The following is a 57,671-nucleotide window of genomic DNA, read 5'->3' as shown; positions in this document are numbered from 1 at the left end:
GGAATAAAACTTACAAAAAAAGGTGGATTACTTTCAATTTATAGTTGTAGTGGAGCAGTTACAAGTGCAGATTTAAGAATGGCTTTGGCTTATGCCGTTAAAGACGCAGGAGTAAAAGCTGTAATAGTAAATCAATTACACCAAAGTCCATGTCATCCAATATCAGTAGCAGTTCCTGAAACTGAGTATTTAAAAGGTTTTTTAATAAGAATAATTTAAAATAAAAGGGGAGTGGGGAAATATGTATCTATTAAATAATGGTTTGAAAATTCCGAAAGTAGGATTTGGAACATGGAAAGCAACTGATAAAGAGCAGTGTAAAAACGCAGTGAGAACAGCTTTAGAAATAGGATACAGACATATTGATACAGCTGCTATTTATGGAAATGAAGATGCTGTAGGAGAGGGAATTACTGAATTTTTAAAAAATAATAATGTTTCAAGAGAAGAACTTTTTATTGTAACTAAAGTTTGGAATACTGAACAAGGTTATGAGACAACTTTAAAAGCTTATGAAGAATCTTTAAAAAAGTTAGGATTAGATTATATAGATATGTATTTAATTCATTGGCCACAACCTAAAGATTTAAATAAAACTTGGGAAACGTGGAGAGCTTTGGAAACACTTTATAAAAGTGGTAAGGTTAAAGCTATTGGTGTATGTAATATGAAAGAACACCATTTGAAACATATAATGAATAATTTTGAAATAGTACCTGCAGTAAATCAAATTGAGTTACATCCATATTTACAACAAAGAGAATTAAAAAAATTCTGTGATGAAAATGGTATTGTAGTAGAAGCTTGGAGTCCATTAATGCAAGGAGCTTTAGATCATGAAGGTTTAAAGAAGATAGCTGAAAAGAATAAAAAAACTGTAGCTCAAATAGTTTTAAAATGGCATTTACAAAAGGGGTTATTACCATTACCTAAATCAGTTACACCATCTAGAATTATGGAGAATTTTCAATTAGATTTTATTTTAGATGAAGATGATATGAAATATATTGATTCATTAAATAAAGAGGAGAGAATAGGTCCTGATCCCGATGAAATAACGTTTTAAATATTAAAAGTCATATCTTTATATGACTTTTTTTTATTATTTGAAAACAGAAGAAGGAAAAGCTATTAAAATTTTTAAGTATAGGATATCTTATAATTATGAGGAGAAAAAAATGGCAATAAATAAAATAAGTATGAAAGATTATAATCGTTTTATAGAGAACATATTAACTGAGTTAGAAATTGGAAAAAGAGTAAATTTATTAACTTTTAAAAGAGATAGAAAAGTGAGTATTATAAAAATTTCAAATGAAAAATTTGCAGTAGAAGAAGATGGTTTTAAACAAAAAAAGTTTGATGATTTAAATAGACATCAGGTTGTTAAATTAATGGACAAGCTTAGAGATATTGAATTTCCAAGAAGTAACATGTTACATATAAACAGAAAATAAAAAGACCGTATTGAATTTTTCAATACGGTCTTACTATTTCAACAACTAAAATTTAGTTGGTGGATTCATTGGTGGAGATGACGGGAATCGAACCCGTGTCCAAAATTGCAAGCGCCATAAGCTTCTACAAGCTTAGTTTGCTATTTGAATTCGCAATAGTTACTCCCGCAAACAGGGCTAACTAAAGCTATCCTCTAAAATGTCCCCTATAACTTAGAGAAATTGTTTAGGGTAATCTGTATTTAAGTGACACCTTGATTGAACGCTCCTACAGAAGAGAATGTTCAGAGGTGAGCTGACATTATGCAGCTAAAGCGTAATTTCTGTTTCCATCTAAACGATGAGTTGATCTCTCACAGCAATCAACCTGGCCTGCTACCTATAACCTCACAACCCTGTCGAAACCTTTGCATCCCCAATTATTAAATTATAGATTATTATAACACAAATTTTTCTTAAACTCAATTGTCTGGTGATATCTTTCTTATTTTTTTTATTGTTAAGAAAAACATAACTATAGCTACTAGTGTATCAGATATTGGAAATGCTAGCCAAACACCAATCTCTTTGAAAAAATATCCTAAAATATAAACAAGAGGAATGTTTAAAATAACAATTCTTAACATAAAAAATCGTGTAGCAATAACACTATCTTTAATAGATTGAAAAAAGTTGTTGCATGCTAAGAACATTGCAGTAAATGGCATTAAAAAAAGATTTAATCTCATAGCTGAAACTGTAAATTCGACTAGAGGAGGATCATTTTTTATAAAAAATGAGACTATCTTTTCAGTATTAAAAAGCATAAGAAGAACTAAAATAGTTGAAACACTAATAACTGTATAAAGTTGTATTTTTAGAACTTCTTTTACACGTTCGTAGTTTTTAGATCCGAATGTATATGAGATTATAGCTGCCGTTCCTTGATTAAAGCCTTGTAAACTTGTGTTCATAACGCTTCTGCAAATTGAGATAATTCCAATTGCAGCAGTAGCAATATCTCCTCCGTAAACTCCAGCTTGTCTATTTGTAACCGTAATAACTGAAGATTGTAAAAGTTGATTATAAAAACGAGGACTCCCTATTTTAAAGATTTCCTTTAAAATTTTTAAATCAAGAGAAAAATACTTTTTAGAAAATGTAATAACATCTGATTTGAAAAAATAAAAAAGAATATAAAAAGCACTTAAAGCAGTAGCAATTAAAGTAGCCAATGCAGCTCCACCAATTCCCATATCGAATTTAATAATAAAAAGATAATCCAAAATAACATTGAAAACCCCTGTAAAAATATTTACGCCCATTGCTGTAACAGAGTCTCCAATTCCTCTAACAAGAGTGCTTTGTCCTAAAATAATTTGAAAAGTTGCAATTGGAATTAGAAAATTTGTATACTCTATGGCTGATGCAATATTAGAAGAACTAGCTCCTAAAATTTTTAAAATTGGAATGTTAAAAAGAAAAAGAAAAATGGTTAAAAGAACACCTACAATAAGAATCCATAAAAATCCAGTACATAAAACTTTTTCAGCACCTTCTCTATCTTTTGATCCCAGTTTAACTCCAATTATAATAGCTATTCCTGAAAATGCAAAATTGAAACTATTTATAATCATAGCATAGGGGAAAACGAGGGCAATAGCTGCCATGCCCTCTCTTCCTGCTACTTGACCGATGAAATACCTATCAGTTAAAACACAAAGCATACCTATAATAGCACCAAGTGAAGATGGAATGCTGAATTTTAAAATAGTTGTTAAGGTACTTTGTTTTTCAAACTTTAAACTCAAATCTTGCAAAATACTCCCCCTGTAAAAATATTATATTAAAAAATACACTGAAAAATAATTAAAAACACTACCTGCTAAAACAAAAAGGTGCCAAATACCGTGAGCAAATTTTTTATTTTTCATTAGATAGAAAATAGTTCCAACAGAATAGCTAACACCACCCCAAATTAGTAATTTTAAAGATAGCGGTGAAGCAAGCATTTGTAAATCTTTAAATACAAACATAACCATCCATCCCATAAAAAGATAGATTAGGGTAGAAACAAAATTAAATCTTCCAACAAAGAATACTTTAAAAAGTATTCCTAAAAGTGTCATTCCCCATTGAACAAAGAAAAGAACCCATTTTGTTGTTCCATCAAAAACTCCAAGAAGATATGGAGTGTATGATCCAGATATTAAAATATAAATAGCAGAATGATCGAGTATTTTAAAAAGTTTTTTAATTTTTCCAACATAAAGTATGTGGTAAGTTCCAGACATTGTATATAGTAAAACAAGTGAAAAACAAAATACCATGGAACCAACAACATAACCAATATTATTTGTTTTTAAAGAGTGGACTAAAAGAGCTCCAGTTCCAATAAGTGCTAGAACAGCACCAAAGTAGTGAGTCATAGAGTTAATCCATTCTTCTAATCTAGTCAGTGTATTATTCATAGAGATACCTCCTATCCATTCTTTCTAAAATTTAGAACAAGTTCATCAAATTTAGGATCTAATTGTCTTAACTTTACATTAGCAGCATTTAAAAGTTTTTTAGATGCTGTATTAGAGTCAGTATTGTTATACTTATCTGAAAGATAAACTATTTCACTTATTCCACTTTGAATAATACTTTTAGCACATTCGTTACATGGGAAAAGATCAACATAAATAGTACATCCTTTTAAATTTTTAGTACTGTTTAAAATAGCATTTAATTCAGCATGACAAACATATGCGTATTTACTATTTAAAAAATCCCCTTCTCTATCCCAAGGAAATTCATCATCAGAACATCCTGCGGGAAGGCCATTGTATCCTACACCTACAATTCTTTTATCAGGAGTTACGATACATGCTCCAACTTGTGTTCCAGGATCTTTACTACGTTTAGCAGAGAGAATTGCAACTCCCATGAAGTACTCATCCCAATCAATATAATTAGCTCTTTTTGACATTTTATCCTCCTAAATTAAAAAAATATTTTTTTATTTTGTAAATATAAATCTGCAAGGGCAATAGCCACAGCATTTTCTAAAACAATAGGAACTCTAAGAAGAAATGCGACATCATGTCTTCCATTAATTTTTAAAGATTGAATATTTTTATCTTTGAAATTAAAGGTTTCTTGGGGTTTGAAAATACTAGAAGTTGGTTTAACAGCAACTTTTAAAAAGATGTCGTTTCCATTTGTAATTCCACCATTAATACCTCCGTTATTATTAGACGAAGTTTTTCCACTTTTATCAATAAAACAGTCATTAAATTTACTGCCTAAAAATTCTGTTCCTTTAAATCCAGCACCAAACTCAATTCCTTTAATTCCTGGAATTGAAAAAATTATAGATGAAAGAACAGATTCTACAGAATCAAAAAAAGGTTCTCCTAAACCGATAGGAACATTTTTAATAGTTAAAGAGATTGTTCCTCCTAAAGAATCACCGGAATGTGCAGTTTCAAGCAAGTAATTTTCTAATTTTTTATCAAACTCTAACTTATTTAAAATACCGATTGATTCAATTTCACTAGAAAAAATAAAATCATTTAATATTTTTTTTGCAATGACACCAGCGGCAACAAGAGCAAGCGTTAATCTACCTGAAAAATGACCACCACCACGAATATCATTAAAACCTGAATATTTTTTAGTAGCAGAAAAGTCAGCATGACCAGGTCTAGGGTGCGATTTAAAGTCAGTATAAACTTTAGAATCAGTATTTTTGTTCTCAAAAAAAATATTTATAGGAGCTCCAGTTGTAAAATCATTAAAAACTCCTGAAATAATATTTGGAATATCATCCTCTTTCCTAGGAGTAGTACCTATTTTTCCAGATTTTCTTTTAGAAAGATCTTTAGTAAAATCTTCAAGAGTAAGCTTTATTCCAGATGGAACACCATCAATTAAAACTCCGATACCAGAACCGTGAGATTCTCCATAAATATGTACTCTAAAAAGAGAACCAAAACTATTCATAAAATCCTCCTAAATTAAAATAATGTGTATATTTTAATTTTAGCACAAAACATGAGAAATATTAAATAAAAACATAGTAAAATTAATTGCAAAATATTAGAAAAAGGTGTAGAATATAACAATTAACGCATTGAAATGAATTAGAATTTAATATTATAGATTGAATATATTTGGAGGAGATAACTGTGTTTATAGATGAGGTAATTATAACGGTAAAAGCAGGTAACGGTGGAGATGGAGCCGCTACTTTTAGAAGAGAAAAATGCATACAATTTGGAGGTCCAGATGGTGGAGATGGAGGTAGAGGAGGAGACGTAGTTTTCGTAGCTGACTCTAATATAAATACACTAATAGACTTCAAATACAAAAAATTGTTCCAAGCAGAAAATGGTGAAAATGGAGCAAAGAAAAACATGTTTGGAAAATTTGGAGAAAATTTAGTAATAAAAGTTCCAATTGGAACTCAAGTAAGAGATATGGAAACAGGAAAATTACTTTTAGATATGAGTATACCTGGTGAAGAAAGAGTTCTTTTAAGAGGAGGTAGAGGAGGTTTAGGAAATACAAACTTCAAAAACTCAATTAGAAGAACACCAACAATGGCTGGAAAAGGAAAAGAGGGTGTAGAGTTAAGAGTTAAATTAGAATTGAAACTTTTAGCAGATGTTGCGTTAGTTGGATACCCTTCTGTTGGAAAATCAAGTTTAATAAATAAAATATCAGCAGCTAAATCTAAAGTTGGAAACTATCATTTTACTACTTTAGAGCCTAAATTAGGAGTTGTTAGACTTGGTGAAGGGAGATCATTCGTTGTAGCAGATATACCAGGGTTGATTGAAGGAGCTCATGAAGGAGTAGGATTAGGAGATAAATTCTTAAAGCATATAGAAAGATGTAAAATGATATATCATATAGTAGATGTGGCTGGAATTGAAGGAAGAGATCCAATTGAAGATTATGAGAGAATAAATAATGAGTTAGTAAAGTTTAGTGAAAAATTAGCAAATAAGAAACAAATTATTTTGGCAAATAAAATGGATTTAATTTGGGATATGGATAAATATGAAGAGTTTAAATCTCATGTGGAAGCACAAGGAAATGAAGTGTTCCCAGTATCTGTTATTTTAGGTGATGGATTAAAAGAGGTTTTAAATAGAACTTGGCATGTTTTACAAGAGACAGAGAGAGAAGAACTAGAGGAAGAAGCTGACATTATTGATGTATTGAAAGCTAATAAAACTAGAAAAGAACCATTTGTTGTAACACAAGATGAAGATGGAGTATTTGTTGTTGACGGATCAATTGTTGATGGTGTACTAGCTAAATATATCATAACTCATGATGATGAATCAGTTGTTACATTCTTACATATGCTTAGAAACTTAGGACTAGAAGACGCTTTAAAAGATGCTGGTGTTGAAGATGGAGATACAGTAAGAATTGCTGATACAGAATTTGATTTCGTTGAGTAATGAAGAATTATTTATTAAGCTGAGCCATTAGGTTCAGCTTTTTTATCTATTTAAAAATTTTAGAGGTGAAAAATTGAAAGGGATAGTTATAGCCGGACCTACAGGAGTAGGAAAAACAGAATTATCAATAAAATTAGCAAAAGCTTTAAATGCTGAAATTATCTCGGCAGATTCTGCACAAGTGTATGAAGAGATGAACATAGGAACAGCTAAAATAGAAGAGGATGAGATGCAAGGGATTGTACATCATATGATTGATGTCGTTGAACCTATAAAAAAATATAGTGTTGGTGATTATCAGAGAAAAGTTGATGATATATTAAATTCTAATGAAGAAAAAAATGTTCTATTAGTAGGAGGAACTGGACTTTATATAGACTCAGTAGTAAGAGGATTATCTGCTTTACCAGAAAGTGATTTAGCTATAAGAGAGAAATTGATGAGCGAAGATGGAGATAAACTTTTTGAAATTTTAAAAGAAATTGATCCAGAAAGTGCTGAGAGTATTCATCCTAATAACAAAAGAAGAGTTGAAAGAGCAGTAGAAGTTTTCTATCAAACTGGAGAGAAGTTTTCGATTTTATCTAAAAAGAATATAAAAGGAAACAATTTTAAATTTTTAAAAGTTGCTTTAGAAAGAGATAGAGAGCATCTATATGATAGAATAAATTTAAGAGTAGAGATAATGATGCAAAATGGACTTTTAGAAGAAGTAAGATATCTTTATGAAAAATATGGAGATGTATTAAAAAAAATAAATATAATAGGTTATTCAGAGTTAATTTCATATATAAATCAAGAGTTAACTTTAGAAGATGCTAAAGAGTTAATAAAGAAAAATTCAAGAAATTATGCTAAAAGACAATTTACATGGTTTAAAAATGATCATGAGTATATTTGGTACGATTTAGATAAAATGACCCAAGATGAAATTTTTTCAGATATTTTACAAAGGTTTAATGCCTTATAAAGGTTTAATTACTCTACTATTTCATAAAATTACCGAAAATAATAGTCTTGATAAAAAAGTATTCGTATGGTATTATTGTACAGAAAAGCTTTAAAAGGAAGTGTTGGATGATAAAGAAGATTTATGTTATATTTTTAATGATTTTGACTGCTTCTTGTTCAAATTTAGATAAAGGATATAATGAAAATTTATCAAATATTGACGAAAAGTTGGTATCTAAATTAGAGCTTATTCAAAAAGATTTACAGGTGAACAGTGTGACAAGATTAAAAGAAAGCTTAGATGTCTCATTTAGTGAGAGATATGCTATAAATAAACTTTCAGAATATGACTTGTCTAAAGTAAAGTTCTACTTTACAAAACCGCAAATTTCTAGAAATTTAGGAGAAAATACTATAGGAATTAGATTTGGTGAAGAAGTTCTTTATTTTAATGTAGAGTATAAATATTTAAATGGTGATTGGAAAATAACCAAATTTACAGAGAGAAGGTGAAAAAATGCAGAATGAAATAAAGCTGTATGTTCCATCCTCTTTAAAAAATCTTTCTATCATTAGGGCAATGACTAAAACATATTTAGAACATCAAAAAGTTGAACAAAAAGATATTATGAAGATTTTATCGATTGTTGATGAACTAGCAACAAATGTTATAGAGCATGGTTATGAATATAAATCTGGTGATATAATTATAGAGCTTCAAAAAAACAATGACATTATTCATTTAGTAGTTGAAGATAATGGTGTTGGATTTGATGAATCTAAGATTAGTAAAGATGAAGGCGGAATGGGACTTTTTTTAGCAAAAGCTATGGCAGATAATTTTAAAGTTGAAAAGAAGATTAATGGAACAAAAATAAAAGTTGAAAAGAGAGTTAAGGAGGAAATTTAACATGACTACAAATTTTGAAATAATTGAAAAAACAGTGGATGACATAAGAATAATCAAGGTATGTGGAGAATTAGACGCATTAGTAGCGCCAAAATTAAAAGAAAGAATAGCAAAACAAATAGAGCTTGATATAAATAAATTTGTGATAGATTTTGGAGATTTAGTTCACATAAATAGTTTAGCTATGGGTATATTAAGAGGAAAGTTAAGAGTTGTAAGAGATTTAGGTGGAGATATAAAGTTAGTTGGATTAAACGATCATATAAGAACTATATTTGAAATGATTGGATTAGATGAATTATTTGATATTTATGCAACAGAAGAGGAAGCAATAGCTAGTTTTAGATAATATTTACAAAAAGGAGAGACTATGAACTTAATGTTAGGAGTTGGATTAGCTATAGTTGGGTTTGCGATAATATTTAGTATTATGTATAAAAAATCTACTATAGATAAGAAGATAGAGGAGCTTAATAACTTAGAAGATGAAAAGTTAAAAGCTAAAATAAAAGCTAAAGAGATATTAGAAAGAGCAGAAAAAGAATCTTTAGCAAAGAGTAAAGAGATAGAGATAAAGGCGAAAGAAACAGTTTACCAAATGAAAGAGGAAGCTGAAAAAGAGATAAAAATAGCAAAAAATGAGTTGTTACAAAAAGAGGGAAGATTAGCTAAAAAAGAGGAAACTTTAGAGTCTAAAATTGAAAAAGTTGAAAGTAGAGCTGTAGAGTTAGAAGAGATTAATCAAAACTTAGAAAATAAGAAAACTGAAATAGAAGACTTAAAAAAGGTTCAAGAAGAAACTTTAGAAAGAATTTCAGAAATGACAAGAAACGAAGCTAAAGAGATGTTAATTTCTAAATTAAAAGATGATTTAGTTCATGAAACTGCTTTAGCAATAAGAGAATATGAGAATAAACTAGAAGATGAGAAAGATAGATTATCAAAAAGAATTCTATCAACAGCAATAGGAAAGGCTTCTTCAGAATTTGTTGCAGATGCTACTGTATCAGTTGTAAATCTACCGAATGATGAAATGAAAGGTAGAATTATAGGTAGAGAAGGAAGAAACATAAGAACAATAGAAGCTTTAACAGGTGTGGATATAATAATAGATGATACTCCAGAAGCTGTTGTTTTATCAAGTTTTGATGGTGTAAAAAGAGAAGTTGCTAGAAGAGCAATTGAAAAACTTATAAATGATGGAAGAATTCATCCAGGTAAGATAGAAGAAGTTGTTAATAAATCTAGAAAAGAAATTGATAAAGATATTATAGAAGCTGGAGAACAGGCTCTTTTAGAGTTAGGAATTCCAGGAATGCATATGGAAATAATTAAAACATTAGGTAAGTTAAAATATAGAACAAGCTATGGTCAAAATGTTTTAACTCACTCGATAGAGGTAGCTAAATTAGCTGCAAATCTAGCAGCTGAGTTAGGTGCAGATACTAAGTTAGCGAAAAGAGCTGGACTTTTACATGATGTAGGAAAAGTTTTAGATCACGATATAGAAGCATCTCATGCAATAATTGGAGGAGAGTTCTTGAAAAAGTTTGGTGAAAAACCAGCAGTTATAAACGCTGTTATGGCTCATCATAACGAAGTTGAATTTGAAAGTGTAGAGGCTATTTTAGTTCAAGCATCAGATGCAATATCAGCTTCAAGACCAGGAGCAAGAAGAGAAACGTTATCAACATATCTAAAAAGATTAGAAGGATTAGAAGAGATAGCAACTTCATTTGATGGAGTAGAATCTTCTTATGCAATTCAAGCTGGTAGAGAGATAAGAATTATAATAAATCCAGAAATTGTATCAGACGATGCAGCTACAAAAATGGCTAGAGACATAGCTAAAAGAATAGAGGAAACTATGCAGTATCCAGGACAAATAAAAGTAACAATATTAAGAGAAACTAGAGCTGTAGAGTACGCTAAGTAAAATAAAAAAAGGAGAAAAACAATGTTTTTCTCCTTTTTTATTATGCCTTTATAGGATTAAACCTAGACTGGTAATCCTTTAATGAATCAAATGCAAATTTTGATAGAGGGAATACACCAGATAAATTAATAATAGTCATAAGAGCTAAACCAAGATCAGCAAGATTCCACATAAAGAAATTTTGTTGTATTCCTCCTATAAAGATCATTGAAAGAGCAAAGATTTTAAAAAGTATTTGTCCAAACTCTTTGTCAGTTAAGAACTTAATATTAACTTTTCCATAGAAGCAGATTCCTAAAAGAGTAGAGAAACAGAAAAGAAAAAGTATTATAGCTACAAATATTTCACCGAAAGTTGAACCCAGATGGTAATTGAATGATTTTTGTAATAACTCCATACCGTTTAATCCATCTATAACAGAGGCTTTAGTAAGTAGCATAACTAAAGCTGTAGCTGTACAGATTATAAAAGTATCTACAAAAACCCCTAAGCTTTGAATTAGTCCTTGCTGAACTGGATGAGAAACTGTAGCACTAGCCGCTGCACAAGGAGCACTACCTGTTCCAGCTTCATTAGAAAATAGTCCTCTTTTAACTCCTTGCATAATAATAGCTCCAATAGTTCCTCCAACTCCTTGTCTAATTCCAAAAGCTTCTGAGAATATTTGAGAAAAAACTTGAGGTAAAAGAGCGAAGTTTTTAATGATTATAAAAAAGACAATAACAAGGTACATTACAGCCATAATAGGAACTACTTTATCTAAAACTTTAGCTGTTTTATCTGTTTTTCCAAAGATTACAATAGCTGCTAATAGTGTTAAAAGAGCAGAAATAACCATTGGGCTAATATTAAAAGCTACATTAAATGATTCGGTAACAGAGTTTGAAACAACTTGTAAAACTCCTGCCCAACAAATAATACCAGTTATCACAAAAGCAACACCCCAACTTTTTTTACCAAGACCATTTTTTAAAAAAAAGCAAGGACCGCCATAAAAATGACCAGTTTTATCTTTTTCTCTAAATATCATAGCTAAAGTAGTTTCTACAAATGCTGTAGCAGAACCTAAAAACGCAACAACCCACATCCAGAAAATTGAACCTGCACCACCAATAGAAATTGCACTAACAACACCAGCTAAATTACCAGCTCCAACTCTAGTTGCAGTACTTATACAAAAGGCTTGAAAAGGTGAAAGATTTTCAGAATCACTATTTGATTTATCCGTTAAAAGCTTAACCATATGCTTTAAAAAACGAAGTTGAACAAAATTAGTTTTTACTGTAAAGAAAACACCTGAAAAAATAAGTAAAACAACTAATATATTTTTCCCCCAAAGAATTGAATTTAAAAAATTAACGATACTTTCTAAAATAAACATAATAAACTCCTCCTAAAAATTTTTTAAAAAACAAAAAAGCCTGTGGATTTTATCCACAGGCTGTAATTTACCAGTTCTATGTAACAAATCCACTCACTACTATTAAAGTAACGCAAAATGGATTCGTATTTTTTCATGAAACAAAAATACCAATCCTAGGTTAAATAATAGTAGTAATATGCATTTGTATTAAAAACTATTTTTTGTTTCATTACTTTCCTCCTCATAATTATTTGAAGTATTATAACACAAATAAAAAATAATACAAGAAAAAAATCAAGGTTAGTGATTTTTTTAGAAGTAAAAGCCCAAAAAATGTATTGGATATATAGGTATAAAATGGTATAATAAATAATAATTTATAAAACTGATAAGGAATTGAAAAGGTGAGAAGATGTTAGTAAAAGCGTTACTTTTAATTGTTATTGGATCGATGATTGGATGGGTTACAAACTATATTGCAATAAAGATGTTATTTAGACCATATAAAGAGATAAACTTAGGGTTTTTTAAAATCCAAGGTTTAATTCCTAAAAGAAGACATGAAATAGGAATAACTTTAGCAGATACAATTCAAAATGAACTAATATCATTAGATGATATAACAAAAAAATTAGAAAATGCAAATTTAGATGTTGAAATGGAAAGAGTAATTGACAGTATATTAGAAAAAAAGTTAGCATCAGAGATAACAACGAGATTTCCAATGATAGCTATGTTTTTAAATGAATCAGCTTTAAATAAAATAAAAGATGCTATAAAAGGGTCGATAATGGAAAATAAAGATCAAATAATTGGAATGTTATTTGAAACTTTAGAAAAAAATGTTGATTTTAAAGAGATTATAGTTGAAAAAGTAGATGGATTTTCTTTGGAAGAGCTAGAGAGAATAACTTTTTCTTTAGCAAAGAAAGAGTTGAAACATATAGAAATAATTGGAGCTATTTTAGGTGGACTTATTGGAGTTGTACAATTTGTAATAACAGTTTTTATTTAAGGAGAAAAAATGGATAGGATAGTTTCTAATGAAGAGTTGGAATTTGAAGGAGAAGTTCAAAAAAATCTTAGACCAAAAAGATTAGCTGAATATATCGGTCAAGAATCATTAAAAGAAAAAATGAGTATTTTTATAGAAGCTGCAAAAAAAAGAGGTGGTTGCATAGATCATATTCTTTTATATGGACCACCTGGGTTAGGAAAAACAACTTTAGCAGGAGTAATAGCTACAGAGATGGGAGTTAACTTAAAAATAACTTCAGGACCAATATTAGATAAAGCTGGAGATTTAGCAGCTATTTTAACATCATTAGAAGAGAATGATATATTATTTATTGATGAAATTCATAGATTGAATACGTCGGTAGAGGAGATTTTATATCCAGCTATGGAAGATGGAGAGTTAGATATTATTATTGGAAAAGGACCTTCAGCGAGATCAATAAGAATAGAATTACCACCATTTACTTTAATTGGAGCTACAACTAGAGCGGGTCTTTTGAGTTCTCCTTTAAGAGATAGATTTGGAGTAGTTCATAGAATGGACTATTATAAAGAAAATGAACTTGAAGGAATAGTAAAAAGAGGTGGCGCTATTTTAGGTGTCAAAGTTGAAGAAGAGGGAGCAAAAGAGATTGCTTTGAGAAGTAGAGGAACTCCGAGAATTGCAAATAGATTATTAAAAAGAGTTAGAGATTATTGTGAAATAAAAGGAAATGGAGTAGTTGATTTAAATAGCGCTATAAAAGCACTAAATATTTTAGGCGTAGATAAACAAGGTTTAGATGAATTAGATAGAGATATTATAAAAGCTATAATAGAAAATTATGGTGGTGGTCCAGTAGGTGTTGAAACTTTAGCCTTGATGTTGGGAGAAGATAGAAGAACAATAGAAGAGGTATATGAACCCTATTTAGTTAAAATTGGTTATATTAAAAGAACTAGTCGTGGTAGAATGGTTACAGAAAAGGCTTATAATCATTTTGAGATAAAGGAGTAAGAGGATGAAAATAAGTACAAAAGTTAGATATGGTGTAAAAGCATTAGTATATATAGCTGAAGCTTCTCAAAAGGGAAACTTAGCTCGAATAAAAGAGATATCAGAATCAGAGGATATTTCAGTTCAGTATTTAGAGCAAATTTTATTTAAATTAAAAAATGAAAATATAATTCAAGGAAAAAGAGGACCGAATGGAGGTTATAAACTTTCAATGGAACCTGAAGATATAACATTACATGAATTGTATAAAATATTAGATGATGAAGTTAAAGTTATTGATTGTAATGAGAATAATAAAAGCAAAAATTGTTCTTGTGTTGATGACGAGTGCTCAACGACTTGTATATGGAGTAAATTAGATATAGCTATGACTAAAATTTTAGAAGGAACAACTTTAGCAGAGCTAATAAAAAATAAGGATATGATATAGGAGTTTATAATGATAAGTGTTATAATATCTAAAGACAATATAGCAAATGAAATAATAGAAATAGTGGACAAAAATGACATAAACCATTTGAAAAATGCTTTTAGAATAAAGCCAGGAGAGATAATAAGAGCTGTAGATGGAGAATATGAGTATATTTGTGAAGTTTTAAATATAGAGAAAAAGATAATAGAAGCTAAAATTTTAGAAAGAAATGAAGATAGATTTTCTTCTGAAGTTTATATAGAAGCTGCTATAGGAATTTTAAAAAATGATAAAATGGATTTAACAATTCAAAAATTGACAGAGATTGGGGTAAGTAAAATAACACCACTATTAACAAAAAGAGGTGTGGCTAAAATTACTGAGAAAAAAGATAAATGGGATCTAATAGTAAAAGAAGCAACAAAGCAGTGCCAAGCTGTTAAATTAGTAGAAATTGGAGAACCGAAAAAATTATTAGAACTAAATTATAAAGAGTATGATTTAATGTTTGTTCCATATGAATGTGAAGATAAAAACTCACTAAGAAATATTTTAAATAAAGTTGAAAATAAACCTAAGAAAGTTTTATATATAATTGGTCCAGAGGGGGGATTTGATAAAGAGGAGATTGAGTTCTTAACAGAGAAAGGTGTTATGCCTGTATCTTTGGGGAAGAGAATATTAAGAGCTGAAACTGCCTCAATTATAGTAGGAGGAATATTAGTAAATGAATTTTAATAATAAAAAAGTAGCTTTCTATACATTAGGGTGTAAAGTTAATCAATATGAAAGTGAAAGTATAAAGAATCAATTAATAAAAATAGGATACGAAGAGGAAAATTTTGAAAATAAATCAGATATTTATATTGTTAACTCATGTACAGTAACAAGTATAGCTGATAAAAAAACAAGAAATGTGTTAAGAAGAGCTAAAAAAATGAATCCTGAATCAATTGTTATTGTTACAGGTTGTTATGCTCAGACAAATTCAAAAGAATTACTAGAGATTGAAGAGATTGATTTTGTTGTTGGAAATAGTAATAAAAGTGGTCTAGTAGATTTTATTCAAGATATTGAAAATAAAAAATCAAAAGTATTAACAGAGAATATTTTTGAAGAGAGAACGTACGAAGAGTATGAGTTTGCTACTTTAAGAGAGATGTCAAGAGCGTATATAAAAATACAAGATGGATGTAATAATTTCTGTTCATATTGTAAGATACCATTTGGTAGAGGAAAAAGTAGATCTCGTTCTTTAGAAAGTATCTGTAAAGAGATAGAAGTATTAACAAAAGAAGGATTTAAAGAGTTTATTATCATTGGAATAAATTTAGGTGCTTATGGTGAAGATTTAGACTCTGATATTAATTTAGAAACACTTTTAGAAACAGTAGTTAAGCTAGAAGGAGTTGAAAGAGTTAGAATAGGTTCTATGTATCCAGATAAGATATCAGATAGATTTATAGAGATTATGAGAGAGAACAGTAATAAGTTAATGCCACATTTACATATATCATTACAATCTTGTGATAATACAGTTTTAGAAAGAATGAGAAGAAATTATGGTGCAGAACTTATCCAAGAAAGATTATTGAAGCTTAGAGAAAATGTTGAAAATATGGAATATACAGCAGATGTTATTGTGGGATTCCCAGGAGAAACAGATGAGATGTTTAATAATACATATGAAGTAATAAAAAGTATAGGATTCTCAGATTTACATGTTTTCCAATATTCAGACAGAGAGAAAACTTTAGCAAATACATTTACAGATAAAATTGATGGAAATGTAAAAAAGAAAAGAGCTGAAGTTTTAGAAACTCTAAGAAAAGAGATGGGAAAAGAAAGAAGAGAAAAATATATAGGAAAAGAACTAGAGGTTTTAGTTGAAGAGATAAAAGAAGACGGATGCTCATATGGATATAGTCAAAACTATTTAAGAGTAAAAACTTTAGAAGCAACAGCTGGTGTTAATGAATTAGTAAAAGTAGAAATTTCAAATTTAGAAAAGGAGTTACTAATTGGAAATGAGAAAGGAAAAAGGGTTTAGTAGACAAAAGAAAACAACAAGAAAAGCAGGAAAAGCTCTAGGAGGCTTACTATTAGCAATAATAGTGATAGGTATATTAGGTGTATTTTTAACATATAATTTAAATAAAACTAATAAAAATTTAGAGAATTGGGAAAGATATGCAATAATAGGTAAAAATAACATTATTGTAGTATACGAAGATAAACTAGCAGTGAAAATACCCTTTGATGTTCAAGTAGATAAGGAAACAACAATAAAAAAATTAGTGGATTCTAAAAACTATAAAATGGTGATAGACTCAATAAATAATTTTTTACCTGAAAAAGTTCAAAACTATAAAGTTATAAAATATAGTGAGATAGCTTTAAATGTAAAAAATGCAAGAAATATCCCTGAAATGGTAATAGATGATAAAAAATATATTTTAACATCAGGAACACAATCTTTATTTGCTGATTTATATGGTGGAGAATTAAAAGGTTCAACAAATTTAGTTGTAGATATATTAAACGCAAATGGAGTAGGTGGTTATGCTAGAAAGACTGGAGAAAATTTAAAAAATAAATTAGCTTTAACTTATACAGCAGCTAACTACGAAAAAAATACAAACTATAGTTTGATTAAAATCAATGAAATTAGTAAAGAGAATATTGAAAATATATTAGCTAATGTAAATGAAAAATATTTTAAGATAAAAGAAGATAGTGATATTCCGACATTAGCGAGTGTTGTATTAATACTTGGAAAAGAAAAAGACATTGACTTTAAAATTGAAATTAAAGGAACAACGGCAGAAGCTAAATCAGCTTTAAAAGAGTTAGAAAGTTCTGGATATAAAAATGTCACTTTAAAAGAGGATTCTAAAAAATTAGATAAATCTGTGATAGAGTATAATAGTGAAGATTACTATACAGCATTAAAAATTGCAAAAAAATTAAATATAAGTAATATGTTAGAAAACAATAGTTTAAGTAACAAGATAAATATTTTAATAGATTAGAATTAAAAGGAGTGGAAATGCTAGATTTTATCTCAATTTTATTTATTTTTATATTGGATAACATTCCTCAAACAACATCAAAAGGATTTTTAATAATGCCGTACTTGGCTTATTTATCTTATAGAAAAGATAAAAAAATAGCATTTTTATTTCCGTTATTAGCAGTTATATTAGCTCTTCATTCGAGAGAACCTGCGTTTGCTTTTTTGTTCGTTGGGATAAATATTATTTTTTATCACCTATATTTTATAAACTTTGATTATAATATTGGAAATCTTTATATACTTTCACTTTTGCAAATAGTGGCATGGAAAATTTTCGTGAAAAGTCCATTTGTAATAGTAAATGTGTTATTTCTTTCAGTATTTTATTTTATAATTAATTTATTATATATGAGGAGAGCAACTAAGTGAAAAAAGATCTTGGAATAAAGTTAGGAAAAAGTTTCGAATTTAGAGGGGAAATATATAAAGTATTTATTTTTCTAGTATTTGTATTACTAGGAAGTAGAATGGCATATTTACAAATTTTACAAAAAGATAAGTATAATTATTTAGCTCAAAAAAATAGAGTTAAATTAAGAAAAATTGATGCAGAAAGAGGAAATATATATGATTCTAATGGTGAATTAGTTGTTACTAATACACTGGGGTATAGATTGGTATATTTGAACCAAAGAGTTGTAACTAATGAACAATTAAAAGAGATGAGTGAAGCAACTGGATATAGTGAAGATTATTTACAAAAAAGGATAAAGTACGGAGAAATTGTACCTTATACTAAAGAAAATATTCTGGTAGAAGATTTAGATTTGGATTTAGCTCATAAATTAATGGAAAAAATTGGAGATTATTCATATTTGGAAGTTCAAAGCTATTCTAAAAGAAAATATATACATGATTCATTAGCAGCACATACAATTGGGTATGTAAAAAAGATAACAGAAAAAGAGTATGAAAATTTGAAAGAGGATGGATATTCTCCAAGAGATATTGTTGGAAAAACTGGAATTGAAAAAATTTATGATTCTCAAATGAAAGGGAAACCTGGATATGATTATATTGAGGTTAATGCTTTGAATAAAGCTCAAAAAATTGAAAAAAGTAAAGATCCAACTCCAGGATATAACCTACATTTATCTTTAGATATGAGATTACAAAAGTATATGGAAGAAGTTTTCCAAGAGGAGAATCTATCAGGAGCTTTAGTAGCAATAGAGGCTCAAACAGGAAAAGTATTAACATTAGTAAGTTATCCAACATATTCACTGACTACGTTTAGTTCTAAAATTTCTCAAGAGGATTGGGACCAAATAACAAATGACCCAAGAAAGCCATTAACAAATAAAAGTATATCAGGAGAATATCCACCAGGTTCAGTATTTAAGCCATTTTCAGCATTTGCATTTTTTAATAATGGTTTAGATCCTAAAACAAAAATATTTGACAATGGTGTTTATAGCATTGGAAAATGGAGTTGGAGAGCTTGGAAAAAGGGTGGACATGGAACGGTTGATTTTGAAAAATCTATAGTAGAATCTGTAAATCCATATTATTACAAATATGCTGACCAATTTGGGCATGAACCAATTATAGATGTAGCTGGAAATTTCGGTTATGGTAAACTATCTAAAATAGATGTTTTTGGAGAGAGAGCAGGAATATTACCAAGTGAAAAATGGAAAAAGAAAAGATTTAAACAAGGTTGGTTTAAAGGAGATACAATAATCTTGTCAATAGGACAAGGGTATCTTTTAGCTACACCTATGCAAGTTGCAGTATCCTATATGGGACTTGCAAATAGAGGAAAAGCTTATGTACCCCATGTTGTAGACTATATGGAAAACGGTAGTGAAAAAGTAGAGATAAAGCCAGAGGTTTTGTATGAAACAAATTATCCAAGTTGGTATTATGATGTTTTAAATAAAGCATTAATAAATACTGTTGAAAAGGATAACGGAACAACAAAAGCATTAAGAACCCCTGGATTGGTTATAGGAGCAAAAAGTGGATCATCTCAGAATTCAAGATTTGATGAAACTCATGCTCTTGTTGCAGGATATTTTCCAGCAGACAAGCAGCCTAAGATTGTATTTACAGTTCTATTAGAAGGAGCTGGAGGAGGAGGCCGTGTTGCTGGAGGAGTTGCTAAAAAATTTGTGGACAAATATTTGGAATATTACAATGAGGAGATGAAATGAATTTAGAAAATATTGTTGAAAAGGAGAAAGACGCAACAAAGAAAAAAACAAGACGAAGAAAATATTATAATAAACCAAAGCAAGGAGAAAAAGCTCCAAATACTGAGGTTTTAAATGAAACTAAAAAAAATAATGATGTAAAGACAGTTGAAGTTAAAACAACTCAACAACAAAGACCTCAAGCACCTAAAAAAAGAGTTCCAGCAAAAAAAGTTGAAGCTGAAGAAGAGGTTAAAAAACCAATTTTAAAAACTGAAAAAGAGGAAAAAATGTATGTTATTCCTTTAGGTGGATTAGATGAAATTGGAAAAAATATGACTTTAGTTCAATATAGAGATGAAATTATTATTATTGATTCTGGAGTTACTTTCCCAGATGATGGATTATTAGGAATAGATTTAGTTATTCCAGATTTCAGCTATATCGAAAGTAACAAAGATAAAATAAAAGGGCTATTTATAACTCATGGTCATGAGGACCATATTGGATCTGTGCCTTATTTATATCAAAAAATAGATAAAAATGTACCTCTTCATGGAGGAAAGTTAACATTAGCATTAATAAAAGCTAAGTTTGAAAGTGGAGAAGTTTCAAAAGTACTTCCTAAAATGAGAGAGGTAAAAGGAAGAGATAAGATAAGAGTTGGAAAATATTTTGAGGTTGAATTTGTAGGCGTTACACACTCAATAGCAGATGCTTATGCAGTTGTTGTTACAACTCCAGCAGGAAGAGTAATGTATACAGGAGATTTTAAAATTGATTTAACACCAGTTGACGGAGACGGAGTGGATTTTTTAAGACTTGCGCAAATTGGTGAAGAGGGAGTAGATTTATTACTTTCAGATTCAACAAACTCAGAAATAGATGGATTTACTCCATCTGAAAGAAGTGTTGGAGAAGCTTTTAAAGTTGAATTTGCAAAAGCAAAAGGAAGAATTATAATAGCAGCATTTGCATCTCACGTTCATAGACTTCAACAGATTGTAAATATAGCTCATGAACATGGAAGAAAAATTGCAATAGATGGAAGAAGCTTAATTAAAGTTTTTGATATAGCGGCAACTTTAGGATATTTAAAGCTTCCTGAAAATATTATGATAAACTTATCAGATGTTGATAAAATGAGAGATAATAAAGTTGTTATTCTGTGTACAGGAACTCAAGGTGAGCCAATGGCAGCGTTATCAAGAATAGCCAAAAATATGCATAAACATACAAAAGTAAAAGAGGGAGATACTGTTATAATTTCAGCAACTCCAATTCCAGGAAATGAGAGAGCTGTTTCAAATAACATAAATAGTCTTTTAAAATATGAAGCAGAAGTTGTATTTAAAAAAATAGCTGGAATACATGTTTCAGGGCATGCAAGTAAAGAAGAGCAAAAGCTAATGTTAAATTTAATAAAACCTAAACATTTTATGCCTGTTCATGGAGAGTTTAAAATGTTAAAAGCTCATAAAGAAACAGCAATAGAGACTGGAATTCCTAAAAGTAATATAGTAATAGCTACTAACGGAAGCAAAGTAGAAGTAACAAAAACTAGTGCGAAGATAAAAGGAAAAGTTAATGCAGGAGCTACATTGGTTGATGGTCTTGGTGTTGGAGATATTGGACATATAGTTCTAAAAGATAGACAACAGTTATCACAAGATGGAGTAGTAATTGTAGTATTTGCTTTAGATAAGGAAACAGGAAAAGTATTAAGTGGTCCTGATATTGTTACTAGAGGATTTGTATACTCAAGAGATTCTGATGAAATATTAAATGAAGCTAATGAACAGATAAAAGTAAAATTAAAAGAGTTTGAAAATAGTGCAATAAAAGATTGGACAGTAATAAAGAATAGCGTTAGAGATGTAGCAGGAAAGTTCTTCTACAATAGAATTAAAAGAACACCAGTTATTCTACCAATAATTATGGATGTATAATAAAAAATATAATTAAAGATAAAGAGGAGATAAAATGAGTTTAACAAGCAAAAAAAGAGCGTTTTTAAGAAAGAGAGCTCACAATTTAGAGCCAATATTTAGAATAGGAAAAGAGGGATTCTCTGAAACATTAGCACAAGGAGTTTTAGAGGCATTAATTCCAAGAGAACTTATTAAAGTAAAAATACTTCAAAATTCAGAAGCGGATAAAAATGAAGTAGCTTACCAAATAGCTGAAATGATAGAGGCAGAAGTTGTAGGAATAATTGGAAGAACTATAATATTCTACAAAGAAAATCAAGATAAACCAACAATATCACTAGAATTAAAAGCAGTTAAATAAAAAATTAAAAGAGAGTGGGGAAACTATGGAAAAAGGAATAATTTTAGGAAATAGAATTCTAGATGTAGTATTTATAGCTTGGTTTATAGCCCAGTTTTATAAAGTTATAACTACAATATTTATTGATAGAAAACTAAATATGAAAAGAATTTTTGAAACTGGAGGAATGCCAAGTTCCCACTCTTCAACTATGGCATCATTAAGTACAGCTATAGGATTAGCTCATGGAACCCAAAGTACAATATTTGCTATTTCATTTGTTTTAGCTGGAGTAGTGATGTATGATGCTGCTGGAATTAGAAGAGCAGCAGGAAAACATGCAGGGCTTTTAAATACTTTACTGGATAGATTTGCAGCAAAAGTTGGAGAGAAACTGCATGATGAAAAATTAAAAGAGCTTTTAGGACACAGTCCATTAGAAGTATTAGTAGGGGCTATATTAGGAGTGGTTGTAGCTTTTGTGTTTAAAGGTTATATTCAAGCTTAAGGATGGAAAAAGATGAGGGTAGATAAGGAATATATTAATAAGTTACAAAAGGAAAGCCAGGAAATTAGAGATACTCTTGTAGAGATTACAAGTAAAAACGGTGGGCATTTAGCACCAAATTTAGGGGTAGTTGAATTAACTCAGTCAATAGTTGAAGTTTTTGACTTACCAAAAGATAAACTATTATTTGATGTTGGACATCAATCATATGTTTATAAATTATTAACAGGAAGAAAAGATAAATTTAAAACATTACGAACAAAAGGTGGAATAGGACCTTTTTCAGATCCAAAAGAAAGTAATTTTGATTTTTTCATAGCAGGACATGCTGGGAGTGCTCTTTCTGCAGGAGCAGGAATAGCTAAAGCAAATCCCGAAGATAAAGTTATTGTAGTTATAGGTGATGCATCAATAGCGAATGGTCATTCTTTAGAAGCGTTAAATAATATTGGAGAAAATCTTAAAAATTTAATAGTTATATTGAATGATAATGAAATGTCTATAGGAAAAAATGTAGGTTCATTATCTAAATTTTTTGGAAAACTAATGATTAGTAATGCATACATGAACATAAGAAAAGATGTAAGAAGTGTCATAAGTAAAGGAAAAGTTGGAAATCAAGTCAAAAGTGTATTAGAAAGAATAGAGCACTCTGTAAAACAGTTTTTTTTACCTTCAAGCATATCAGAAGTTTTAGGATATCAATTTTTAGGCGTAATAGATGGCCATAATTTAGAGGAATTAATAAAAACTTTAACTGTAGCTAAAGAGATGGAAGGACCTGTTTTTATACATGTAAAAACAGAAAAAGGAAAGGGCTATCAATTGGCAGAGGAAAATAAAGAGAAATTTCATGGGATATCTCCATTTAATCCAGAAACTGGTGAGGTTGAATCAGGAGGACGAACATATTCTAATATTTTTGGATCAAAATTAGTTGAATTAGCAGAGAGTGATAAAAGTATATATGCTATTTCAGCAGCAATGGTAAAAGGAACAGGATTAGGTGATTTTCAAAATAGATTTGAAGATAGATGCATAGATGTAGGTATAGCTGAAGGACATGGAGTAACATTTTCAGCAGGACTAGCAATATCAAATAAAAAACCTTATGTAGCAATATACTCAACATTTTTCCAAAGAGCTTTAGATCAATTAATACACGATGTAGGATTACAAAATTTACCAGTTAGGTTTATAGTAGATAGAGCTGGAATAGTTGGAGAAGATGGGAAAACACATCAAGGTATACACGACATAAATATGTTTTTAAGTATGCCTAACTATAGAGTACTTGCTCCAACAACAGGAACAGAATTAGAAGAGATGCTTGAATTTTCAAAGGATTTTAAAGATGGGCCTCTAGCTATTAGGTTTCCAAGAGGAAAGGCATTTGAATTAGAAGGTACTTTAAAAAATAAATTTGAATTGGGTATATGGAAAGAAGTTAGAAAAGGAAAGAAAAATCTTTATTTAGTAACCGGTGCAATGTTAAAAGAGATAGTTGATATAGAAGCAGAACTTTTAAGAAAAGGATTAGATGGAACAATAGTAAATTGTTCATCTATAAGACCTTTAGATGAAAACTTCATTCTTAATGAATTTTCAAAATATGAAAATATATTCACATTTGAAGATGGTTATGAAAGAGGTGGATTCGGTAATGAAGTAGTGAGATTTTTAAATGAGAAAAAAATGAAAATTAATATAAATATAATAGCTTTAGATAGCGTGGCAATACCTCATGGGTCAAGAAATGTACTGTTAGAGGATTATGGTCTAAGAGGTAAAAAACTAATAGAGAGAATTGAGGGTAGCATTAATGGCGAAAAATAGTAATGCACTGAAGTTTATAAAACTTCTATTAAACCATGAAATGGTTTTAGATTTAGATCATCATGATGATCAAGGTGTTAAAGTAACAACTCATACGTATGATGTACTAAAAATATCTTTTGAAGAAATCAGAAGAGATTATAGAGATTTAAAAGAAGCAAGAGAGAAAGTAGATTTTTTCTCAATAGTAGTTGGAGTAATAATTCATGATTTAAGTAAGGGTAGTATAAGAAAAGCTGACGAAAAACTTTCTCATTCTCAAATGATGATAAAGAAACCTGAATATATTATCAAAGAAGCTGAAAGAGTTTTATCAGAAATAGAAGAGGTTTTAAATTTAAAAATTGTAGATAAAATAAAGAAAAATATAACTCATATTGTAATATCACATCATGGTAAATGGGGAAAAATTCAACCTAATACAAAAGAAGCTCACATAGTTCACAGAGCTGATATGTATTCAGCAAAGTATCATAGAATAAATCCAATTGGTGCTGATAAAATTTTAAAACTTATGAGTGAAGGTGTTAACTTAGATGAGGTAGCTAAAAAATTTAATTGTACTACTGGAGTTATAAAGGATCGTTTAAAAAGAGCAAAACATGAACTTAGACTTAAAAATACAAAACAGCTATTAGGTTACTACAAAAGTAAAAAGAAAATCCCTATAGGAGATGACTTTTTTACAAAAAGAGTTAGAGAAACTGAGAAGTTAATAAAAGCTGTTGATAGATTAGGATTTGAAAATCTTATTTTAGAAAATCCACTACTAAATTATTTAGAGGATGATAAGATTTTTGAAAAGGAAGGAAATTAATGAAAGAAAGAGTAGATGTTCTACTAGTTGAAAAAGGATTTTATGAAACTAGAGAAAAAGCAAAAAGAGCAATTATGGCTGGGTTAGTTATAATAAATGAAAAAAAAATAGATAAACCTGGAACATCTATAAAAATAGATGAGGAACCTATAATAAGAGTTAAGGGTGATGCTTGTAAGTATGTAAGTCGTGGTGGCTTAAAACTTGAAAAAGCTATAAATGTTTTTAACTTAGATTTACAAGGAAAAAGAGTACTTGATGTAGGATCTTCAACAGGTGGATTTACAGATTGTTCATTACAAAATGGAGCGTCTTTTGTATATGCAGTTGACGTAGGAACAAATCAATTAGATTGGAAATTAAGAACTAATGATAAAGTAAAATCATTAGAAAATACTCATATTAAAGATTTAACATTGGCTGATTTAGGTAATGAAAAAGTAGATTATATTGTTATGGATGTATCATTTATATCTATTACAAAAGTAATAGAGCATTTAGTTAAATTTTTTAAAGATGATACAAAACTTATGGCATTAATAAAACCACAATTTGAAGTAGGAAAAGAAAATATTGAAAAAGGTGGAATAGTAAAAGATAGTAAGAAGCACATAATGGCAATAGAAATGGTTATAGAAGAAGCTAAAAAATCTGGTCTTAGATTAAAGGCACTAGATTTTTCACCAATAACAGGTACAAAAGGAAATGTTGAATATATTTCTATATTTGAAATAGGAGATGAAGAGTCGCATATCAACATAGAATCAGTTGTAAAGCTAGGAAAGAACTTGGGAGGAGCCATATGATAAAACTGTTAAGAAATACTGGAGTAGCACTACTTTTATCTGGAATTATGATTGTGAATACAGTTCCATCATATTCTGTAGATAATGGATTTATTGCAAATATAAAGGAATTAAAAGAGCTTTCTGATATTATGAATATCATAAAAGAAAATCATGTAGGAACTGAAAAAGATCCAACTAATACAACTCTTATGCAAGGAGCATTAAAGGGAATGATGGAGTCTTTAGATGATCCTCATTCAAATTATTTTACAAAAGAGGAATTAGAAAGTTTTAAAGAGGATATTGAAGGAAAATATGCAGGTGTAGGAATGGTTATTCAGAAAAAAGCAGATGAACCTTTAATTGTAGTTTCACCAATAGAAGATACACCAGCATATTTAGCTGGAATAAGAGCTAAAGATAAAATTATAGCAATAGATGGTGAAAGTACTTATAAATTAACAAGTGAACAAAGTGTTAAAAAGTTAAAAGGAGAACCAGGAACTTCAGTAAAACTTACAGTTTATAGAGAAGAGGCAAAAGAAACTAAAGATGTTGAATTAAAAAGATCAATTATTCAATTGAAGTATGTAAAAAGTAAAATGATTGGAAAAGATATTGGTTATTTAAGATTAACACAATTTGGTGAAGACGTATATAAAGATGTACGTAAAGATTTAGAAGGATTAATCAAAAAAGGTGCTAAAGGTATTATTCTTGATTTAAGAAGTAATCCAGGAGGATCTTTAGGACAAGCAGTAAAAATATCTTCTATGTTTATTCCAGAGGGAAAAATAGTTAGTACAAAGGGAAAAACAGGAGATGAAGAGATTGCATATAGAGAAGGGAAATATTTTGGTGATTTTCCTTTAATAGTTTTAATAAATGAAGGAAGTGCCTCAGCTTCTGAAATTGTTTCAGGAGCAATAAAAGATTATAAAAGAGGTATTTTAATAGGAGAAAAATCATTTGGAAAGGGAAGTGTTCAAACATTATTACCTTTACCAGATGGAGATGGAATAAAATTAACAATAGCTAAATACTATACTCCTAGTGGAGTATCTATTCACGGAAAAGGAATAGAGCCTGATATCTTAGTAGAAGAAAAAGATGATTTCCTATTCTTTAATGGTTTCGTTACAAATATAAATGAAGATGAAACAAAAGAGAATAGAAACGAGATTATAAAAGAGGTTAAGGGAGAAGAGGAAGCTAAAAAAATAATTTCAAAAGGAGATATTCAACTAGATAAAGCAGTTGAAGAGATGAATAAACTTTTGGAGAAAAAATAGGAAGAAATGAGGTAGAAAATGCTTTATATAGTAGCAACACCTATAGGAAATTTAGATGATATAACTTTAAGAGCTATAAAAACTTTTGAAGAGGTAGATTTTGTTTTTGCAGAAGATACAAGAGTAACAAAAAAGTTATTAAATCATTTAGGAATAGAAAAAATAGTTTATAGATATGATGAACACACAAAAATGCATCAGGTTTCCAATATAGCAAATATGCTAGAAAATGGAAATAAAATTGCACTAGTAACAGATGCTGGAACTCCTTGTATATCAGATCCTGGATTTGAAGTGGTTGATGAAGCTTTAAAAAGAGGGATAAAGGTTATACCAATTCCTGGACCGAGTGCAATGACGGCAGCAGCTTCAGTTGCAGGAATATCAACTAGAAGATTTTGTTTTGAGGGATTTTTACCTAAAAAAAAGGGAAGACAAACTCTTTTAAAATCTTTAGCAAACGAGGAAAGAACAATTGTTATATTTGAATCGCCTCATAGAATTGAAAAGACATTAAGAGATATAGAAACTTTTATTGGAATAAGAGAAGTAGTAATAGTAAGAGAAATAACAAAAATTTATGAAGAAATATTAAGAGGAACAACCACTGAATTAATAGAGAAACTTTCAAAAAATCCTGTAAAAGGAGAGATAGTTCTTTTAATAAAGGGTAATGAAAAATAGAGGTGAGAGATAATGTCAATGACAAAAATTAACTGGTATCCAGGGCATATGAAAAAAACGAAAGATTTAATTAAGGAAAATATGCCTTTGATAGATATTGTTCTTGAAGTTGTAGATGCAAGAATTCCTTTATCAAGTAAAAATCCTGATATAGCTGGTTTTGCAAAAAATAAAAAAAGAGTAATTGTAATAAATAAATCAGATTTAGTTACAAAAGAAGAGATTAATTTCTGGAAAAAGTTTTTTAAGGAAAATAATTTTGCAGATGAGGTATTAGAGCTATCAGCAGAAACTGGTTTTAATATGAAAACTCTTTACACAATTATAGAAAAAGTTTCTAAAGAAAAAAAAGAAAGATTATTAAAAAAAGGATTAAGAAAAGTTAATACGAGATTAATGGTAGCTGGAATACCAAACGTTGGAAAGTCGAGATTAATCAATAGAATAGTAGGGAAAAATAGTGCTGGAGTAGGAAATAAGCCTGGATTTACAAGAGGAAAGCAATGGATCAGAATTAAAGAGGGATTAGAATTGTTAGATACTCCTGGAATTTTATGGCCAAAATTTGAAAATCAAGAAGTAGGTTATAATTTAGCAATAACAGGTGCAATTAGAGATGAAATACTTCCGATAGATGAAGTTGCTTGTGTATTAATAGAAAAAATGTTAAAAATGGGAAAAAAAGATGTTTTAAAGGAAAAATATAAACTTTTAGATGAAGATTTTGATCAAGTTAGTGGTGCAATAATAGAATCGATAGCTCTTAGAATGAATATGTTACAAAAGGGTGGACATTTAAATGTTCAGCAAGCAACGTATACACTTTTAAGAGATTATAGAGCTTGTAAATTAGGTAAGTTTGGCTTGGATATGGATATCGCTGAAGAGATTAAAAACTTATATAAGTAGGAGAAAAAGATGAGTTGCAGATTAGATTTAGATTTGAATTTGGTTGAAGATATACTAGTTAATTTTTTAAAAGAAGAAGCTAATAAAGTTGGATTTTCTAAAGTTGTTTTAGGACTTTCAGGAGGAATAGATTCAGCATTAGTAGCATATTTAGCTGCAAAAGCTTTTGGACCAGAAAATGTTTTAGGTATACTTATGCCTTATAAAACTTCAAGTAAAGAAAGTGTTGATCATGCTAAGCTAGTTGTAGAGGATTTAGGGATAAGATCAAAATTAATAGAGATAACTCCAATGGTAGAACCATATTTTCAAATGAATCCAGATATGGATGGATTAAGAAAAGGGAATAGAATGGCAAGAGAAAGAATGTGTATTTTATTTGATTATTCTGCCAAAGAGAAAGCATTGGTTTTAGGAACATCTAATAAAACAGAGATGTTATTAGGATACAGTACACAATTTGGAGATGCTGCATCGGCTATTAATGCTATAGGAGACTTGTATAAAACTCAAGTGTGGGAATTATCAAAACATATGGGAGTACCACAACCATTAATAGATAAAAAACCCAGTGCTGACTTATGGGAAGGTCAAACTGACGAGAGTGAATTAGGGTTTTCTTACAAGCTAGCAGATGAGATTTTATTTTCTTTAATAGATGAAAGAGAAAAAAAAGATGAGATTATAAAAAAAGGTTATCCAGAAGATATTGTAAATAAAGTTATTTGGAAAATTAAGATGTCTCAATATAAAAGAAAACTTCCTTTAATAGCAAAGATATCTACAAGAACTATAGGAAGAGAGTTTAGATATCCTAGAGATTGGGGAGTATAAATAAAGGAGGGCTAGATTTGAGAGGGGAAGAGCAATTAAGAGAAGAGTTACAGGAATTTCAGAAAGAAAAAGAAAGAATTAGAAATATTGTAGGTCAAATAGGTGGATCAAACAGCAAACAAAACAAAATTATAAATACACTTTTAATAATAATAATAGCTGCACTATTAATCTTAGGTGGTGTTTTTAATAGAATAACTCCAACATTAGCAGTTCAAGTTGCTATTTTATTTGGTGTAATAAAATTGATATGGATGTTTTATGAATCACAAAGGGCTAGTCATTTTCAATTTTGGATTTTAAACTCTTTAGAGTTCAGGATAAATGAGATTTATAAAAAAGTTAAAAAGATGGAAAAAGAGTTAGAGAATTTAAAAAAACTAGAGGAGTTTAAAGAAGATGATAAATAATTTTAAAACTGCTGAAGAATTAATGAAAGCAAGATATAGTGCCTTTGAAAATGGAAATATAGAATTTATAGTAGAAACTCATCACCCAGAAACAAAAGGGGATATGGACATTGAAGAAACAAGAAAGTGGGCATTAAATTCGGAATGGTTAGGATTGGAGATAGTATCAACTGAAGCTGGAACTGAAGATGATTTAGAAGGAATCGTTGAATTTAAGGCTTTTTATAAAGAGAATGGACAAGAGGTAGTTCACCATGAAAAAAGTAAGTTTGTAAAGCTTAATAATGAATGGCTATATTATGGATGGCTACCACTTCAAGGAACTATCGTAAAAGATGAAAAGATTGGAAGAAATGATCCATGTACTTGTGGGTCTGGAAAAAAATATAAAAAATGTTGTGGAAAATAAAAAAATTTATTTAGGGAGAGTAGAGAATGAAAATTGCTATTATTGGTTATCCAGACTCAGTAAAAAAAATTTTAAAAACTCTAGAACCACAATATTCTCACATAAGATTTTTACCTTATGAAATAAAACAATTGAGGGATTCTGTAGAAAATTTAAAAGATTTAAAGGGGAGAGTAGATGGAGTATTTTCTACAGGAATAGGTGTTCATTCAGAAATAGTGAGCAAATTGGGGTTAAATGTACCAATGGTTTATTCAAATAGAGAAGCAGGAAGTATCTTAAAAGCTCTATGGGAAGTAAGAGAAAATTATCCAAACATAAATAACTTAAAAGTAGGTTTTGATATAGTTGAAAAAGACGTTTTATTAGATACTCTTGATGAATTTGGAATAACATTAGATAGAGTTGATGTTCAAGAATATGAAGAGGATAAAACTGAATTGGATTTCTTAGATGAACATATTAAAAATCTATCTAAAGGTGAAGTTCACTGTATATTGACAGCTTTTGGATATGTTTATGATTATTTTAAAAGTAAGAAAAAGCCTGTATATAGATTACAGTCAACAAAAAATGAGATTAGTAATCAAATGAAAGCACTTTTGAAAGATATAAAAATTAATGAAAATTTTAAAAATAGAATTGGAATAAAAATTGTAAAGATTATTAAAAAACATAAGAAAGATGAACTTGAAAATGATAGGGCTGTGTTTAAAGCAAATTTAAATGATATATTTTTAAAGTATTCTAAAAATATACATGGTAATTATCAAGAGTTTTCAGAAGATGAATATATATTTTTCACAACTCAAAAAATTCTAGAAACTAAAGAAAATGAAGTTAATTTTTTAAAATTAGTAAATGAAATATATATGTTAGGTGCTAAAGTAGCAGTGGGGATTGGATATGCAGAAAATATTCAAGGTGCTACAATAAATGCAAGAAAAGCATTGAATATAAGTTTAGTAAATGACAAAGGAGAGATTTTTCTTTTTTCAGATAATAAAATAAGAGGTCCTCTGTATAAAAAAACTAGGTTTGATTATTCAACTAAAATAAGTGAAAATTTTGAAAAAGAAGCAAAAAAAATTGGAATAACACCAAAGTATCTATCTAAAATAAGAGCATTACATGAAACTTTTGGTAAAAAAGAATTTACGAGTAAGGAACTTTCAGAAATTTTAGAAATAACTGAAAGAAGTGTAAATAGAATAATTAAACCAATTATAACAAGTGGCTATGCAGAGATAATAGAGTATGAAGTTTGTACAAGTGCAGGTCGACCAAGAAGAGTTGTAAGATTTAATTTTTAATAAAAAGAGATGAAATTTATTCATCTCTTTTTATATTTTTTGTATAATCTTACTTAACAGTTCTTAAATAGAACAATACAATTTGAAAAGAAATAAAAAATTCGAAAAAAACCTTGACATAATAGTAAAAAAATAGTATTATTTTTAATGTAAATTAAAGTCCTATTTGAGACAAGTGGGCGTATGTAAAAAATTATATTAAGGAAGAGTGAGCACTATGAACAAAAACACAATTAATGTATTTTTAGTTGTAACAATTATTTCGCTAGCTTGTGAAAAAGTTGGAAAAATTCAATTGGGAAAAGTAGCATTATTCCCGATGTTATTTGCTGTAGTTATTGGAATGATATTAACACCAGATTTATTAGGAAAAAAAATTCAGAAATTAAGAGAGATTATTGGAGAAAAAGAGATGAAAATAGCCAGTGACATGGTTATGTTAATTCTTTTAATGCTTGGAATAAAATTAGGAACATTTGTAGGACCTAATCTAGATAAAATTATTCAAGCTGGTCCAGCATTTTTAGCACAGGAATTTGGGCACGTGCTAGCACCAGTAGTGGCTGTTCCTTTAGCGCTTAAGTTAGGATTAACAAGAGAGGCTATAGGAGCTGGATCAAGTATAAGTAGAGAAGCTTCTCTAGGAGTAATTGGAGAAAAATATGGTATTTCATCTTTAGAAGGAAGTGGAGTACTTGGAGTTTATTTAGCTGGAACAATTGTAGGAACAATCTATTTTGGAGTATTAGGATCATTAGCTATATACACAGGGATTCACCCGTTAGCATTAGGAATGGCATGTGGAGTTGGAAGTGGAAGTATGATGACAGCAGCGGCTTCATCTTTAGCAGAAGTTGTAGGACCTCAATATGCAGATCAAGTTTTTGCTTATGCATCAACAAGTAATATGTTATCAGGATTGACAGGAGTAAATATTCTTGTATTTATATCACTACCATTTACAGAGTGGTATTATAAGAAATTATCTCCAAAGTTTTCAAAAAAGGAAGTGAAGCAAAATGCGTAGTTTAGATATGAAAAAATATGTATTATATTTTATATTAATGTCAATGACAGGAGTTATGGTTTTAGCAGGACAAGCTATTGGATTACAAAAACAATTTATAGGAGCTATTCCAGGAATGTTTTTAATAATTGTTTTAGCATTGGGATGCTTTGCTGTTAAGGATGCTTTTCCAAAATTTCCATTACCTGCATATGCATTGTCAACTATAGTTGGAATGATAGTAAGCATACCAGCATTATCAATATCTAAATTCTTTGCACCAGAGATAGGAACAGTTGAATTTATGCCATTGTGTACACCGTTACTTGCTTTTGCAGGAATTTCTGTAGGAGATAAAATTGAACAACTAAAGGCAATGTCTTGGAAAATAGTAATAATAGCATTAGTTGTATTTACAACAATTTTCTTTGCATGTGCTTTAATAGCTCAAGGGGTATTGAGATTACAAGGAGCAATTTAATTAATACTTAAATAGATTCAAGGAGAGAACTATGAATATAAATGAAATTAAAGAGAGAGTAATAAAAGCTATTGATGAAAATAGAGAGTTAATATTAAAAGCAGGACAAGCTATGTATGATAATCCTGAATTTGGGTATAAAGAGTTTAAAGGAACTGAAATTGTTTCAAACTACTTTAAAAATGAATTAGGACTAGATGTAGAAGAGGGAATTGCATACACAGGTTGTAGAGCAAGAGCAAATGAAAATGTAGAAGGACCTAAAGTTGCAATATTAGGTGAATTAGATGCAATATCATGTAGTGACCATTTAGATTCAAATGAATTAGGAGCAGTTCATGCTTGTGGACACCACATACAAATTGCAGGTATGTTAGGAGCAGCTACAGGATTAGTAAAATCAGGAATATTAAGTGAGCTTGGAGGAAAAGTAGATTTTATGGCTACTCCAGCAGAAGAGTTTGTTGAATTAGGATATAGAACTCAGTTAAGAGCTGATGGAAAAATAAAGTATTTTGGTGGAAAACAAGAGATGATATACAACGGAACATTTGATGATGTTGATATGGCAGTTATGTTCCATGCTTTAGATTTAGGTGATAAAAAAGTTTTAACGGGACCTGTAAGTAATGGATTTATAGGAAAAACTGTTAAATTTATAGGAAAAGAAGCTCATGCTGGTTCAGCACCACACGAAGGGATAAATGCTTTAAATGCAGCAATGTTAGGAATAAATAACGTACATGCTCAAAGAGAGACATTTAAAGATAGTGATAGAGTAAGGTTCCATCCGATTATAACAAAAGGTGGAGATATTGTAAATTCAGTTCCAGCTGATGTAAGAATGGAAGCTTATGTAAGAGCTAGAACAATTGAAGGTATGATTGATGCTAATAAAAAAGTAAATAGAGGTTTAACAGCAGGTGCTTATGCAGTTGGTGCTGAAATAGAAATAACTGAGATTCCAGGATATTTACCAATTTTAAAACATGATTCTATGGAAGATGTTTTAGAAGGAAACTTAGAGTATTTAGGGTTAAAAGATGATATGATTAAAGGTGGAGATTTTACAGGATCTTTTGATTTTGGAGATGTATCTCATATAATGCCTACTCTTCATCCAATGTTTGGTGGAATAAATGGAGCTCTTCATACAAGAGATTTCAAAACTGTAGATGATGAAATTGCAATATTAATGCCAGCAAAAGCTTTAGCATTAACAGTTGTTGACTTATTATTTGCTCAAGGAAAAAAAGCAAAAGAAATTTTAGATAACTTTAAACCAGTTATGACTAAGGAAGAGTATTTAACTTTTATGGAGTCAAATGATAAAGTTATAAAAGCTTAATAATAACTTATTTTTAATAATTTTCTCATAGAAAGAGGCTATTTAATAGCCTCTTTTTCTATTTACACAACAAATTTCATAACACTGTTGTGTAAAAAAATGGTGATTTCATAACAGTGATATATAATAAAAATCTTGAATTTATATGTATAGTGAGATATAATATAAAACATGTTTAAAAAATAACATAACATATAGGAGAAAAAATGGGAAGAAAACCTAATTTTACTAGAGAGGAAATTTTGAATAGTGCATTTGAAATTTTAAACAATGAGAGCTTAAAAGATGTAACAGCGAGAAATATAGCAAAAAAGCTGGGCGTATCTACAATAGCTATATATTCAGCTTTTAAATCAATGGATGAACTAAAAAATGAATTAGCTAAAAAAGCTAAAACAAAACTTTTTGAATATACAAAACGTGACTATACTGATTTATCAATTTTAAATATAGGGATAGGAATATGTCTTTTTGCAAAAGAAGAAAAAGCATTATTTAGAACAATTTTTTTAAGAGAAGGCTTACCTAGAGAATTTATGGATCAGATTATGGATGATTTTAGAAATTTAATATATAGTGGATTTAATAATAATAGAGAGTATAATCAATTTCCAGAAGATATAATAGAATGGGTTATAAAAAAAGGATGGTATTTTTCTCATGGATACGCAACTTTAATATGTACAGGGTTCTATATTGATATAGAGTTTGAAACTTTTAAAAAAGAAGTTATTGAAATGGGAAATGTATTGATAGAAAAAGCTTTAGAAATGACAAAGGAGAGGGATAATGAAGTTTAAGCAACAATTAATGTTATTAGGGATAGTTTTATCAGCTAATGCTATGGGGGGAAGCATAGACTATCTTTCACAACAGGATGCAGAGTATTTAGCACATCCAGCTATGGTTGGAAAAATTGGAGTGTCTGGAGCATATTATAATCCAGCTGGAACGGTATGGCTAGAAGATGGAACTTATATACAAGTAAATAATCAAACACATTTGAAAGAATATAGTATGGAACATGGAGATTATAAATTTAAAAGTGATAAACCATCACCAGTAGTTCCAAGCTTACAAATTGTAAAGAAAAAAGGAGATACAGCATTTTTCTTTCACGCTGGAGCGATAGCAGGTGGAGGAAGTGTAGCATATAGTGGAGGAATAGCAACTTTTCCACAAATAATAACTAGCAATCCAATGTTTGAAGTGATTGGAGCAAAATATGTAGGCGGATCTACAATCCATGGAAAATCATATTATGTAGCTTTTCAAGGTGGAATAGCTAGAAAATTTAGTGAAACTTGGAGTGGAGCAGTTGGGATTAGATTAATTGATGCTGAAAGAAAATTTAAAGGTGAAGGAAATTTTGAATATAATAATTTGGGAGGAAAATTAGGATCTGGAAAAGCCAAATTTGATATAGATTCAGAAAGAACAGCTTTTGGAGTGGCTGGAATATTTGGATTAAACTATCATCCAAATGATAGATTTAATTTAGGAATGAGATACGAAACTGAAACGGTTCTTGATTTTGATAATAAAGAACATAATTTAAAAAAAGGATTTGTAAATTCAACAGGAAGTAATCTTATAGGAAATGCATTTTATAATACTATTATAAAAGATCCTTCAATTAAGCAATGGATGTCAGAGGGAAGTGGAAAAAGAAACTTACCTGCAATGGCAGCGATTGGAGCATCTTATAGAGCAACAGATAAATTGACACTTTTAGCTTCTGGAAACTATTATTTCATAAAAGAAGCAAGCGATGACTTAGGAAACTTTGATCATTATGATAATGGATATGAGGTAGCAGTTGGTTTAGATTATCAATTAAATGAAAAGTGGACTTTAATGACAGGTTACCAGTATACAGATACAGGAGCTAATGAAAAAACATATACAGATACTGATTATGTTTTAGATGCAAATATGTATTCAGCAGGAGTTAAATACAAATATAGCTCACAACTTGAATTAATGGCAACATACTCATATGTAGATTATATAAATGATAAAAATATTAAAAATATTAGATATAGTAAGCATGTAGATGCCTTTGGATTAGGATTGATTTATAAATTTTAATAAAACAAAAAAAGCAGATAAATTATCTGCTTTTTTTATTAATATCTTTCTTTTACTTCTCTCTCAATATTTCTTTGTTGATCTTTTTTTGCTAAAGAGTCACGTTTATCATAATTTTTCTTACCTCTAGCTAAAGCAATTTCTACTTTGACAAAGCCTTTAGATAAGTGAATATTCAAAGGTACAATTGTATAACCTTTTTGCATAACTTTTTCGTGTAATTTTTTAATCTCTCCTTTATGTAGAAGAAGTTTTCTAACTCTTCTTTCATCAGGATTATAAACACTACCAAAAGACCATGGAACAACAGTCATACCCATGATAAAAATTTCATTGTTTATTATTCTAATAAAAGACTCTTTAATGCTAGTTTTACCAGCTTTTATAGATTTAACCTCACTACCAACTAGTTCAATTCCAGCCTCAAACCTATCTTCAATAAAGTAGTCAAAAAAAGCTTTTTTATTATTAGCTAATATCATTAAAATCTCCCCTCTTTTCTTCTCCCTGTGTATTCGTGACAAAATTCAGTTGGAACAACTTCTATTTCAAGCATTTGTAAATCAGATCTAACTATTAGGATATCCATTTTATCTCCTAAATGAAACTCTCTGTTTGTATCTAAATCTTTCATAACATAATTATTTTCATCAAATTCATAGAAGTTTTTAGCTGTAGTTACATCCCAGAAACATTCTACATGTTCCTCTGTTTCAAAGAATATTTTTTTATTGTTAAATCCAACTATAGTAGCTTTAAATTCATCTCCAATTTTATCAAGCATATATTCAACTATTTTAATTTTAACACTTTCATCTTCTACCTTCATAGCTTTTCTTTCTGTTTGAGAAATATGTTGTGTAACTTCTGGTAAGTAGTTTATAAGAGTTCCAAATTGCTTTTTAGTTGGATAACCATGTATAGCAATATTTAAAATTCTATGTATAAGTAAATCAGCATATCTTCTAATAGGAGATGTAAAATGTGTATAATAATTAGATGATAGACCAAAGTGTCCTAAGTTTTCAACACCGTATCTAGCTTGTTTAAGAGACATTAAAATCATTTTATGTACAATCATATTAATACCTCTAGCTTCAGAGTCTTCAATAATTGATTGGAATTTTTTTGGATGAATATCTTCAAAAGAGTGAAGTCTATATCCAAATCTAGAAAGAGTTTCGCTTAAAGTTTTTACTCTTTCTGGGTCAGGAGTTTCATGAACTCTATAAACAGAAGGTATTTCTAACCAGAAAAGTTTTTCTGCAACGGCTTCATTAGCCATAATCATAAAATCTTCGATGATTCTTTCTGATTCACCTCTTTCAATATTTTTTAAGTATTTAACTTTTTTATTTTCGTCTAAAACAACTTTAACTTCAGGAAGATCAAAATCAATAGAACCTCTGTTGTATTTGATAGCTCTTATAATCTTAGAAAGCTCTAACATAGTAAATAGCATATCTACGATATCACTATATTTCTCAGTAGTTTCAGGATCCTTAGCAATAATTTTATTAACATTTCCATAAGTCATTCTGTGAGCAGTTTTAATAACTGATTTATATGTTTGAACATCAATAGCTCTTCCATGAGAATCAATAAGAAGTTCAACAGAGAATGTAAGTTTGTCTTCATGTGGATTTAAAGAGCATATTCCATTTGAAATTTCTTTAGGGAACATAGGTAAAACTCTATCAACTAGATAAACAGAGTTTCCTCTTTTTTCAGCTTCTTTATCTAATTTAGATCCAGTTGGAATATAGTGGGAAACATCGGCAATAGCTACGATAAGTTTATAGTATCCGTTATCTAATTTTTCCACATAAACAGCATCATCTAAGTCTTTGGCATCGTCACCATCAATTGTTATTATTGGAAGGTGTCTTAAATCTTTTCTTTTCTTTATTTCATCCTCAGATATTACAGTTGGGATTTGACGAGCTTCTGCAATGACATCATCTGGAAATTCTTCTGATAAACCTTCTCTAAGAATTAAAGCCTTAATCATATTATCTGTATCAAAAGGGTTACCAATTGATTCAAGAATTTTCCCTTCAGGCTTTTTTTCATCGCTTCCCCAAAAAGTTACATCAACAACAACTAACTCACCATCTTTGGCTTTATTGAAAAAGTTTTTAGGAATATATATATCTCTACCAAAAGATTGTGTTGGTCTTACAAAACCAAAGTTTTCTTTCTTTTCAAAGATTCCTATAATTGTATTTTTTTCTCTTACAAGAACTTCAACAATTTCTCCCTCTTGCTTTCCTTTGCCTTCAGGTGTTGTAACATTTATTAAAACAGTGTCTCCATCTAAAGCTGTTCCAAATTTACTTCTAGGGATAAAGTATCCCTCAGTATCAGTATCGACAAAACCAAATTTCCCTTTAATATTTGAAAATTTTCCTTTAATAAAACCTAAATTTTCAGGGATATTGTATTTATTTCTTTTATTTTTCATAATCTCTCCAGAATTAATCCAAATTTCAAGAATTTCTCTATTTTCTTTTTTAAATTTTGGAGACCATCCCATAGCTTTAGTTATTTCATCAAGAGTTAAAGCTTTACTATTTTTTAATATATTTTTTAATTTATCAAGTTGTTTATCTAATTTTGTATTTGTTTTCATAAATTCCTCCTATTAGCTTATTTTTAAAAGCCAATTTCGCATCTCTATAGAGTTTACATGAATGATATAATCTCCTTTTATAAGATACTCTATTTTTTTATTAACTTCTAGTAGAATGGCTTTGTTTAAATCTACTAGAGCTAAATCTCTAATTTTTTCTACATGAGGATAGTCTCTTTTAGGTTCAATAGCATCAGCTATATACACTATCTTTTCAATTAAACTCATATTTTTACGACCAGTTGTATGAAATTTTATAGCATTTAAAATTTCATCATCGTCAATTTTAAATTTTTCTTTTGCGATATAAGAAGCTACATAACTATGCAAGATTTCAACATTAGTTAAGTAATCTTTTGTTTCATCTTTAAAATGTTCTTTAGATATTTTAAGGAGTTTTTCTCTTGTAAATTCCTTAGCATAATCATGTAAAAGAGAAGCTAATGCTATTTTATTTAAATCAGCATTATAAATTTTTCCTAAAGATAGAGATGTTTCTAAAACTCTTATAGAGTGTTCATATCTTTTTTTAGAAAGAACATCGCTTAATTCCTTTTTAAAAAAATCTATATTCATAATATTCCTCCAAATTTTTAAAAAGGAGTTTCTGAAAATAGAAACTCCCCAAAATTTTATATATTACTGTTTAGTTTATAGCTTTTACTTATATTAATGAAATTGACTTTTTCAGCAGTCGAACCATTAATAAGTAAAACTACATTATCTGCTCCGCCAGGAGTTAGTAAACTATTTACAAAAGAATAAATTAAAAGCAATTCTTCCTGTGGAGTTTTTGCAGAAGATAAAATTTTAGAATCTAAATCTAAGTAAAGAGTTCTATTTTTTATGTATACTTCATATTTAAAATTTTCTTTTTTTAAGATATTTTTATCTTCTAATTTTTTTAAAAGTTGAGATATAATATCTTTTAAAATATCCTCTTTATTAGATAGATTAGAATTTAAAATAATATCTTCTTTTGATAATTTTCCTTGTTTTAAGTTAGGAAAAAAAATTGGGGTAGTAATTTCTGTCTTTTGAATACTCTCTAAAGTAGGAGTAGATATATTTGTTACTGTTTCACTTTTTTTGTTTACTTTATTTGAATATACTCCAGTGGCAATAGTAAGAGTTATTAAAATGACTAAAAAAATTTTTAATTTATGTGACATAAAACCTCCTAATAGAAAAATGATCTAATTTTATTTGCTAGTTCATCTGCCATAACATTTTGGTTTGCATCTCTAGAAAGTTTAGTTACGTCAGATTTATTTGTTATAAATCCAAGTTCAACAAGGATACCAGGGCCATTAAATCCTCTTAGAACAGCAAAGTTAGCTCCATAAATTCCTCTATCCCTCATGCCTAATCTTTTAGAGAGAGATGAATTCAATGGTCTAGCAATAGTTATAGACTTTTCCATATTTTTGTTATATGCAAGTTCTCCCATAATTTGTGCTATACTAGTTGTTTTTTCTCCATATTTTTCACCAAAGCTATTTTCATAAGATGCAATTTTTTCAGCATAAGGAGATGATTTTTTTGAAAAATAAAATATTTCCATTCCTTGAGCTGATGAATTTTTAGATGCATTTAAATGTAAACTTACAAAAATATCTGCCTTTCCTCGATTAGCAATTCGACTTCTTTCAGAAAGACTAATGAAAGTGTCATTACTTCTAGTCATAATAACATTAAAATCTTTAGAAAGCTTAGTTTGTAATTTTTTTGCTACAGCTAAAGCTATATCTTTCTCTTTATATTTATTAAATCCAATTGCTCCTGGATCTTTTCCACCATGTCCTGCATCAATAGCTACAGTAAACTCTTTCTTAGAGGAATTAGTAGCTTTTAAATCAATAACAATTCTATGTGGATTAGATAAAGAGTAAACTCTATGTCCTGATCCTTTTTTTAATTTTATAAAAAATCCAACATTTGAACCATAGTCAATCATATCTATTTTTTCAATATTTTTACCAGAAAGACTTGAACTATTTAGTTTTGTTCCCATTTTAACTTTTTCAATTTCAAGAAAAATTAATCGATTATATTCATCATAACTAGAATTATATTTAGGTTTAACAGTACTAGAAATATCAAAGACTAATTGTGGAGGATTATTATTAAGCCTAACTCTTTTTATTGTGCTATTAGCAAATACAGTTAACGAAAACAAACAAAAAATAAAAAATATAAGGTATTTTTTCATAAATTTCTCCATTGATTTAGAATAATAAAATAGGATGGAAAAGTATACCAATTCCATCCTTTTGTAAATATTTTTATTTTAAAACTCTTGAAATAGAATTCTTAAGCACTTGGATGTTAACACCTTTATCAACTCTAATAGTTAAGAACTCAGGGCCGATACTAGATATAGTACCTTTGATACCACCGTTAGTAACAACTTCAGCTCCCTCTTTTAACGAGTCTAACATTTCTTGATGTTTCTTTTGCTTTTTTTTGTTTGGTAAAATTAGTAGAAAATAGAATACAGCCGCCCAAATAGCAAAAGTAAGTATCATTCCACCATATTTAGCAAATAATTCGTTCATCTTATAGCCCCCTTAGATAATATAATTTTTCTAAGACAAGTATACCACAAGGTGGTATACTTTTCAATAATTTTTAAGCGAAGAAATCTTTTAGTTTATCAAAGAAGTTTTTATTATCTTTATGGTTCTTATCTTTTAGACTTTCGTCAAATTTCTTTAAAAGTTCTTGTTGATCAGCATTTAAATTAACAGGAACTTCAATTTTAATTCTAACAATTTGATCACCAGTATAAGGACTTCTAGGATTTTTAATACCTTCTCCTTTTAATCTGAACATTTTATCGTTTTGAGTTCCAGCAGGAATCTTGATTGTTTTCTTACCATTTAGTGTAGGAATTTCAATATCTCCTCCAAGAGCTGCCTGAGCAAAAGTAATTGGTACATTACAAATTATATCCTCACCATTTCTTTCGAAGAATGGATGGTGTTTAACAGAAATATAAACATATAAGTCACCATTAGGTCCACCTTCTGTACTAGCATTACCCATTCCAGAAAGTCTAAGTTTTTGCCCGTCATCAATCCCAGCAGGAATTTTAATTGTTTTTTCAACAGTTTCTGTATCAATTCCAGTACCATGACATTTTTTACATTTTTTTTCAGGAACTTCACCTTTACCGTGACAAGCATCACATTCTTGTGTTGTTTGGAAATTTCCAAAAACAGTTCTTTGAGTAACATTTATAGTTCCAGTACCATTACATTTAGAACATTTACTCATTTTAGAACCCTCTTGAGCCCCAGTACCATGACAAGTTCCACAAGTTCCAGTTCTTTTATATTTTAATGTTTTCTCTACACCTTTTGCTGCTTCTTCTAAAGTTAGTTCAAGATTATATCTTAAATCTTCACCAGGTTCTGGACCTCTTTGACGAGAGCCACCGAAACCACCAAAGCCACCGAAACCACCACTTCCACCAAAAAATGATCCGAAAATATCTCCTAAATCTTCAAATCCACCGCCGAAACCACCGAATCCTCCGGCACCAGCACCGCCACCATTTTCAAAAGCAGCGTGACCAAATCTATCATATTGAGCTCTTTTATTTTCATCTGAAAGAACTTGGTATGCTTCGTTAACCTCTTTAAATTTATCCTCAGCCTCTTTTTTTTCAGTATCACTAGCACCACTAAATTTATCTGGGTGATACTTCATAGCAGCTTTTCTATATGCTTTTTTTATTTCAGTATCAGATGCCCCCTTAGCAACCCCTAAAACTTCATAAAAGTCTCTTTTAGCCATTTACAAAAATCCTCCATTTCTTAAAATAAGGGATAGAGTCATCTCTATCCCTTAAGTAAAGTATATATTAATTACTAATATTAGTCAACTATCTCAGCGTCAGCAACGTCATCAGTTCCGTTGTTTTCTGGAGCAGCTCCACCTTGTTGTTTAGCTTGAGCATCTTTGTAGATTTCTTCAGCTAATTTGTGAGCAGCTTGAGATAATTTTTCAATTGCAGCATCTATAGCCTCTTTATCTTCTCCATCTTTAACTGATTTAAGTTCTTCAATAGCAGCTTCAATAGCTTTTTTCTCATCTTCAGTAACTTTTTCAGCATAATCTTTTACAGATTTCTCAGTAGAAGCAATTAACATATCAGCTTTATTTCTTGTTTCAACTAACTCTTTGAATTTTTTATCTTCAGCTTCATTAGCTTCAGCATCTTTTTTCATTCTTTCAATTTCATCAGCAGAAAGGTTAGTTGAACCAGAGATAGTTACAGTACTTTCTTTTCCAGTTCCTAAATCTTTTGCAGAAACGTGAACGATTCCGTTAGCATCAATATCAAATGTAACTTCGATTTGAGGTACTCCTCTAGGAGCAGCAGGAATTCCTTCTAAGTTGAATTCTCCTAATTTATGGTTATCAGCAGCTTTTGCTCTTTCACCTTGTAATACATTTATTGTAACAGCTGGTTGGTTATCGACAGCAGTTGAGAATACTTGTGATTTTTTAACAGGAATTGTAGTGTTTCTTTCGATAATTTTTGTGAATACTCCACCTAAAGTTTCAATTCCTAAAGATAATGGAGTAACGTCAAGAAGTAATACATCTTTAACATCTCCCATTAATACTCCACCTTGAATAGCAGCTCCTTCAGCAACAACCTCGTCTGGATTTATACCTTTGTTAGGTTTTTTACCAAAGTAAGATTCAACCCACTCTTGAACAGCAGGAATTCTTGTAGAACCTCCAACTAATAAGATTTCATCGATATCTGAAGGATTTAATCCTGCAGCTTTTAATGCATCTTTTGTAGGTACTTGAGTAGCCTCAACTAAATCTCTAGTTAAATCATTGAACTTAGCTCTAGTTAATTTAATATCTAAATGCTTTGGTCCAGTTGCATCCATTGTTATGAATGGTAGAGAAATATGAGCTTCCATTAATGTAGATAACTCTTTTTTAGCTTTTTCTGCAGCATCTTTAAGTCTTTGATATGCCATTTTATCATTAGCTAAATCTATTCCACTTTCTTTTTTAAACTCTTCAACTAAATATTTGATAACAGCATCGTCAAAGTTATCTCCACCTAAATGGTTGTTTCCTGAAGTTGATATAACTTCAATAACTCCGTCAGCAATCTCAAGGATAGAAACGTCAAATGTTCCTCCTCCAAGGTCAAATACTAAAACTTTCTCTTCTTTTCCAGCTTTTTCAAGTCCGTAAGCTAGTGCAGCAGCAGTAGGCTCATTTATAATTCTTTTAACGTCTAATCCAGCTATAACACCGGCATCTTTTGTAGCTTGTCTTTGAGCATCTGTAAAGTAAGCTGGAACAGTAATAACCGCTTCAGTAACTTTCTCTCCTAAATAAGCTTCAGCATCAGATTTTAATTTTTTTAATATCATAGCTGAAATCTCTTGTGGTGTATATTGTTTTCCGTGAATATCAACTTTATAGTCGCTTCCCATATGTGTTTTGATTGAAAGAATAGTTGATGTAGGATTTGTGATAGCTTGTCTTTTAGCAATCTCTCCAACAATAATTTCACCATTATCTTTGATACTTACAACAGATGGAGTTGTTCTTGCTCCTTCAGCGTTAGGGATTACAGTAGTTGATCCCCCTTCCATTATTGCAACACATGAGTTAGTAGTTCCTAAGTCAATTCCTATAATTTTTGCCATTTAAAAAACCTCCTAATATATCTGAATTTTTTAATTTTATTTTTTACAAACTTTAACCATTGAGGGTCTAATAACTTTCCCCTTCATTTTATAACCTTTTTGAAACTCTGCTATAATTTCATCATTAGCATAATCTGCTGAGTCTTCAACGGAAACAGCCATATGTAAATGAGGATCAAATGTAGCTTTTTCAGTTTCTATAGCTTCAACACCTTCACTAGCAACAGTACTTTTCATTTGAGAAAGTGTCAATTCAACACCTTTTACAAGGGAATCAAAATCTTTTGTTTCAGAAGAAGCAGCGATAGCTCTTTCAAGATTATCGATTATATCTAAAACTTTTACTACTACTTTTTCAGAAGCAAAAGCTTTTAAATCATCAAATTCTTTCTCTTTTCTTTTAGTGAAGTTTTGGAAATCAGCTTGTTTTCTTAAGTAAGAGTTTTTCCAATCTTCAACTTCACCTTTTAATTTTTTAATTTCATCTTCTTGAGACACAGTCTCTATATTTTCATTTTTATTTTCTGTATCATTAATTATTTCTTCAACTATTTCTTCTTTTATTTCTTTATCTGCCATCACTATCTCCTTCATTACTTATTTCTTTTATAACTTTGTTAACCTCTTTTGTAACATGTTGTATAAGGCCCATAGTTTTTGAATAAGACATTCTTTTAGGTCCCATAACACCAATGATACCTGGAGAGTTATCCATATTATAAACAGAATATACAAAGCTATAATCTTCTAATCCTTTTACAGCGAGTTCTTCGCCAAAAATAACATTAACTTCACCCTCTTTAAAAGGTCTAGACTTAATTGCCTCTTCGAAAAGTTCTTTTATTTTTTCTCTTTTAGAAAAAATATCTAAAACATCACTAATCTCATTAACTTGTTTATCTTTAAATATTTCAGAGGAGTTTTCTAAAAAAAGTTTTCCCTCCACTTCGCTATAAACAAAATCAATAATTTTTTCGATTTCGTGAGATTCAACAGAACTATTTCTTATTTCATTATTAATTCGTTGTGATAACTTTAAGAGCTCACTTTGACTACACACCTCTTCAAAGAAAATCTTTTTAGTCCGAACACTTTTGTTTTCCATAACTATAACAGCCATAGCCATATAATCATCAATATGAACTAGGTCAACTTTTTTTATTTTTTCTTTTTTATGTGTAGGTTCAATAACAATTCCAACATAGTTAGTTAATTTAGATAAAAGCATTGAAGTTTTTTTCAAAACAGAATCCAATTCTCTCATTTTAATATCATAAACAGAATTTATTCGAGCTTGTTCTTCTCTTGAAAGTTTTTCAATTTTTAGAAGTTCTTCTAAGTAAAATTTATAGCCTTTATCCGTGGGTATTCTTCCTGAAGAAGTATGAGTTTTTGAGATAAATCCCATATCCTCTAAATCAGACATTACATTTCTTATTGTTGCAGAGGATAGATCTATATTATATTTTTTAACAAGAGTTCTAGAACCGATTGTTTCTCCTGAAAGAAGATAAAAATCAATAATGGCACTAAGAACGAGCTTTTCTCTATCGCTGACAACCATAAAATCACCCTTTTTTAACTTTTTATTAGCACTCAACTCGATGGAGTGCTAATCTTGCAATTAATATAATACAAAAAAAAATAAATGTCAATACTTTTTTTGAAAAAATTTAATTTTTTTTTAAAAGTAATTATAATTAAATAATAGTTTAAAAATGAATAGAAATACGGTATAATTTTTATATCAATTAATGGTCAAGGGGTGAGTAAAATGGGAGTTATTGTAGGTAAAAGTATTTTCCCAGGAATAGTTATAGGTCAACCCTATATAGAAAGAAAAAAAAAGATAGATATTGAAAATTATAAAATTTCTTCTGAAAAGGTTGAAGAGGAAATAGAACGATTTTTAGAAAGTGTACAAAAAGCTAAAAATGATATAAAACAAATTAAAGGCAATTTAGAGGGTAAAATAAATAAGGAAGACTTGCAGATTTTAACAGTACATATAATGATGTTAGATGATCCTCAATTTATAAGTGATATAAAAAAAGGAATAAAAAAAGAAGAAAATAATGCAGAAGCGGTTGTAAAGAAAGTTTCTAATAAGTATATAGAAATGTTTGAAAAAATAGCAGATCCAATTTACAAGCAAAGAGCATTAGATATAAAAGATATAAGTGAAAGAATAATAATGAATCTAACGCATGAAGATGATATAGATTCAAATTTAAATGGTAAGATTTTGGTAATCAGAGAATTATTACCATCAGAGCTTTTAAAAATTTATTATAGTGGAATAAATTTAAGTGGAATAATAATGGAGTATATGGGAGAGACATCTCATACTGCAATACTAACAAAAGCATTAGAGATACCTACACTAATGGGTGGAAATGATATTTTTTCTGTAGACTGGGGAGATAAAATAATTTTAGATACAACATCTATGGAAGGTAAAGTTGTAACTAATCCAGATATAAAAACATTAAATAGATATGATGAAGAAAAAAATAGATATAGAAATAAAATGAAAGAGATAGAGGAATCTATTGATAAAGAAACAGTTACTTTAGATGGAGAAAGAGTTTATTTGCATTTGAATATAGGTGGTAGGTTAGATATAACTCAAGTTAGTCGAAAAAGACCTGATGGTATTGGATTGTTGAGAACAGAACTTATATATATGGATGCAGTAGAATTTCCAAACGAGGAGAAGCAAAAAAAAATATATGAAAATATAGCAAGAGAGTTTGAAGAGAGTCAACCAAATAAACCTATAGTTATAAGAACTTTAGATATAGGAGCAGATAAAAAACTATCTTATTATAAAATGGTTGATGAAGAAAATCCATCGTTAGGATGTAGAGGGATGAGACTAACTTTAGCAGATAAGAATCTTTTTAAAAATCAAATTAAAGGAATTTTAAGAGCCGCAACTCATCATAATATAAAGATGATGTATCCAATGATAACAAATTTAAAAGAAATAATTGAAGCTAAAGATTTAGTAGAAGAGTGTAAAAAAGAACTTTTAATTGAAGGAAAAGAATTTAAAGAAAATATAGAGGTTGGAATGATGGTAGAAGTACCATCAAATGTTATGTTAGCAGATATTTTTGCTGATTATGTAGACTTTTTTTCTATTGGAACGAATGATTTAACACAATATATACTTGCAACAGATCGTTATAGTCCAATAGCTGAAAAGCTTTATGATTGCTATGATCCTGCAGTTATAAGGGCAATAAATATGGTTTCTAGTGCAGGGCTTAGAAAAAATAAAAAAGTTTCAGTATGCGGAGAAATGGCTGGAGAAAACCAAGCTGTCATAGCTTTATTAAGTTTAGGAATAAGAGATTTAAGTATGGCACCAGCATATATTCCAAAAGTAAGAAATTTAATTCGAAAAATTGAGCTGTCAGAGTTGAAAGAAATTAAAATAAAACTATTAAAATCTAAAGATTCTCAAGAGGTAAAGAATATCCTAAATGAATATTTAGAAATAATTGAAGGGAGAAATTAAAAATGAAAAAAGTGGAAGTAACTATTAAAAATAAGGCTGGATTACACGCAAGACCATCATCGTTATTTGTACAAACAGCAAGTAAATATGATTCAGATATAAATGTAATATTTGATGATGAGGTTATAAATGGAAAAAGTATTATGGGATTGATGCTTCTTGCAGCAGAACAAGGAAGAGTACTAACTTTAGAGTGTGACGGAGAAGACGAAGAAGAGATGATAGCTGATTTAATTGATTTAATTGAAGTGAAAAAATTTAATGAGGAGTAAAAATAAAAAGTGGAGATAATAAGAGCTGAAAAAATGGGATTTTGTTTCGGTGTAAAAAAAGCTGTTGAAACTTGTTATGAGATATCTAGAAAAAATATATCTAAAAAATATATTCTTGGAATGGTAGTTCACAATAAAGATGTTGTGAAAGAGATGGAGAATATCGGTTTTATAATAGTTGATGAAAAAGATATATTAGAAGGAACGGATCCTTTAAAAAAAGGGGATACAATAGTAATTAGAGCTCATGGGACAACTTCTCAAATTATAGATGTATTAGAAAAAAAAGAAGTGGAAATACATGATGCAACATGTATTTTTGTAGATAAAATAAAAGAGATATTAATTGAAAGAGAAAGTCTTGGAGATGAAATAATTTTCATAGGAGACAAAGAACACCCAGAGGTAAAAGGGATTATTTCTTTTGGGAAAAAAGTTAATGTTTTAAAAAATTTAGAAGAATTAAAAGAAAGTTCCTTAGATAGGAGTAAAAGATATTCGGTACTAACTCAGACAACTTTGAATAAAAGTAAATTTTTAGAGATAAAAGAATATTTAGAAAAATACTATTCAAATGCTCAGATATTTGATAGGATATGTGGAGCGACTAGCGAAAGACAAGAAGCTACTAAAAAGTTAGCAAATATTTGCGATATAATAATCGTGATTGGTGATTTAAAAAGCTCAAATAGCAAAAAACTTCTGGAAGTAGCAAAAGCTGAGAATCCCAATAGTTATTTAGTTCAAAATGATGAAGAATTAGATATGTCTATATTTTCTGAAAGTATGAAAATAGGTATAACAGCTGGAGCATCAACACCAGAAGATATAATAAAAAAAATAGAAAATAAAATAAGGGGGAACTTTAATGTCTAACTTTGATTACTACGAAGATTTTGAAGCATTATTAAACGAGTACATGCCAGTAAAAGAGGATGAAGAAATAAAAACTAAAGTGACTGGAACAATTGTAAATATGGATAGAAACTTTACATATTTAGAAGTACCTGGAGAGCCAAAGGCTGTAAGAGTAAGAACAGAAGAGTTAACAGGATATACTGTAGGAGACGAAGTTGAAGTTCTAATAGTATCTCAAGCTGAAGAGGAGGATTCTTTAGTTTTAATTGGTTCTAAAAAAAGAATCGATATGGAAATTGGAGCTGAAAAATTAGAAAAAGCACTTCAAAACCATGAAATTGTAACTGGAAAAGTTATGAAAAGAGTAAAAGGTGGATATATTGTTGAAGTATATCATCAACAAGGATTCTTACCTAACTCATTATCAGAAATTCCTGCAGATCAAGGAGATTCATTCATAGGAAAAGAATTACAACTTGCTATTAAAGAGATAAAAGAAGATAAAAAAGGAAAGAAAATTCTTTTATCGAGAAAAGAACTTGTTATTGCAAAAGAATTAGAAGCAATTGATAAATTAACATTGAATGAAGTTGTAAAAGCTACTGTTTTAGAAGTACTAGATTTTGGATTAACAGTAAAGTTAGATGAAGCTAGAGGATTTATTCATATTTCAGAAGTAGATTGGAAAAAAACTTCAGATTTACATAAGTTATACAAAGCAGGAGATGTAATTGAAGCAAAAATTATAGAGATTGAAAGAGATAAAAGAAATGTAAAATTATCTATAAAATCTTTAACAAAAAACCCTTGGGATATAGTTGCTGAAAATAATAGCATAGGTCAAGAAGTAACTGGTAAAGTAACAAGAATAGTAAATTATGGAGCTTTTGTAGAGTTATTACCAGGAGTTGAAGGATTAATTCATAGTTCAGATTTCTCTTGGACAAGTAAAAAGGTAAATGTTAATAACTTTGTTAAAGTTGGAGATGAAGTTAAGGTTGTTATTACAGAATTATCACCTAAAGAGAGAAAATTAAAATTAGGTATAAAGCAATTAAGTTCTAACCCATGGGAAGGTGCTGAAAATAAGTTTGCAGTAGGAACAATTTTAACTGGTACAGTTGTAGAAGTTAAACCATTTGGAATATTTGTGCAAGTTGAAGAGGGAGTAGATGGATTTATCCATAACTCAGACTTTGCGTGGTCAGGAAACAAAAGATATTCTAAGGGAGATAAGGTAGAGTTTAAAGTAGTAGAATTAAACTTAGAAGATCAAAAGATAAAAGGAAGTATTAAAGACTTAACAAAAAGTCCTTGGGAAACAGCTTTAGAAAATTATAAAGTTGGAGATAGAGTAGAGAAAGAGATAAAGAACATTCAAGATTTTGGAATGTTTGTGAAATTAGGAGAGGGAGTAGATGGATTTATTCCAACTCAATTAGCTTCTAGAGATTTTATAAAGAATTTAAAAGATACATTTAAGTTAGGACAAGTTGTTTTAGCTGAAATTGTTGAAATTGATTCTGAAAAGAAAAGAATAAAACTTTCTATAAAAAAAGTTCAATTAGAAAAAGAAAAAAATGAAAATAAAGAGTTAATTGAAAAGTATGGAGTTTCTTCAAGCGAAGAGTAATATAATTAAAAGGTCCTCTAATTATAAGAGGACCTCAATAAAATCAATAAAAAATTCAGTTGACTTTTTGTAAGATCATGTTATAATAATTAAAGACAATGAAAAAGATTTATTAAGAAGAGACTTCCTGTTTCTCACCTTATGGGGCAAGGCCTACATAAAGGTTACATTAAATTTTTGTTTAGGGCGAGCCCTAATAATTATTTGAGTTAAACAGGAATTTTACGTCCTGTTTTTTTTATTTGATAGTTAATAGGAGGTGTCTATTATTTCGGACAAAGTTAGAATTAATGAGAAGATAAGAGGTAGAGAGTTAAGAATTATCTCTGAAACTGGAGAGCAATTAGGAATAATGTCAGCAATGGAAGCATTAGAAGTTGCTGTACAAAAGGAATTAGATTTAGTTGAGATATCACCAAATGCTACGCCACCAGTATGTAAAATAATGGATTATGGAAAGTACAAATATGAGCAGACTAGAAAAGCTAAAGATGCTAAAAAGAACCAAAAGCAAGTTATTGTTAAAGAGGTAAAATTTAGAGCTAGAATAGATCAGCATGATATGGATACAAAAATAGCTCAAGTTAAAAAGTTTTTAGAAAAAGATAACAAAGTAAAAATAACTCTTGTTCAGTATGGAAGAGAAAGAATGTACGCTGATCAAGGAATAGGAATGCTAGATCAGATATCTGATAGATTTGTAGAAATCGCAGATGTTGATAAAAAATATAATGATAAGCAAAAGTATTTAATCTTATCGCCAAAAAAATAGTGAAGATTTGAGAGGAGGAACATTACAATGCCAAAGATGAAAACTCATAGAGGTGCTAAAAAGAGAATTAAAGTTACTGGAACAGGGAAATTTGTTGTTAAAAAGCCAGGAAAGAGCCATATCTTAACAAAGAAAACAAGAAAAAGAAAGAACAGATTAAAGAAGGATACAGTAATCACTTCAACATTAGAGAAGCACTTAAAAGGATTATTACCATACGGAGTAGGAAGATAATAATTCTTAGGAATATTATTGTTAAAGGACCAATTATAGGAGGAGAAGTAAATGAGAGTTAAGACTGGAATAGTTAGAAGAAGAAGACATAAAAAAGTTTTAAAAGCTGCTAAAGGATTTAGAGGTGCGTCAGGTGACGTATTCAAGCAAGCTAAGCAAGCTGTAATGAGAGCAGAAGCTTTCTCTACAAGAGATAGAAAAGTTAGAAAGAGAAAGATGAGACAATTATGGATCATCAGAATCAACGCTGCTGCAAGAATCAACGGATTAACTTACTCAACTTTAATGAATGGATTAAAGAGAGCAGGAATCGAGTTAGATAGAAAAGTTTTAGCAGATATCGCTTTAAACAATGCAGCTGAGTTCGCTAAATTAGCAGAAACTGCAAAAGCAGCATTATAATTATAATTTAAAAGAGCTTCGGCTCTTTTTTTTTATTTTAAAAAATCTTAAATAAAAAGAAAAAATATGATATAATTTTTAGGAGAGTAGTTTTAAAAAACCTAAGGGGGATTAAAATGCTAAGAAAAAAAATACTAAAGAGAATAGACGTAAGTAAAGAAGATTTATTAAGTCAAGAGCAAGAGATAAGATTTGAACTTTTAACAAAAGCAAATGATATTGATAATTTAAAAAAATTAGGGACAATTCTTTTTTATAAAAGAGACTGTGAAGGTGCTCTAGAAATTTATGAAAAACTTAGAGCTTTAGGAAAAAAAGATAGTGATACGATAGGATTTTTGGGATACTTAAACTACGAATTAGGTAACTATACTAAAAGTATAAAATATTTTAATATGTTTTTAGATAACAAACCTGGTGATGCGTTTGTTTACTTTTTATTAGGAAATGCCTACTCGAGAGCAGGGAAAATAGTAGAAGCAATAAATAGTTATGATTTTGCTATATTTTTGGATTTAGATATATACAGTGCTCATTTAGATTTTGCTAAAGAGTATGAATTTTTGGGAAGATATAAAAAAGCTTTAAATGAATATATAGCAGCTTATGAAATCGATCCAAGAGATAAGGATATAAAAGAAAAAATTAAATATTTAAGAGAAAAAATTTAGGTTAGTTCAAAATAGGGGATAGAAAATCTATTCCCTTATTTTATAATACAGTTAAGAATCAAGGAGAAAATAATGATATCAATAGCATTAGTTTTAACGGTAGCTATTTTTTTAATAATAGCGCTACTATTTGGTATGAATAGAGCTATAGCAGCTTTACCAGCACTTTTTTTTATAATGTTACTAATTTCTTTTTTTGGATTTATAGTAGTACAGTTTTTTCCAATTATTCTAATATTTTTAGTTATTAGATATTTTATGAATAAAAAAAATCCAAGAAGAGGAAACTTTTACTATAAAACATATACTCAAAAAGATTTTGAAGATATGTTTAGAAACCAAGGTAATCAATATGGAGGAAACTATCAAGGTGGTTATCAAAATAATCCATTTGGGACTTTTGAAGATAAAAGTAAATATTATAAAATCTTAGGAGTTCAAGAGGGTGTAACTCCTGAAGAATTAAAAAAAGCATATAGAGAATTAGCTAAAAAGCATCATCCAGATAGATATGCAAATGCTGAACCTGAAATAAGAGAGATGCACGAAAAAAAGTTTAAAGAGATAAATGAAGCTTACGAAAAACTTCAATAAAATTATAATTAAATTATTTTGCAAAAATGTTAAATCTTATGGTACAATGTAAAAGTTGAATAAAATGGAGGGTATGATGAGTTTAAAGACACTAATTTTAGCAGCTGGAAAAGGAACAAGAATGAAATCAGAGCTGCCAAAAGTTTTACATAAAGTTTGTGGAGTGCCGATGGTACAAAAAATTGTAGATACATGTAGTAAAATTGGTTCAACTGAAAATATATTAATATTAGGACATAAAAAAGAAGAGGTATTGAAAGTACTTCCAAATATTGAATATGTAGTTCAAGAAGAGCAATTAGGGACTGGACACGCTGTTATTCAGGCAAAAGATAAGCTTGAAAATTTTGAGGGAACAGTGATGATATTATGTGGAGACACTCCTTTATTGAGAGAGGAAACTTTAAAGAAGTTATATGACTACCATAAAAACTCTAAAGCTACAACAACAATATTAACTTCTATTTATGAAAATCCATTTGGATATGGAAGAATTGTAAAAGAAGATGGAAGAGTTGTAGGGATTGTTGAAGAAAAAGAAGCAACAGATGAAATAAAAGCTATAAAAGAGGTAAATGCAGGTGTTTATTGCTTTGAAGCTAAAGAGTTATTGTCAGCATTAAAAAGAATTGATAATAAAAATGAAAAAGGTGAATACTATTTAACAGATGTTATTGGAATAAATGTTAAAGATAACAAGAAAGTTGAAGCTTTTTTATTAGAAGATAATGATGAAATATTAGGAATAAACTCTAAAATTGAATTGGAAAAAGCTAATTCAATAATGAGAGATAGAATAAATATAGCTCACATGGAAAATGGTGTTATTTTCATTGATAAAAATAATACCTATATAGAAGAAAGTGTAGAAATTGGACAAGATACAGTTGTATATCCAGGTGTTCTACTACAAGGTAGCACTAAGATTGGAAAAAATTGTGAAATTTTAGGAAATACAAGAGTTATTGATTGCCAAATAGGTGATGAAGTAAGAATAGAAAGCTCTGTATTAGAGGACAGTATTGTTGAATGTAAAGTAACAATAGGTCCATTTGCACATTTAAGACCTAAATCACATTTGAAAGAAGAAGTTCACATAGGAAACTTTGTAGAAGTGAAAAAATCAGTATTAGAAAAAGGTGTTAAAGCAGGGCATTTAACATATTTAGGAGATGCTACAGTAGGAGAAAAAACTAACATAGGTGCAGGAACAATAACTTGTAATTATGATGGTAAAAATAAATTCAAAACCACAATTGGAAAAAATGCTTTTATAGGAAGTGATACGATGTTGGTGGCTCCTATTACTATAGGAGAAAATGCATTAGTAGGAGCGGGGTCAGTAATAACTAAGGATGTACCTGAAAATGCGTTGGCAGTATCAAGAAGTAAACAAGTTATAAAATTTGATTGGAGGAAATAGAAAAAATGGAAAGACCTGGGGTAAAAATTTTTGCCGGAACATCAAATATGGAGTTAGCTAAAAAAATAGCTGAGAAATATGGGACTTCAGTAGGAGATGTTGAAATTGTTAGATTTAAAGATGGAGAGGTTTATGTTTGTGTGGGAGAGACAGTAAGAGGTAGAGATATATTTATTGTTCAATCTACATCTGAGCCTGTAAATGAAAACATAATGGAGTTATTAATATTTATTGATGCATTAAAGAGAGCTTCAGCAAAATCAATAAACGTTATTATTCCTTATTATGGATATGCTAGACAAGATAGAAAATCAAGACCAAGAGAGCCAATCACATCGAAATTAGTGGCAAATTTATTAACAACAGCAGGAGCTACAAGAATTGTAACTATGGATTTACATGCTGATCAGATTCAAGGATTCTTTGATATTCCAGTGGATCACATGCAAGCTTTACCGTTATTAGCAAAGTCATTTATAGGTAGAGGAATGTCAGGAGACAAAGTTGTTGTTGTATCACCAGATATTGGTGGAGTAAAAAGAGCTAGAAAATTAGCTGAGTGGTTAGATTGTAAAATAGCAATTATTGATAAAAGAAGACCAAAACCAAATATGTCAGAAGTTATGAACTTAATTGGAGAAGTTGAAGGGAAAATCGCAATATTTATAGATGATATGATTGATACTGCTGGAACAATTACAAATGGAGCAGAAGCTATTATGGCAAGAGGAGCTATTGAAGCTTATGCATGTTGTACACATGGAGTATTTTCAGACCCAGCTATTGAGAGATTACAAGCTTCTTGTTTAAAAGAAGTGATAATAACAGATTCAATAGCGTTACCAGAGTCTAAAAAGATTGATAAAATAAAAGTAGTTTCTGTTGATGAAATTCTTGCAGAAGCTGTTAGAAGAATTGTAAATAACGAGTCAGTATCTGAGTTATTTGAAAAGTAAAAGCACATAGAAAAGCTAGTATTCTACTAGCTTTTTTTTTTTTAATATGTTAGAATTATTTATATAGATAAAGGTGAGGAAAAGGATTAATTATGAAAAGAATTGTGTTTAAAGAAAACAATATTGATTTAGAAGTTATAAAAAATGAATTAAATAATAATGGAATAATAATTTATCCTACAGATACAGTATATGGAGTAGGTGCAAGTATCGACTCGCTAAAAGGCCTACAAAAAATTTATGAGGCAAAAGAGAGAAACTTTAACTCTCCATTGATAGCACTTCTTAGCAAAGTAGAATACATTGAAAAAATTGCAATTATAGATGAGGAAAAAAAAATAATTATAGAAAAGTTAGCAAGTGAATTTTGGCCTGGCGCTTTGACAATTATTTTAAATAAGAAAGAAAATGTTCCGGGTATAATGGTTTCTAATGGAGAAACAGTGGGAGTAAGAATACCAGCTTTAAAGTTAGCTCAAGATATAATTGAAAGTGTTGGTGGAATTTTACCGACAACAAGTGCTAATATTTCAGGAGAAAAGACGCCTAGAAGTTTTGAAGAGTTAAGCGAAAAGTTTAAAGAAAGAGTAGGAGTTATAGTTGATGGAGGAAAATCTCCTTTAGGTATAGAGTCAACGATATTAGATTTAACAAAAACGCTTCCAAAAATTCTTAGAGAGGGAGCTATAAAAAAAGAAACAATAGAGAAAGTTATTGGAAAAATATAAAATTTTGGAGGAAAAAATGAAGGCACAAAAGGTAAACGCAAATAACATGAATCCTATGCAAATGAATGCTATGTCATCGATGATGGGTATGATGAATTCAATTCAAAAAATTGGTAAAGGTAAGAGAAAATATTCAGTATCTTTAGATAAAGGAACAAAAAAGTTTTTATCTAAATTTATAGAAGAGATAAAAAAGCAGTTTGCAGTAAATAGTGGAATGCAAAATGTTGGTCAGTTTTTAGACTATGTGAAATCAGTGGCAGATTCAAAAGATAAAATGGAATTAAAATTATCTTATGAAGAGCAAGAGTTCTTAACAAAAATGGTAGCAGACGCAGTTAGAGGAATGGAAACTGTACAATTTAAATGGTATCAGCTTATAAAAAAATCAATGACAAAAGTTATGATAAAACAATATAGAGAATTACTAGCTCAATTAAAAAAATAAAAAATATATAAGACTAGAAGTAGAGAATTATTCTACTTCTTTTTTTTAAAAAAAATGTTGACATTTTTTATATGATAGGGTATAATTATAAATGTCTGAAGGGATGCCGCTTTAGCTCATCTGGTAGAGCAACTGAC

At 29.4% G+C, this 57,671-nt stretch carries 63 protein-coding genes and 1 other RNA gene (1 of these 64 running past the window's edge); 48 read left to right on the top strand and 16 right to left on the bottom strand.

Going from position 1 to position 57,671, the window contains the following annotated elements; genetic code table 11:
- From HMPREF0202_RS07595 to HMPREF0202_RS07585, 3 genes are all read left to right on the top strand, one after another.
- A protein-coding gene (locus HMPREF0202_RS07595) for a class I SAM-dependent rRNA methyltransferase (RefSeq protein WP_023050302.1) crosses the window boundary here: on the top strand, positions 1-219 show its final stretch. The gene continues 948 nt to the left of window position 1, outside the view; the window shows 219 of its 1,167 coding nt (coding positions 949-1,167); the start codon falls outside the window, past its left edge; it ends in the stop codon at positions 217-219.
- Between the two features lie 22 nt (positions 220-241).
- Entirely contained in the window at positions 242-1,066 is an 825-nt protein-coding gene (locus tag HMPREF0202_RS07590; protein WP_023050301.1) for an aldo/keto reductase, read from the top strand.
- A gap of 112 nt (positions 1,067-1,178) precedes the next feature.
- Positions 1,179-1,457, top strand: coding sequence for a hypothetical protein (locus HMPREF0202_RS07585; RefSeq protein ID WP_084537652.1), 279 nt, complete (start codon positions 1,179-1,181; stop codon positions 1,455-1,457).
- 69 nt (positions 1,458-1,526) lie between these two features.
- Here HMPREF0202_RS07585 and ssrA read toward each other — a convergent pair.
- The 5 genes from ssrA to HMPREF0202_RS07565 all read right to left on the bottom strand — a co-directional run bounded on the left by ssrA (position 1,527) and on the right by HMPREF0202_RS07565 (position 5,426).
- Positions 1,527-1,874: a transfer-messenger RNA gene (ssrA, locus tag HMPREF0202_RS14980) on the bottom strand.
- 44 nt (positions 1,875-1,918) lie between these two features.
- Positions 1,919-3,256: an MATE family efflux transporter gene (locus HMPREF0202_RS07580; RefSeq protein WP_023050299.1), complete on the bottom strand. Its 1,338-nt coding sequence runs from the start codon at positions 3,254-3,256 to the stop codon at positions 1,919-1,921.
- A gap of 21 nt (positions 3,257-3,277) precedes the next feature.
- On the bottom strand, positions 3,278-3,907 hold the full coding sequence (trhA, locus tag HMPREF0202_RS07575; RefSeq protein WP_023050298.1) for a PAQR family membrane homeostasis protein TrhA: 630 nt from the start codon (positions 3,905-3,907) through the stop codon (positions 3,278-3,280).
- Between the two features lie 11 nt (positions 3,908-3,918).
- Positions 3,919-4,410, bottom strand: coding sequence for a deoxycytidylate deaminase (locus HMPREF0202_RS07570; RefSeq protein ID WP_023050297.1), 492 nt, complete (start codon positions 4,408-4,410; stop codon positions 3,919-3,921).
- A gap of 14 nt (positions 4,411-4,424) precedes the next feature.
- Positions 4,425-5,426: a chorismate synthase gene (locus HMPREF0202_RS07565; protein WP_023050296.1), complete on the bottom strand. Its 1,002-nt coding sequence runs from the start codon at positions 5,424-5,426 to the stop codon at positions 4,425-4,427.
- A gap of 185 nt (positions 5,427-5,611) precedes the next feature.
- Between HMPREF0202_RS07565 and obgE the strand changes: the two genes are divergently transcribed.
- The 6 genes from obgE to rny all read left to right on the top strand — a co-directional run bounded on the left by obgE (position 5,612) and on the right by rny (position 10,695).
- Positions 5,612-6,898 (top strand): GTPase ObgE, encoded by a 1,287-nt coding sequence (gene obgE / locus HMPREF0202_RS07560; RefSeq protein ID WP_023050295.1) that lies wholly within the window; start codon positions 5,612-5,614, stop codon positions 6,896-6,898.
- A gap of 73 nt (positions 6,899-6,971) precedes the next feature.
- Entirely contained in the window at positions 6,972-7,868 is an 897-nt protein-coding gene (gene miaA, locus HMPREF0202_RS07555) for a tRNA (adenosine(37)-N6)-dimethylallyltransferase MiaA (protein ID WP_023050294.1), read from the top strand.
- A gap of 107 nt (positions 7,869-7,975) precedes the next feature.
- On the top strand, positions 7,976-8,362 hold the full coding sequence (locus HMPREF0202_RS07550; protein WP_023050293.1) for a hypothetical protein: 387 nt from the start codon (positions 7,976-7,978) through the stop codon (positions 8,360-8,362).
- Between the two features lie 4 nt (positions 8,363-8,366).
- Complete coding sequence (locus tag HMPREF0202_RS07545) at positions 8,367-8,759, top strand: ATP-binding protein (protein ID WP_023050292.1); 393 nt, start codon at positions 8,367-8,369, stop codon at positions 8,757-8,759.
- Between the two features lies 1 nt (position 8,760).
- On the top strand, positions 8,761-9,108 hold the full coding sequence (locus HMPREF0202_RS07540) for an STAS domain-containing protein (protein WP_023050291.1): 348 nt from the start codon (positions 8,761-8,763) through the stop codon (positions 9,106-9,108).
- A gap of 21 nt (positions 9,109-9,129) precedes the next feature.
- A complete protein-coding gene (rny, locus tag HMPREF0202_RS07535; protein ID WP_040406862.1) occupies positions 9,130-10,695 on the top strand; it encodes a ribonuclease Y in 1,566 nt (521 codons plus the stop codon).
- Between the two features lie 40 nt (positions 10,696-10,735).
- Here the strand turns inward: rny and HMPREF0202_RS07530 are convergent, their stop codons facing one another.
- On the bottom strand, positions 10,736-12,076 hold the full coding sequence (locus HMPREF0202_RS07530) for an alanine/glycine:cation symporter family protein (protein WP_023050289.1): 1,341 nt from the start codon (positions 12,074-12,076) through the stop codon (positions 10,736-10,738).
- A 394-nt stretch (positions 12,077-12,470) separates the two neighbouring features.
- Here HMPREF0202_RS07530 and HMPREF0202_RS07525 point away from each other — a divergent pair, with 394 nt between their 5' ends.
- From HMPREF0202_RS07525 to HMPREF0202_RS07400, 26 genes are all read left to right on the top strand, one after another.
- Positions 12,471-13,073 carry a DUF445 domain-containing protein gene (locus HMPREF0202_RS07525; protein ID WP_023050288.1) on the top strand — a complete coding sequence of 201 codons (603 nt, stop codon included), beginning with the start codon at positions 12,471-12,473 and terminating at the stop codon, positions 13,071-13,073.
- A 9-nt stretch (positions 13,074-13,082) separates the two neighbouring features.
- Positions 13,083-14,072, top strand: a complete 990-nt coding sequence (ruvB, locus tag HMPREF0202_RS07520; protein ID WP_023050287.1) for a Holliday junction branch migration DNA helicase RuvB — start codon at positions 13,083-13,085, stop codon at positions 14,070-14,072.
- A 4-nt stretch (positions 14,073-14,076) separates the two neighbouring features.
- Positions 14,077-14,502, top strand: coding sequence for an RrF2 family transcriptional regulator (locus tag HMPREF0202_RS07515; RefSeq protein ID WP_023050286.1), 426 nt, complete (start codon positions 14,077-14,079; stop codon positions 14,500-14,502).
- Between the two features lie 9 nt (positions 14,503-14,511).
- Positions 14,512-15,222 (top strand): RsmE family RNA methyltransferase, encoded by a 711-nt coding sequence (locus HMPREF0202_RS07510; RefSeq protein ID WP_023050285.1) that lies wholly within the window; start codon positions 14,512-14,514, stop codon positions 15,220-15,222.
- On the top strand, positions 15,212-16,534 hold the full coding sequence (mtaB, locus tag HMPREF0202_RS07505) for a tRNA (N(6)-L-threonylcarbamoyladenosine(37)-C(2))-methylthiotransferase MtaB (protein WP_023050284.1): 1,323 nt from the start codon (positions 15,212-15,214) through the stop codon (positions 16,532-16,534). The genes HMPREF0202_RS07510 and mtaB overlap by 11 nt, the downstream gene beginning before the upstream one ends.
- A complete protein-coding gene (locus HMPREF0202_RS07500; RefSeq protein WP_023050283.1) occupies positions 16,512-17,516 on the top strand; it encodes a hypothetical protein in 1,005 nt (334 codons plus the stop codon). The genes mtaB and HMPREF0202_RS07500 overlap by 23 nt, the downstream gene beginning before the upstream one ends.
- Before the next feature lie 17 nt (positions 17,517-17,533).
- Entirely contained in the window at positions 17,534-17,929 is a 396-nt protein-coding gene (locus HMPREF0202_RS07495) for a hypothetical protein (RefSeq protein WP_023050282.1), read from the top strand.
- Complete coding sequence (gene mrdA, locus HMPREF0202_RS07490; RefSeq protein ID WP_023050281.1) at positions 17,926-19,716, top strand: penicillin-binding protein 2; 1,791 nt, start codon at positions 17,926-17,928, stop codon at positions 19,714-19,716. Before HMPREF0202_RS07495 ends, mrdA begins: the two co-directional genes overlap by 4 nt.
- Positions 19,713-21,644, top strand: a complete 1,932-nt coding sequence (locus tag HMPREF0202_RS07485) for a ribonuclease J (protein ID WP_023050280.1) — start codon at positions 19,713-19,715, stop codon at positions 21,642-21,644. The genes mrdA and HMPREF0202_RS07485 overlap by 4 nt, the downstream gene beginning before the upstream one ends.
- Before the next feature lie 34 nt (positions 21,645-21,678).
- Complete coding sequence (gene yhbY / locus HMPREF0202_RS07480) at positions 21,679-21,987, top strand: ribosome assembly RNA-binding protein YhbY (RefSeq protein WP_023050279.1); 309 nt, start codon at positions 21,679-21,681, stop codon at positions 21,985-21,987.
- A 25-nt stretch (positions 21,988-22,012) separates the two neighbouring features.
- Complete coding sequence (locus HMPREF0202_RS07475; protein ID WP_023050278.1) at positions 22,013-22,474, top strand: divergent PAP2 family protein; 462 nt, start codon at positions 22,013-22,015, stop codon at positions 22,472-22,474.
- Between the two features lie 12 nt (positions 22,475-22,486).
- Positions 22,487-24,310 carry a 1-deoxy-D-xylulose-5-phosphate synthase gene (gene dxs, locus HMPREF0202_RS07470; protein ID WP_023050277.1) on the top strand — a complete coding sequence of 608 codons (1,824 nt, stop codon included), beginning with the start codon at positions 22,487-22,489 and terminating at the stop codon, positions 24,308-24,310.
- On the top strand, positions 24,297-25,127 hold the full coding sequence (locus tag HMPREF0202_RS07465; protein WP_023050276.1) for an HD domain-containing protein: 831 nt from the start codon (positions 24,297-24,299) through the stop codon (positions 25,125-25,127). Before dxs ends, HMPREF0202_RS07465 begins: the two co-directional genes overlap by 14 nt.
- A complete protein-coding gene (locus HMPREF0202_RS07460; RefSeq protein ID WP_023050275.1) occupies positions 25,127-25,933 on the top strand; it encodes a TlyA family RNA methyltransferase in 807 nt (268 codons plus the stop codon). Before HMPREF0202_RS07465 ends, HMPREF0202_RS07460 begins: the two co-directional genes overlap by 1 nt.
- Entirely contained in the window at positions 25,930-27,207 is a 1,278-nt protein-coding gene (locus HMPREF0202_RS07455; protein WP_023050274.1) for a S41 family peptidase, read from the top strand. Before HMPREF0202_RS07460 ends, HMPREF0202_RS07455 begins: the two co-directional genes overlap by 4 nt.
- 18 nt (positions 27,208-27,225) lie before the next feature.
- Positions 27,226-27,891, top strand: a complete 666-nt coding sequence (gene rsmI / locus HMPREF0202_RS07450) for a 16S rRNA (cytidine(1402)-2'-O)-methyltransferase (RefSeq protein WP_023050273.1) — start codon at positions 27,226-27,228, stop codon at positions 27,889-27,891.
- A gap of 12 nt (positions 27,892-27,903) precedes the next feature.
- On the top strand, positions 27,904-28,800 hold the full coding sequence (ylqF, locus tag HMPREF0202_RS07445) for a ribosome biogenesis GTPase YlqF (protein WP_023050272.1): 897 nt from the start codon (positions 27,904-27,906) through the stop codon (positions 28,798-28,800).
- A gap of 9 nt (positions 28,801-28,809) precedes the next feature.
- Positions 28,810-29,634: an NAD+ synthase gene (locus HMPREF0202_RS07440; protein ID WP_023050271.1), complete on the top strand. Its 825-nt coding sequence runs from the start codon at positions 28,810-28,812 to the stop codon at positions 29,632-29,634.
- A 17-nt stretch (positions 29,635-29,651) separates the two neighbouring features.
- Positions 29,652-30,044 carry a hypothetical protein gene (locus HMPREF0202_RS07435; RefSeq protein WP_040406860.1) on the top strand — a complete coding sequence of 131 codons (393 nt, stop codon included), beginning with the start codon at positions 29,652-29,654 and terminating at the stop codon, positions 30,042-30,044.
- Positions 30,034-30,453 (top strand): YchJ family protein, encoded by a 420-nt coding sequence (locus HMPREF0202_RS07430; protein WP_023050269.1) that lies wholly within the window; start codon positions 30,034-30,036, stop codon positions 30,451-30,453. Before HMPREF0202_RS07435 ends, HMPREF0202_RS07430 begins: the two co-directional genes overlap by 11 nt.
- Positions 30,454-30,479: 26 nt before the next feature.
- Positions 30,480-31,766 (top strand): hypothetical protein, encoded by a 1,287-nt coding sequence (locus tag HMPREF0202_RS07425; RefSeq protein WP_023050268.1) that lies wholly within the window; start codon positions 30,480-30,482, stop codon positions 31,764-31,766.
- Between the two features lie 217 nt (positions 31,767-31,983).
- Positions 31,984-32,793: a DUF3100 domain-containing protein gene (locus HMPREF0202_RS07420; RefSeq protein ID WP_023050267.1), complete on the top strand. Its 810-nt coding sequence runs from the start codon at positions 31,984-31,986 to the stop codon at positions 32,791-32,793.
- Entirely contained in the window at positions 32,786-33,253 is a 468-nt protein-coding gene (locus HMPREF0202_RS07415; RefSeq protein WP_023050266.1) for a hypothetical protein, read from the top strand. The genes HMPREF0202_RS07420 and HMPREF0202_RS07415 overlap by 8 nt, the downstream gene beginning before the upstream one ends.
- A 31-nt stretch (positions 33,254-33,284) precedes the next feature.
- Complete coding sequence (locus HMPREF0202_RS07410) at positions 33,285-34,601, top strand: amidohydrolase (RefSeq protein ID WP_023050265.1); 1,317 nt, start codon at positions 33,285-33,287, stop codon at positions 34,599-34,601.
- A gap of 206 nt (positions 34,602-34,807) precedes the next feature.
- On the top strand, positions 34,808-35,401 hold the full coding sequence (locus tag HMPREF0202_RS14760; protein ID WP_023050264.1) for a TetR/AcrR family transcriptional regulator: 594 nt from the start codon (positions 34,808-34,810) through the stop codon (positions 35,399-35,401).
- Positions 35,391-36,692, top strand: a complete 1,302-nt coding sequence (locus HMPREF0202_RS07400) for an OmpP1/FadL family transporter (protein WP_023050263.1) — start codon at positions 35,391-35,393, stop codon at positions 36,690-36,692. Before HMPREF0202_RS14760 ends, HMPREF0202_RS07400 begins: the two co-directional genes overlap by 11 nt.
- Before the next feature lie 38 nt (positions 36,693-36,730).
- On the opposite strand, the gene smpB is transcribed toward HMPREF0202_RS07400, so the two are convergent.
- The 10 genes from smpB to hrcA form a co-directional block, all read right to left on the bottom strand.
- Positions 36,731-37,174: an SsrA-binding protein SmpB gene (gene smpB / locus HMPREF0202_RS07395; RefSeq protein ID WP_023050262.1), complete on the bottom strand. Its 444-nt coding sequence runs from the start codon at positions 37,172-37,174 to the stop codon at positions 36,731-36,733.
- Positions 37,174-39,324 (bottom strand): ribonuclease R, encoded by a 2,151-nt coding sequence (rnr, locus tag HMPREF0202_RS07390; protein WP_023050261.1) that lies wholly within the window; start codon positions 39,322-39,324, stop codon positions 37,174-37,176. The genes smpB and rnr overlap by 1 nt, the downstream gene beginning before the upstream one ends.
- A gap of 12 nt (positions 39,325-39,336) precedes the next feature.
- Positions 39,337-39,900 carry a bis(5'-nucleosyl)-tetraphosphatase (symmetrical) YqeK gene (gene yqeK / locus HMPREF0202_RS07385; RefSeq protein WP_023050260.1) on the bottom strand — a complete coding sequence of 188 codons (564 nt, stop codon included), beginning with the start codon at positions 39,898-39,900 and terminating at the stop codon, positions 39,337-39,339.
- Positions 39,901-39,956: 56 nt separating this feature from the next.
- Positions 39,957-40,496, bottom strand: a complete 540-nt coding sequence (locus tag HMPREF0202_RS07380; RefSeq protein WP_023050259.1) for a GerMN domain-containing protein — start codon at positions 40,494-40,496, stop codon at positions 39,957-39,959.
- An 8-nt stretch (positions 40,497-40,504) separates the two neighbouring features.
- Positions 40,505-41,536: an N-acetylmuramoyl-L-alanine amidase gene (locus tag HMPREF0202_RS07375; RefSeq protein WP_040406857.1), complete on the bottom strand. Its 1,032-nt coding sequence runs from the start codon at positions 41,534-41,536 to the stop codon at positions 40,505-40,507.
- Between the two features lie 73 nt (positions 41,537-41,609).
- Entirely contained in the window at positions 41,610-41,882 is a 273-nt protein-coding gene (yajC, locus tag HMPREF0202_RS07370; protein ID WP_023050257.1) for a preprotein translocase subunit YajC, read from the bottom strand.
- Positions 41,883-41,955: 73 nt separating this feature from the next.
- On the bottom strand, positions 41,956-43,125 hold the full coding sequence (gene dnaJ, locus HMPREF0202_RS07365) for a molecular chaperone DnaJ (RefSeq protein ID WP_023050256.1): 1,170 nt from the start codon (positions 43,123-43,125) through the stop codon (positions 41,956-41,958).
- A gap of 80 nt (positions 43,126-43,205) precedes the next feature.
- The gene (dnaK, locus tag HMPREF0202_RS07360; protein WP_023050255.1) at positions 43,206-45,017 is read right to left on the bottom strand and encodes a molecular chaperone DnaK; all 1,812 of its coding nucleotides are present in this window, start codon (positions 45,015-45,017) and stop codon (positions 43,206-43,208) included.
- Between the two features lie 36 nt (positions 45,018-45,053).
- Positions 45,054-45,596 (bottom strand): nucleotide exchange factor GrpE, encoded by a 543-nt coding sequence (gene grpE, locus HMPREF0202_RS07355; RefSeq protein ID WP_023050254.1) that lies wholly within the window; start codon positions 45,594-45,596, stop codon positions 45,054-45,056.
- Entirely contained in the window at positions 45,586-46,581 is a 996-nt protein-coding gene (gene hrcA / locus HMPREF0202_RS07350; RefSeq protein ID WP_040406855.1) for a heat-inducible transcriptional repressor HrcA, read from the bottom strand. Before hrcA ends, grpE begins: the two co-directional genes overlap by 11 nt.
- 210 nt (positions 46,582-46,791) lie before the next feature.
- Here hrcA and ptsP point away from each other — a divergent pair, with 210 nt between their 5' ends.
- The 13 genes from ptsP (at position 46,792) to HMPREF0202_RS07285 (ending at position 57,534) form a co-directional block, all read left to right on the top strand.
- Positions 46,792-48,543, top strand: coding sequence for a phosphoenolpyruvate--protein phosphotransferase (gene ptsP, locus HMPREF0202_RS07345; RefSeq protein WP_023050252.1), 1,752 nt, complete (start codon positions 46,792-46,794; stop codon positions 48,541-48,543).
- A gap of 2 nt (positions 48,544-48,545) precedes the next feature.
- Positions 48,546-48,815, top strand: coding sequence for an HPr family phosphocarrier protein (locus HMPREF0202_RS07340; RefSeq protein WP_023050251.1), 270 nt, complete (start codon positions 48,546-48,548; stop codon positions 48,813-48,815).
- 9 nt (positions 48,816-48,824) lie between these two features.
- A complete protein-coding gene (gene ispH, locus HMPREF0202_RS15325; RefSeq protein ID WP_023050250.1) occupies positions 48,825-49,691 on the top strand; it encodes a 4-hydroxy-3-methylbut-2-enyl diphosphate reductase in 867 nt (288 codons plus the stop codon).
- Positions 49,684-51,306, top strand: a complete 1,623-nt coding sequence (locus HMPREF0202_RS07330; RefSeq protein WP_023050249.1) for a S1 RNA-binding domain-containing protein — start codon at positions 49,684-49,686, stop codon at positions 51,304-51,306. Before ispH ends, HMPREF0202_RS07330 begins: the two co-directional genes overlap by 8 nt.
- Before the next feature lie 259 nt (positions 51,307-51,565).
- Positions 51,566-52,078, top strand: coding sequence for a translation initiation factor IF-3 (gene infC, locus HMPREF0202_RS07325; RefSeq protein ID WP_023050248.1), 513 nt, complete (start codon positions 51,566-51,568; stop codon positions 52,076-52,078).
- A 27-nt stretch (positions 52,079-52,105) separates the two neighbouring features.
- Entirely contained in the window at positions 52,106-52,312 is a 207-nt protein-coding gene (gene rpmI, locus HMPREF0202_RS07320; RefSeq protein WP_023050247.1) for a 50S ribosomal protein L35, read from the top strand.
- Positions 52,313-52,363: 51 nt separating this feature from the next.
- Complete coding sequence (gene rplT / locus HMPREF0202_RS07315; RefSeq protein WP_023050246.1) at positions 52,364-52,714, top strand: 50S ribosomal protein L20; 351 nt, start codon at positions 52,364-52,366, stop codon at positions 52,712-52,714.
- Between the two features lie 116 nt (positions 52,715-52,830).
- Positions 52,831-53,385, top strand: a complete 555-nt coding sequence (locus HMPREF0202_RS07310) for a tetratricopeptide repeat protein (protein ID WP_023050245.1) — start codon at positions 52,831-52,833, stop codon at positions 53,383-53,385.
- Between the two features lie 72 nt (positions 53,386-53,457).
- Positions 53,458-53,979, top strand: coding sequence for a J domain-containing protein (locus tag HMPREF0202_RS15620; protein WP_023050244.1), 522 nt, complete (start codon positions 53,458-53,460; stop codon positions 53,977-53,979).
- Positions 53,980-54,055: 76 nt separating this feature from the next.
- Entirely contained in the window at positions 54,056-55,402 is a 1,347-nt protein-coding gene (gene glmU, locus HMPREF0202_RS07300; RefSeq protein WP_040406849.1) for a bifunctional UDP-N-acetylglucosamine diphosphorylase/glucosamine-1-phosphate N-acetyltransferase GlmU, read from the top strand.
- 5 nt (positions 55,403-55,407) lie between these two features.
- Complete coding sequence (locus tag HMPREF0202_RS07295; protein ID WP_040406847.1) at positions 55,408-56,358, top strand: ribose-phosphate diphosphokinase; 951 nt, start codon at positions 55,408-55,410, stop codon at positions 56,356-56,358.
- A 92-nt stretch (positions 56,359-56,450) separates the two neighbouring features.
- Positions 56,451-57,086, top strand: coding sequence for an L-threonylcarbamoyladenylate synthase (locus HMPREF0202_RS07290; protein ID WP_023050241.1), 636 nt, complete (start codon positions 56,451-56,453; stop codon positions 57,084-57,086).
- A 16-nt stretch (positions 57,087-57,102) separates the two neighbouring features.
- Positions 57,103-57,534, top strand: coding sequence for a hypothetical protein (locus tag HMPREF0202_RS07285; RefSeq protein WP_040406845.1), 432 nt, complete (start codon positions 57,103-57,105; stop codon positions 57,532-57,534).
- The last annotated feature ends 137 nt before the right edge of the window (positions 57,535-57,671 follow it).

Origin of the sequence: Cetobacterium somerae ATCC BAA-474, assembly GCF_000479045.1 — a bacterium.
Taxonomy (GTDB): Bacteria; Fusobacteriota; Fusobacteriia; order Fusobacteriales; family Fusobacteriaceae; genus Cetobacterium_A; species Cetobacterium_A somerae.
This window is presented reverse-complemented; position numbering and strand designations above follow the sequence as displayed.

Excerpts from the sequence above, each read along its gene's own strand:
- HMPREF0202_RS07475 (WP_023050278.1), top strand. The coding sequence starts at position 22,013 with ATGGAAAAAGGAATAATTTTAGGAAATAGAATTCTAGATGTAGTATTT.
- HMPREF0202_RS07515 (WP_023050286.1), top strand. The coding sequence starts at position 14,077 with ATGAAAATAAGTACAAAAGTTAGATATGGTGTAAAAGCATTAGTATAT.
- HMPREF0202_RS07510 (WP_023050285.1), top strand. The coding sequence starts at position 14,512 with ATGATAAGTGTTATAATATCTAAAGACAATATAGCAAATGAAATAATA.
- yqeK (WP_023050260.1), bottom strand. The coding sequence starts at position 39,900 with ATGAATATAGATTTTTTTAAAAAGGAATTAAGCGATGTTCTTTCTAAA.
- dnaJ (WP_023050256.1), bottom strand. The coding sequence starts at position 43,125 with ATGGCTAAAAGAGACTTTTATGAAGTTTTAGGGGTTGCTAAGGGGGCA.
- HMPREF0202_RS07530 (WP_023050289.1), bottom strand. The coding sequence starts at position 12,076 with ATGTTTATTTTAGAAAGTATCGTTAATTTTTTAAATTCAATTCTTTGG.
- HMPREF0202_RS07415 (WP_023050266.1), top strand. The coding sequence starts at position 32,786 with ATGCGTAGTTTAGATATGAAAAAATATGTATTATATTTTATATTAATG.
- ylqF (WP_023050272.1), top strand. The coding sequence starts at position 27,904 with ATGTCAATGACAAAAATTAACTGGTATCCAGGGCATATGAAAAAAACG.
- HMPREF0202_RS07585 (WP_084537652.1), top strand. The coding sequence starts at position 1,179 with ATGGCAATAAATAAAATAAGTATGAAAGATTATAATCGTTTTATAGAG.
- HMPREF0202_RS07310 (WP_023050245.1), top strand. The coding sequence starts at position 52,831 with ATGCTAAGAAAAAAAATACTAAAGAGAATAGACGTAAGTAAAGAAGAT.
- ptsP (WP_023050252.1), top strand. The coding sequence starts at position 46,792 with ATGGGAGTTATTGTAGGTAAAAGTATTTTCCCAGGAATAGTTATAGGT.
- HMPREF0202_RS07500 (WP_023050283.1), top strand. The coding sequence starts at position 16,512 with ATGAGAAAGGAAAAAGGGTTTAGTAGACAAAAGAAAACAACAAGAAAA.
- HMPREF0202_RS07485 (WP_023050280.1), top strand. The coding sequence starts at position 19,713 with ATGAATTTAGAAAATATTGTTGAAAAGGAGAAAGACGCAACAAAGAAA.
- HMPREF0202_RS07590 (WP_023050301.1), top strand. The coding sequence starts at position 242 with ATGTATCTATTAAATAATGGTTTGAAAATTCCGAAAGTAGGATTTGGA.
- HMPREF0202_RS07495 (WP_023050282.1), top strand. The coding sequence starts at position 17,534 with ATGCTAGATTTTATCTCAATTTTATTTATTTTTATATTGGATAACATT.
- yhbY (WP_023050279.1), top strand. The coding sequence starts at position 21,679 with ATGAGTTTAACAAGCAAAAAAAGAGCGTTTTTAAGAAAGAGAGCTCAC.
- HMPREF0202_RS07420 (WP_023050267.1), top strand. The coding sequence starts at position 31,984 with ATGAACAAAAACACAATTAATGTATTTTTAGTTGTAACAATTATTTCG.
- HMPREF0202_RS07425 (WP_023050268.1), top strand. The coding sequence starts at position 30,480 with ATGAAAATTGCTATTATTGGTTATCCAGACTCAGTAAAAAAAATTTTA.
- HMPREF0202_RS07380 (WP_023050259.1), bottom strand. The coding sequence starts at position 40,496 with ATGTCACATAAATTAAAAATTTTTTTAGTCATTTTAATAACTCTTACT.
- HMPREF0202_RS07540 (WP_023050291.1), top strand. The coding sequence starts at position 8,761 with ATGACTACAAATTTTGAAATAATTGAAAAAACAGTGGATGACATAAGA.
- HMPREF0202_RS07440 (WP_023050271.1), top strand. The coding sequence starts at position 28,810 with ATGAGTTGCAGATTAGATTTAGATTTGAATTTGGTTGAAGATATACTA.
- rsmI (WP_023050273.1), top strand. The coding sequence starts at position 27,226 with ATGCTTTATATAGTAGCAACACCTATAGGAAATTTAGATGATATAACT.
- HMPREF0202_RS07285 (WP_040406845.1), top strand. The coding sequence starts at position 57,103 with ATGAAGGCACAAAAGGTAAACGCAAATAACATGAATCCTATGCAAATG.
- HMPREF0202_RS07430 (WP_023050269.1), top strand. The coding sequence starts at position 30,034 with ATGATAAATAATTTTAAAACTGCTGAAGAATTAATGAAAGCAAGATAT.
- rny (WP_040406862.1), top strand. The coding sequence starts at position 9,130 with ATGAACTTAATGTTAGGAGTTGGATTAGCTATAGTTGGGTTTGCGATA.
- HMPREF0202_RS07455 (WP_023050274.1), top strand. The coding sequence starts at position 25,930 with ATGATAAAACTGTTAAGAAATACTGGAGTAGCACTACTTTTATCTGGA.
- rpmI (WP_023050247.1), top strand. The coding sequence starts at position 52,106 with ATGCCAAAGATGAAAACTCATAGAGGTGCTAAAAAGAGAATTAAAGTT.
- HMPREF0202_RS07545 (WP_023050292.1), top strand. The coding sequence starts at position 8,367 with ATGCAGAATGAAATAAAGCTGTATGTTCCATCCTCTTTAAAAAATCTT.
- smpB (WP_023050262.1), bottom strand. The coding sequence starts at position 37,174 with ATGATATTAGCTAATAATAAAAAAGCTTTTTTTGACTACTTTATTGAA.
- HMPREF0202_RS07295 (WP_040406847.1), top strand. The coding sequence starts at position 55,408 with ATGGAAAGACCTGGGGTAAAAATTTTTGCCGGAACATCAAATATGGAG.
- HMPREF0202_RS07550 (WP_023050293.1), top strand. The coding sequence starts at position 7,976 with ATGATAAAGAAGATTTATGTTATATTTTTAATGATTTTGACTGCTTCT.
- trhA (WP_023050298.1), bottom strand. The coding sequence starts at position 3,907 with ATGAATAATACACTGACTAGATTAGAAGAATGGATTAACTCTATGACT.
- ruvB (WP_023050287.1), top strand. The coding sequence starts at position 13,083 with ATGGATAGGATAGTTTCTAATGAAGAGTTGGAATTTGAAGGAGAAGTT.
- hrcA (WP_040406855.1), bottom strand. The coding sequence starts at position 46,581 with ATGGTTGTCAGCGATAGAGAAAAGCTCGTTCTTAGTGCCATTATTGAT.
- dxs (WP_023050277.1), top strand. The coding sequence starts at position 22,487 with ATGAGGGTAGATAAGGAATATATTAATAAGTTACAAAAGGAAAGCCAG.
- HMPREF0202_RS07565 (WP_023050296.1), bottom strand. The coding sequence starts at position 5,426 with ATGAATAGTTTTGGTTCTCTTTTTAGAGTACATATTTATGGAGAATCT.
- HMPREF0202_RS07410 (WP_023050265.1), top strand. The coding sequence starts at position 33,285 with ATGAATATAAATGAAATTAAAGAGAGAGTAATAAAAGCTATTGATGAA.
- HMPREF0202_RS15620 (WP_023050244.1), top strand. The coding sequence starts at position 53,458 with ATGATATCAATAGCATTAGTTTTAACGGTAGCTATTTTTTTAATAATA.
- mtaB (WP_023050284.1), top strand. The coding sequence starts at position 15,212 with ATGAATTTTAATAATAAAAAAGTAGCTTTCTATACATTAGGGTGTAAA.
- HMPREF0202_RS07525 (WP_023050288.1), top strand. The coding sequence starts at position 12,471 with ATGTTAGTAAAAGCGTTACTTTTAATTGTTATTGGATCGATGATTGGA.
- HMPREF0202_RS07460 (WP_023050275.1), top strand. The coding sequence starts at position 25,127 with ATGAAAGAAAGAGTAGATGTTCTACTAGTTGAAAAAGGATTTTATGAA.
- yajC (WP_023050257.1), bottom strand. The coding sequence starts at position 41,882 with ATGAACGAATTATTTGCTAAATATGGTGGAATGATACTTACTTTTGCT.
- dnaK (WP_023050255.1), bottom strand. The coding sequence starts at position 45,017 with ATGGCAAAAATTATAGGAATTGACTTAGGAACTACTAACTCATGTGTT.
- HMPREF0202_RS07465 (WP_023050276.1), top strand. The coding sequence starts at position 24,297 with ATGGCGAAAAATAGTAATGCACTGAAGTTTATAAAACTTCTATTAAAC.
- HMPREF0202_RS07340 (WP_023050251.1), top strand. The coding sequence starts at position 48,546 with ATGAAAAAAGTGGAAGTAACTATTAAAAATAAGGCTGGATTACACGCA.
- rnr (WP_023050261.1), bottom strand. The coding sequence starts at position 39,324 with ATGAAAACAAATACAAAATTAGATAAACAACTTGATAAATTAAAAAAT.
- HMPREF0202_RS07570 (WP_023050297.1), bottom strand. The coding sequence starts at position 4,410 with ATGTCAAAAAGAGCTAATTATATTGATTGGGATGAGTACTTCATGGGA.
- HMPREF0202_RS07330 (WP_023050249.1), top strand. The coding sequence starts at position 49,684 with ATGTCTAACTTTGATTACTACGAAGATTTTGAAGCATTATTAAACGAG.
- glmU (WP_040406849.1), top strand. The coding sequence starts at position 54,056 with ATGAGTTTAAAGACACTAATTTTAGCAGCTGGAAAAGGAACAAGAATG.
- HMPREF0202_RS07375 (WP_040406857.1), bottom strand. The coding sequence starts at position 41,536 with ATGAAAAAATACCTTATATTTTTTATTTTTTGTTTGTTTTCGTTAACT.
- HMPREF0202_RS07290 (WP_023050241.1), top strand. The coding sequence starts at position 56,451 with ATGAAAAGAATTGTGTTTAAAGAAAACAATATTGATTTAGAAGTTATA.
- HMPREF0202_RS07400 (WP_023050263.1), top strand. The coding sequence starts at position 35,391 with ATGAAGTTTAAGCAACAATTAATGTTATTAGGGATAGTTTTATCAGCT.
- rplT (WP_023050246.1), top strand. The coding sequence starts at position 52,364 with ATGAGAGTTAAGACTGGAATAGTTAGAAGAAGAAGACATAAAAAAGTT.
- HMPREF0202_RS14760 (WP_023050264.1), top strand. The coding sequence starts at position 34,808 with ATGGGAAGAAAACCTAATTTTACTAGAGAGGAAATTTTGAATAGTGCA.
- grpE (WP_023050254.1), bottom strand. The coding sequence starts at position 45,596 with ATGGCAGATAAAGAAATAAAAGAAGAAATAGTTGAAGAAATAATTAAT.